Source organism: Bacillus sp. GW823-FHT06B01, assembly GCF_058952315.1.
In genome coordinates, this window is the sequence record NZ_JBXAHR010000001.1 from 1,273,733 (window position 1) to 1,331,403 (window position 57,671).

The window sequence follows — 57,671 nt, forward strand, 5'->3', positions numbered from 1 at the left end:
GGTGGTAAAATCATTTCTCGTGTTAGGAAGCTCACACCCTTGGCTTCCCTCTCTGTAAACCGTAAAAATGATTTCATATCCTTATCGTTACTTTTCGTTCATGTCTATTTGTTAACTTATTATAGTTATCAACTTTTTAAAAAGCAAGCCTATTTTTACTAACTATTTTCAAAATCATTTTTTATTATATTTCACAATAACATTTTACAATTGCCGCCCGATTTACCTATTTTGTTATTTCTTCATTTTGTAAATCCACAGTTCATATATAAATATCCCATTCTAAAATGCGTAAATATCCACCTTACAAAGATATATTAATAAAGTTTTTTTAATACAATCTTTTCGTATAACTTTCTTCTAAAGAACGTGCAACATCTTCTTCTGAAGCATTCACTTTTGCATGCTCCAGCAACATTTTTGCTGCTGAAGGTAACTCTTTTTTATTTAGCCATGACTCTGAATCCCACATTTTTGAACGAATAAAAGCTTTCGCGCAATGAATATAGCATTCCTCTATTTCAACAACAATTCCAAGTAGCGGATTGCGTCCATTTACCTGCATTTTTCGCAAAATTTCTTCGTCGTTTGTTATATACGCTCGGCCATTTATTCTGAGTGTCTCCCCAAGACCTGGAATGAAAAAGATTAATCCTACACGTGGATTGGAAATAATATTCAAAATGGAGTCTATACGACGATTTCCTGGTCTTTCTGGAATGATAATTTTTTTATTATTGAGTACGTATACAAATCCAGGTGCATCTCCTCTCGGCGAGGCGTCACACTCTCCTAATTTATTTGCCGTAGATAATACTAAAAAAGGAGATTTAGACAGAAAGTCTACGCAATGGTGGTCTAATGATGAAATAACTTTTTTTAAAGCTCGTTCACTTGGTTGCCCCAATATTCCCCGTAATTCTTCCTCTGTTGAAATAATCGATTTTATTTTCTTACTTTCTATTCCCACTAATAACGACCCCTTTTTCTTTATTTTCCCAAAATTCAATACGATTATTGTATAATAAAATTTGCAGAAAGGGGAATTAAAATGACAGAGTGGTTAACAATATTTGATTCTGAAAGAAATACACTTGGGAAGAAATTACGTGATGAAGTGCACCGTGACGGTGATTGGCACGAAACATTTCATTGTTGGTTTGTAGAAAAAGATGATGAAGATATGTTCTTATATTTCCAATTACGCTCTAAAAATAAAAAAGAAGCTCCATGTATATGGGATATTACTTCAGCTGGACATATTATGCATGATGAAGATGTACAAATTGGTGGCCTTCGTGAAATTGAGGAAGAATTAGGGCTTTCCTTTCAAACTACTGATCTAGCATACAAAGGAATCTTTACAATAGATTATGAAATTTCAAATCTTACGGATCGCGAGTTTTGCCATATGTATTTTCACAATGTCATCAATCCACTTCCATTCGCACCAGGTGAAGAAGTAGATGATGTGATGAAAGTACATGCAACTTCTTTTCTACAACTATTAAAAAGAGAGATTTCATCTTTTACAGCTATTTCTGTTTTAAACAATAAGCCGATAACGATAAAATTTGAAGATATTTATCCATATGATCTTGCATACTATGAATTCGTTGTAGAACAAGGAAAAGAATTACTAAAAAATAATAGTTTATAAACAAAATAGGACTCCCATTTTAAAATACTTGGGAGTCCTATTCTTAATAGTGGATGATTGACAATACCCGACTGATTTAAACTCCACTTCATTTTCTCTCTTTCGATGTTTGAAACATACTTGGCAGCGTTACAAAGCGTGCCCCTTTCGTTTTTAACTGCGGAATAAATTTATCTAGCGCCTCTACAGATCCTTGTAAATGCCCACCTGGGGTTGAATGCTGAAGGATGACACTGCCAGGAAATGAATTCCCTAACACATTATTTGTAATCGTATCAGCGCTTACTCCTTTCCAATCAACCGTATCAACACTCCACTGTACAATCATAAAGTTTTGCTCTGTCGCCCATTTCAATTGATTTTCAAGTATTTCACCGTACGGTGGACGTATAAACTTCGGTGCATAACCAGCTAAACGATTTAATATTTCTTCTGTTTTTATAATTTGATTACGGTACTCAGCATCAGTTACTTTCGCTAAATTCGGATGGCTATACGTATGATTACCAATTACATGCCCTTCATTCGCAATACGTTTTACTACATTCGGATACTTTTCTGCGTTTTCACCAAGCAAGAAGAAAGTCGCCTTCACATTATGTTGTTTTAACTTATCTAAAATTTTCGGCGTAAATTCTAAATCTGGTCCATCATCAAATGTAAGAGCTACTTCCGCTTTATTGTACGGCCCTGAAAATGCGTACGCATATTTTTCGACCCATGAAAATGGTGTCCACGATCCACGCTCATATGCTTTCATTTGTACTGTATAGTTTTGAGGGATATATGCGTATGGCAATGAGCTTATATAGTCTCCATAATAAAATGAGTTATATGGCATATAGGCGTACGAAACATCTCGTTCTAGTCCCCATTCATATGGGGCAAACATTTCTGACGAATAAAAATAATACATGATAAAAACCTCCCTAAAATTTCATATGTGATTCATCTGCACTTTGTTAGAGAAATTATTATTCATGAACAAAAATAAGACTGTCCATAATTTGGACAGTCTTACTGCTTTATACAATTAATAAATCGATGCACTATCTTTCGGCAAAGCTTTTACATGTTTTAAATAGCTCGTCACTCTGTCATCATCACCTTGCGGGTATTGATATCCATATGTGTTAGCAATTTCATTCGCTACTTCCCTAAATAAATTACCCATGATAAAGAATGACTCCCATATGTTTTCATATTCTGCATTAGAAAAAGTTCTTTTAAATTGCTCCCACATATCTTTTTCAATATATTGCTCGAAATGCTTCCCAAACTTTCCTGCATTACCTGTAAAGTCTGTTTTCATACCAATATGCCATTCTAGCATTACGATGAACATATCTCGTACTGGACCATCAAGCATCCCTTTCGCATAAGAAAGTTCTTCTCTCCATAGTCCTTTCCCTACATTCGTACTACACCACCAAAATTCATTACAGCAATCTAAAAACTCTTTTTCTGTAGGCTTTTTTATTAAGTAGTCCCTATCGCTTGCTGGTGGAAATTCGTCAATACAATTATCTTTATCAAGAAGCAGTTTACTTAAACTATCTTGCCCAACGAATGTATGTATCAACTCAACGGGAACTAACGTTAAATCAATTCGGTTCCCATCCATAAACTGCATTAAATATGGAAATTTCCCGTCTTCATCTGCTGGAACTAATGACATTTCTTCCGGCATTTGTACAATCATTATTTCTCCAAATCTCTGAATCCAATTATGATTAGACGTAAAAGATTGTATATCATTTACAACATACATAATATCATAGTCTTGAAAACAATCTTTTTTCACATTTGGATTTGCACGTGACCCATTCATGATGACAGCCCGAATTCTTCCATCCTCTTTTGCTGTACTAATAATTAAGTCTAACATTTCTTTTTCAGTTCTCATCTATTCCTAACCTCCAATTTTTATATAAACTTATATTTCCAAGTATGTTGGAGGTCCACGAGCTAGCTGTGTTGTACACGATACATGTTATAATTTTTGAAACATCTTTTTCATCTTTTTACCACCTTTCGTCATTCTTTTACGACTACCATTACAAACCCATCGTATCCTTTACTTCCGACAGTTTGAAGCGCAGTAGCACTTACACGTGGCTCTGCAGCTATTAATTCATAGAAGCGACGTATCCCTTGTACGCGAGGATCGTTACTCGTATTGTCAATAACTTCTCCTTCACGTACTACGTTATCACCAATAATTATAGTACCAGGGCGTGATAGTTTCAGTGCCCATTCAAAATAAGTAGGATTATTTTGTTTATCGGCGTCTATAAAAATAAAATCAAATGGTTCATACTTCTCATTTGCGATTTGCTGTAAAGAATCTAAAGCTAATCCTGTTCGCACTTCAATTCTATTATTCAAATTGGCACGCTCAATATTGCTACGTGCAATTTCAGCATGCTTTTCACTTGCCTCCAATGTAACAACTCTGCCTCCAGTTGGCAATCCCCTTGCAAGCCATATCGTGCTATATCCGCCTAGAGTACCAATTTCCAAAATGTTTCGAGCTCCTTGAATTTGTACTAATAGTTGCAAAAACTTCCCTTGCGTTGGCGATACATCATGTGCTGGTAAATTAGCTGCAGCGTTTGCTTGAAGAACTTCTTCTAATGTAGAATCTTTCGGTATTAATACATCACTCACATATTGATCAACAGCCGTCCATTTCTCAATCGTACTCATGTAAATACCATCCCCTTCAATTTCTCAATGCTTTTCTACCATTTACTCTTAATTATACCGAAAATTACGTCTCATACACAAAAAATAAAGAAGGGACATCTACTCCATTACAGAATAAATATCCCTTCTTTTGTTTATGAATTTATCCCTTACGGATTAGTAGACCAAAGTCCTGCTGATTTAATAAATGTACGTTTATTTAATTTCAGCTGCGCTACAATAAACTCTGCAATATCTTCTGCTTGCATTACTTTATCTGGGTTTCCATCAGTTAACCCTAAATCTACAGCCATATCAGTAGCTACTGTACTTGGAGTTAAAGCTGTTACACGAATGTTATGTTTGCGAACTTCCATCGCTAACGATTCTGTTAAGCCAAGAACACCAAATTTAGAAGCGCTATATGCACTTGTTACAGGTGCACCTTTTTGTCCTGCTGTAGATGAAATGTTAATAATATCACCAGATTGTTGTTCAATCATGCTTGGTAAAGCTGCACGAGTTGCATAGTATACACCCATTAAGTTTACTTGAATGATTTTTTCCCAATCAGCAACATCTAGTTCTAAAAACTTACCGAATTTAGAAATACCAGCGTTATTAATTAAAATATCGATAGATCCTAAACCATTTTTTAACGTTTCAATTGCAGTCGTTACCTCTTCATATGAAGATACATCAGCAGTCGCAATAACAGCTTTTACGCCTTCTGCTTCTACTTCTTTCGCTACAGCTTTTAAATTTTCTTCTGAACGAGCTAAAAGACCTACATTTACGCCCTCTTTCGCTAATGCGATCGCTACAGCACGACCAATCCCTCTACCTGCACCTGTAATTAAAGCATTTTTACCTTGTAATAATTCTGCCAAGTATAACACTCCTTAATCGTCTCAGTTGTTTATTATTATATTAAAAGTGTAACTATATTTATGTAAAAAGGCAATGATGCACTTTCATGTGCGTAGGTTACTTGTAGGTAACTATGGAAAGTTTTTATTGATAAGTCTCATGTTTTTGCCATAATTCATGTAAAATAAAAATAAATCCAGCATAGGAGAGTGTATGTGTATGAAAAGAAAAAAATGGTTCTGGTCACTAACTGCAGTCGGACTATGTATCATATCGTTTGCGCTGTACTTTATATTTGGTAATCCACTACATTATAAAGTAATAGAAAAAGATACTAATGAATATCTCCATACTATAAAAGGATATAAGCAAAAAGACATACAAAGCATAACCGGAAAATATACTCCTCTTTATAATATCGGCTATTATGCAGATGTAGTATTTACAAACGAACCTTATTTTACATACTCTTATACGTACGATAATAATAAAAAAATAATACAAGACAACGGGATTTTAGGAAGACATACTGAGTCATTTGAAAACCTTCATTTAAACTGGTCATTGTTTGACGAGTTAGTAGACGGGATTCATACAAACTTGCAAGAAAAAGGTTTAAGTGAACAGAAAGATTATTCTATACGTAACGTTCAATTCATTGATATAGATGATGATAAAAGTGGTGCAGAAGCATACGTTGACTTTACAAAAGATAAAGAATCACATTATTCATACCGTATGAATAACGAAGGAAAAGCTTATCAATATAGTTGCAGTAACGGGAAATGTATTTTTAAAGAGAAATAGTGTTAGAAGAATCTCCTCCTAACACTACTTTTCTTCATATTTAAGAATACAAACAATAAATTCCGTACCATTCCCTTCCTCACTCTCGACTTTTATTTCTCCTTGATGTAGATCGACTACTTTTTTTACTATCGCTAATCCTAAACCACTTCCTCCATACGCACGATTTCGTGAAGAATCAGCTTTAAAAAACCGTTCAAATATATGTTGTTTTTGTTTTTCAGATATACCAATACCCGTGTCACGAATACGTATTTCTACGAATTTCTCATGTTCCTGTAACTGGATTGTAATTGTCCCACCACTTGGAGTAAATTTAATACTATTATGAATTAAATTAATCCAAACTTGACTCATACTTTCTTGGTCAGCAGTTATATGCACTTTTTCTAAATCAAGTTCTAATTCAATTTCTTTTTCAGCCCAGAGCGGTTCACTATTTAATACAATTTGCTTTAACTGTTGATCTAATCGATACGTCACTTTTTCTGGTGTATACTCTTCCGATTCTAAAAGAGTTAGTTTCAATAAATTTTGACTTAGTTTGGATAATCTCGTCGTTTCTGTTTCAATAATGGTAAGATAATGCTTTCTTTTTTCCTCGGAAAGATTATCGTCTTGTAGCGCTCTAGCAAAACCTTTTATAGATGTTAATGGTGACTGTATTTCATGTGAAACATTCGATACAAATTCCTGACGCATTTTCTCCATCGCATTCAGTTCATCTGTCATATCATTTATGCTTTTTACGAGCACACCAATTTCTCCATCATACTTCTCTTCATTTCGTATTTTTACGGAGAAGTCTCCTTTTGCAATTTTTTGTATCGGTTCAATAATAGTCCAAATCATTGCCTCTCGCTTCGGTCTCATTAATACTCCAATCAATACCCAAATAAGAACAATAAATACAAAGCCGACCATATCACTAATTAAAAAAGTAATAAAAGGCGATACTTGTATTTCAAGAGCATTCATTACACTTGATGATACATAAAAGGCTATAGACCAAATTATAGTGAGAAAAGAAAAGAGAGCTATTATCGCTCCAATTACTTTCAGTATCTTCACCTTATTCATTCGCTCTCTTCTTCTCATTTACTTACCTCTAAGCGATACCCTAAGCCTCTTATCGTTTTAATACTAAATTTCGACTTCTCTTCTCGGAACTTCTCACGCAAACGATTAATATGAACATCTAGTGTACGTTCATTTCCTTGAAAATCATATCCCCATACATCTTCAATTAATTGTTCTCTTGAACATGTCCTTCCCGCTTTAGAACCTAAAGTAAATAGCAATTCGAATTCTTTTAGCGGTAACGTAACTGTTTGTTCTCCGGTTGTAACTTCAAATGTTTTACGATTTAACAGTACATTTCCAACTTGAATCGATTGCGATACTGTAATTTGGTAACGTTTCAATAACGCCTTAACTCTCACTACTAGTTCTATCGGATCAAATGGTTTTACAAGATAATCATCCGTACCAAGATGAAACCCTTTTACTTTTTGAGATGTTTCTCCTTTAGCAGTTAGCATCAAAATAGGGATATCATAGTATTTTCTTAATTCAAAACATACATCAAATCCATCCATATTCGGCATCATGATATCAAGAATAACCATATCAACTTTTACTTCGTCTATTTTCTGAAGTGCATCTAGTCCATCAATTGCCTCATATGTTTGAAAACCTTCTCGTTCTAAAAATACAGAAACAAGTTCCCTAATATGCGGATCATCGTCCACTATTAAAATGTTAGGTATCAAAGAAACCATTTCCTTTCTAATTCGCATCCTTTATAAAACTTTTAAAAATGAATCATTAGTGGAGTAAAAACCCCACTGATGATTCATTTTATAATACGCCCTCTTTAATTTTCAATTGTTGCGTTGCAAATTCACGATACATATCATGTGTCTGTAATAATTCATCATGTGTACCGCTTCCTGTAAGATTCCCTTTTTCTATAAAGATAATTTTATCTGCATCCACAACAGTAGAAAGTCTATGTGCAATAACTAATGTTGTTCTGCCTTTCATTAAGTTATTTAACGCTTTCTGAACGACAGACTCTGATTTACTATCTAGACTGGAAGTTGCTTCATCTAACATAAGAATTTGTGGATTTCGAAGTAACGCTCGAGCAATCGCAATTCGTTGTCTTTGCCCTCCTGAAAGCTTCACGCCACGTTCTCCAACTTCTGTTGCGTATCCGTTTGGCAAATCATGAATAAATGCATCAACATATGCCATCGCTGCTACTTTTTCAATTTCTGCATCTGTCACTTCACCCTCAACACCGTAGCAAATATTATCAAGAATTGTCCCATCAATTAACGGACTATCTTGTGAAACGTAACCAATTTGACGTCGCCATGATTGCAATGAATAACTCGTAATTGAGTCTTTTCCTAATTTAATAGCACCGCTAGTTGGCTCGTAAAAACGTTCTAATAGTGAGAATAACGTCGTTTTCCCGCTACCACTTGGTCCTACGATTGCTGTTACTTTTCCTGATTCAATTGTGAAATCAATATTCTTTAAAACTTGCTCTTCTTCGTTATACTCGAAATGTACATTTTCAAGAACGATCGGCTGCTTAGCATTTGTGACCTTCACACCAGTTTCATGATCTTCTACTTCATATTCTAAAATCGTATTAATTCTTTCCGTTGCACCAATCGCCTTTTGAAATTGTGTAAAGAACATAGATAATTGACTCATTGGCATTATAATTTGAACTAAATATAAAATAAACGCTACTAGTTCTCCTGTTGTTAATGCACCGCTAGAAACTCGCATTCCACCATACCCTACGATAATAACAAGCAATGCCATTAAAACAAACGACATAACTGGTGAAATTAACGCTTGCACTTTTCCCTCTTTCAAACCAAATTGTAATAGCTTTTCAATACCTTTATTTCCAGTTTCATATTCCTTTTTTTCTGTGTTCGAAGATTTCACTAAACGAATTTCTGATAACACTTGTGTTAATACACTAGTAAAAGATGCTGTTTCATCTTGAAGTGCTTTTGAAATTTTATACATTTTTCGTCCAAGCGGAACTAAAATGAGTACTGATAATGGAATAACCGTTAAAAGTAAAAGTGTCATTTTCCAATCTAAAACAAATAATACAATTAATGATCCAACAATTGAAATACCGCCTGTTAATAAATTTGACAAATGCTCAGAAATTAACGTTTTCACAACTCCTGTATCATTTGTCATACGACTAATTGTATCGCCTGTTCTATTTTGATCATAATAAGTTACCGGTAAAATAAGCACCTTTTTCCACAAACGTTCTCTCAGTCCAGCTACAATTTTCTGTCCAATATAATTTAATAAATATATAGACAATCCTGCAGCTATAGTTTGCATAATAAAGAATGCAACTAGCCCAACAATTTGCCCTGTACTAATTGAAGAAAGTGAAAAATTATCTACTAACCCCTTCGTTAACATCGGAATAAATAAACTCGCTCCCGTAGAAAGCAAACTCATTAATAATGCAAAAGCAAGAATCCCTTTCGGAGGATTTGTATCTTGAATAAGGCGTAAAAACTGCCTCCAGCTCCCTTTTTTCTCCATCTCATTTCTAACTTCCATTTTTGTTCATCTCCTCGTGTTCAACCAAACTGTTCTTTCTAAAAGTAGATTACTATACAAATGTAAACTGAATGTAAACACACTTTTTCTGTTTTTACAAAATATACATACAAACGCATCTTTACAACAGATATAAATATCTGATATTATTACCTGGTACTTAATATTATTCTATGTGAATTATAGATAACTAATTTACAATACTGTATAAATCTCCCGTTATTGAAAGGAGTATCCTTTTTGCAAACAAATATACATTCCGAAAAGGAAACAATCATTTTTATTCATGGATTAGTCGGTAATCGTCGTGCCTTCAAAAAAGAGCATAAGCGATTTTCCGCCTCTTACAACATTATTACTTATGACTTATTAGGTCACGGCGACGATAAAGGAGAAGCTATCGAATTTTCATTACAGCGCCTCGTAGATCAACTATTGAAATTATATGAAAAAGAAGGTATTACAAAAGCTCATATTTGCGCTCTAAGTTATGGCTGTTATATCTCTACAATTTTTGCACAAATGCACCCAGAAAAAGTATTAAGCATTTGTCATATTGGTGGACATTATAATAATCCATCCCTTTTATATAACGTATTTCAAAAATTTTGGGAGAAGCGCGGAGACGAATACTCTAAATGGCTCTCTCAATATGCAAATACCATTTTTCCAAGTGGCATATTAAAGGCAAATCCGTTCGCAGTCATTTCAAGAAATATTTATTACCGTTTCGGATTGCAATTACATTCATCAATTATTTCCCAATCATTACGGCATCGTTTAGAATTCGATTTAAAATCTAAATTAAAATCACTTACCCACCCTATATTATGGGTAATGGGTGAACATGATCATCTCTATAAATCTTGTCTTTTTGATTTAAAGTCCGTTCTTCCTAACGTTTTATATAAAGAAATACCGTTAGCAGGACATGCAGCAAACTTATTTCGTCCGAACTACTTTCATGACCTATACGCTCGATTTTTAAATGGGAAGTTACAGTAAAAACTACTACATTCCCAATTTACTCAACTATAAAAAGGCTTCCCAAGTTTCCCTGGAAAGCCTTTTCTCTATACGAAAAGTATATAAACTACTTTTTCTTAGTATGCTTTTGTGTAACCTAACATGTGCTTGCTCCAGTAAGAGTTACTTACAGAACTAATACGTACACCAGTTGCATCAGTTTCTGCACTAATGAACTGACCGTTTCCTAAGTAAACACCCATGTGAGAAGGACCTGATTTATAAGTATTTTGGAAGTATACTAAATCACCTGGTTGTGGATTGCTAGTTTTTGTTTTAGAGCTCCAGTATCCAGCAACTGTTTGACGAGCGCCTTTATGACCAGTTTGATTTAATACGTAGTGAATGAATCCACTGCAGTCAAAACCAGCAGGTGTTGTACCAGCAGTTCTGTATGGTGAACCATTTAAAGATCTAGCGAATCCAGCGATTGAAGATGTATCTCCACCTGTTGTTGGTTTTTGTACGTCTTTACCTGGTTGTTGAACGTTATTTGTAACGTTATTGTTATTTGTAACGTTGTTTACTCCGCCTTTTACAAACTTAACGAAGTCTGCACTTACGTAACCTGTACGGCCGTTATGGTTAATTTTGTACCAACCATTTTCAGCGCCAGTAACGTTTAATACTTTACCTTGTGTTACGCCACCGATTACAGCGTTGTATGTAGCTGGGCCTGTACGTACTTTTAAAGCACCAGTGTTAACAACATAAGAACCACCAGTTTGAACTGTAGTAGTATTGTTGTTTGTAGTTGGTTGTTTTGTTTCGTTAGATACAGCAGAACCACCTTTTGTTACGAAGTCTTTGCTTACGTATCCAGTTCCACCATTGAAGTTGATTTTAAACCAATCTTGTACTTCTCCAACAACTTGTACTGTTTTTCCTTTATTTACAGAGCCTAATACTGTATGAGATGTACTTGGGCCTGTACGTACGTTTAGTGAAGAAACGTTTACTGTGTAAGTACCAGTTCCTTGTTGAACAGTAGTTCCTGTTTTACCACCAGTCGTTACGAAGTCACCACTTACATAACCAGTTTGACCGTTTACAGTTACTTTGAACCAACCGTTTTCTTGTCCAATTACTTGTAGTACTTGACCTGATTTCACTTTAGAAATAACGTTATGTCCTGTACCAGCACCTGAACGTACATTTAATACATCAGCTGTTACCGTGTATTTTAATTCAGAAGTTGTTTCTACCTTTTTTGTTTCAGTTACAGTCGTTTGAGTTTGAGTTTGTCCATTAATTTCTTTTAGCGCCTCATTTGAAACTTGTGCCTGAGCAGAATCCATACCTGGAACTGCAACACCTACTACAGAAGCTGCTGCTAAACCTGCAATTACTTTTTTCATAAGTTGTCTTTACTTCCTTTCCCTACTATCCTCTTAAAAAAACTTATAAACTTAATACATTACAATATTATCAAAGTAAAATATTCATTAAGTTCCATTTTTTAACAAGAGTTTTATTTTTCACACAGAGTTCATTTTAAACGAATGAAGTGAATTCCGTGTGAACTTCATGTGAACTTTACCATTAAACTTAGTATTTTTGCAATGCTTTTTTCAATTCCCTTATATATTTCAATGAAAATTCGACATTTCATTCATTATCTTAATATACATTTTCTATCCACTTTGAAAAACTCTATTCATCTAATCCAATGCAAAGAATGTATTTCCTAGTAAGTTCCTTCCATGAAGCATACTCTTATCATGACAAAAAATACTTTTTTTATCAATAGTATAATATTTTTAGAAAACTATTTTTGATACTATCTATCGCTTTTAAAAGATTTGACGATTTGTAAGATTTAACTTCAAAAATTCTGTTCTAATTTGGCGAAAATGTACATTCCACTAACTATTTTTCACTGCATATGGAATTTTTAGGATATTTATATTATCATATATATAGTGGTATCTTAATCTATACAAGTTTTATCCACCCTACCCGGAAACCAATCGAAATTTTACAGGTCGGTATTCTCCACGTAGTATCGAATTTTGAGAGGGAAGTCTTATTGCCCGCAAATATTGGGATTAAAAAAGGAGGTATATTTATGAAAAACATAATAGATGATCCTATAAATAAAAATATAGAATTGTACTCTGCTTTTTTTCAATTCGTTTCAATTATTACTTTACAAAAAATATCAACTATTGAAACACGTAAAAATGAATTAAAAGATCAGATGAAAAATTCCTATCAAAAAAATCCTTATTACTTATAAAAGGTGAACAGGTTGTATCCCTGTTCACCTTTTATCTCGCATTATTTATAAATTTTTACACGATTTTCTAAAGGTTGGTATTCTTTTTCACCTGCAGGTACCACCGGTTTACCAAACGGCATTTGCGCAGTGAGTTTCCAGTTTTCTGGAACTCCCCATTCTTTTCTTACTTCTTCATCAATTAATGGGTTGTAATGCTGCAATGTAGCACCAAATCCTTCAATTTCTAAAGCTGTCCAAATTGCAAATTGTAACATTCCTGAGGATTGCTGTGACCACGTTGGGAAATTCTCTTTGTATAATGCAAAGTTTTCTTGCAATTCTTCCACTACTTGACTGTCTTCAAAGTATAAAACCGTTCCATAACCACTTTTAAATGCATTCATTTTTTCTTCAGTAGATGCAAAGTTATTTTCAGGTACAATTTTTCGTAACGTTTCTTTCGTAATATCCCATAACTTATCATGTTGTTCTCCTAGCAAGACGACAACGCGGGCGCTCTGAGAGTTAAAAGCTGAAGGTGTATGTTTTACAGCATGATAAATCACTTCTTGAATTTTTTCATCAGAAACTACTTGCTCTTTACTAATCGCGTAAATAGATCTTCTGTCTTCAATTGCTGTGTAAAAATCTTTTACCATCATAATTCCCTCCAATTTTCATTTGAGGCTTTTTCATATGTATACATCATGTTCCGCCTCTTAAAACTTATCATTAATAAGTTTCTAACTTTATACTATCAACAAACAATAATAAACTCAAATAATAACACTCACATTTTTTACCTTTTCACTTCCTAATACTAACAATAAAAAGGCAATTTATTGTTACCGATAATAAGTAACAACAAATTGCCTTGCTTATATGATGATCCAACTCAGTATTTCACTTAATTAACTAAGCCAAAAGCATAAGACATTAGCTTGTTCGTCTCTGTAAAACGCTGCGTTTTACCTTTCGTTCCCATTACAACAGTAATAATACGAGTATCACCTTGTTTTGCTGTACCCGTAAAACAATACCCCGCGCTATCTGTAAATCCTGTTTTTAATCCGTCTATTCCTTCTATATATAAAGCTTTATTATTTTTGTTTAACATATCATTTGTACTTATAACATTAATATTATTAAATGCTAACTGACTTTGACGTAAGTGAGTCACTTCTAATATTTCTGGATAGTCTTTTATTAGATGATACGCCAAGTTTGCTACATCAGCAGCCGTCATCTTCGTCTCACTTCCATCAGGTTCTTGTAGTCCTGATGCATTTGCGAATTTAGCATAACCCGACATTTTTAACTCCTTCGCTTTTGCATTCATAAGCTGAACGAAATCTTTCTCCGTCTTAGCCATATGTTCTGCTAAAGCTACAGCCGAATTATTTGCCGATTCAATCATTAATGCATGGTACAAATCTTTAACAGTCAATGTGTCATTCACTTGGACTGGGATTCTCGCACCCTCTGTTTGTGCCGCTTTCGTACTCATTTTCACCGGATCTTCCCAGCGAATTTTCCCATTATGTACATTTTCTAATAGAAGATACGCTGTCATCATCTTAGACATGCTTGCTGGCGCAAAAGCTTCTTTTTCATTATGTTGATAAATAACTTCTCCATTACTCGCATCAATAATCATAGCTGCTTTTGCATCAATTTTCGGTGGTATGTACTTTGGTGGCACTACTTTTTCAGCTAATCCTGTTTTAGGTAGTTCTGCCACCTGTAAAGGTTGTCCCTCTATATTTGTTGCACTCTTTTGAGTTCCTTGGAATAAGAACCAACATATCCCTAAAATAATGACTACTAGGATCGTCAGCCTTCCCCATTTTAACCGCTTCATTTCAAAACTCCTTTAGCAAACCTTTTATACACTCACGTTTAACCATAACAATAATTACTTTATATCGTCAAGGTAAAAAGCATATTTATTCATCTAATACATTTATGTTACACTAATAATACCGAAATATAAGAATATTCAATGATAAATATTAGAAACTCATAATTCAATAGAAAGGATTCTTACGATGCTACTTCCAAAACCATTAAAATACGGAGACACAATCGGCATTTATTCGCCCTCTTCACCAGCAACCTACACTTCTCCTAAAAGATTTGAACGAGCGAAATCTTATTTACAAAAGAAAGGATTTCACATATTAGAAGGTTCACTAACAGGTCGATATGATTATTATCGCTCCGGCAGTATACAAGAGCGTGCCGAGGAACTGAATGCTTTAATAAGGAATCCTAATGTATCTTGTATTATGTCAACAATTGGCGGTATGAATTCCAATTCCTTATTACCTTATATTGATTATGATGCTTTTCAAAATAACCCTAAAATAATGATTGGCTATTCAGATGCAACAGCTTTATTGCTAGGAATTTATGCCAAAACAGGAATCCCTACATTTTACGGTCCGGCACTCGTCCCCTCCTTTGGAGAATTTGAGCCTTTTGTAGATTATACATACAATTATTTTGTAGAAACATTACTACATGATCAATCGCTTCCTTACAACATAAAACAGCCTTTATTTTGGTCAGATGAATTTATTAATTGGGAAGTGAAAACGAAAGAAAAAGAACTTAAACCAAATAATTGGATTTCCGTAACAAATGGACAAGCTACTGGACGTATTATTGGAGGGAACTTAAATACAATAGAAGGAATTTGGGGTAGTCCTTATATGCCATGTATTCAAAATGGGGATATTTTATTTATTGAGGATAGTTCAAAAGATGCAGCTACTATTGAAAGAAGCTTTTCATTACTTAAAGTTAACGGCGTATTTGATAAAGTTTCAGGTATTATTCTTGGAAAACATGAGCAGTTTGATGATTGTGGTACAAATCGCAAACCTTATGAAATATTATTAGAAGTACTACAAAATCAAAGAATTCCTTTATTAGCTGACTTTGATTGTTGTCATACCCATCCGATGATCACTATGCCGATAGGTGCTCAAGTGAACATGGATGCAACTAATAAAACAATACATATTTTAGAACAATGGAAGATATAAAAAACACTTATATTATAGGAAGAAAATATTATAAACTTTCCATTAGAAAACAGAAAAAAGCTCCGTTCATCACAAACGGAGCCTTTTTATTATTGTCCTAAATTTTGAACCTTGTCTTTCAAATCACGAACTTGATCTATCGTCTGCATAAGCTCAGAGTTTTTAAATTGCTCTACATCCACTTTACCTTCTTCTATCTTTGCCATCGCCGTATCAATTAATGTGTTTAACTTTTCGTTATATCCGACGATTTGCTGATGAAGATCCTTTGCTACATCAGGTGGCGTTAATTCATTGAAAGCGGGTATATCTTTTTTAATTTCACTAAGCTTCGTTTCTAATTCTTTTCGAGCTTCGCTATCATTAACGGCTTTTTCAGCTAATGCTGGTGCATCATTTGCAAATGCACTTATTTCATTTACGTAGTCTGTCGCTTTCTGAGCATAATCTAAAGAGTTCTTTCCTTGCTCTACTAGTGAACATCCCATTAAACCAATTGAAACTATAAATACTAATAAAATTGATTTGATTTTCATTTTAGACTCCCTTCGTCTTTATAATTGTCTACAATTTTCTCTATCATAACTTCTAGCCAAATTGCCTATACCCTTTTTTAAATAACTATCTAGACTCTTACATGTCCTATAATCGTTACCACATCTACTTCTATGTGTACGCTAATAATATCTTCAATTATATCCATATATCCTTGTCCTATAGCTGCTCCATAGTGTAATGTAAGCCCCTTTTTTTCATACACTGACTTTGGCACCGAAAAAATAAATCTCCTCAAGTTTCTTTCATCAGCTGGTTCCATAATTAAAACAATCCCATCCTCATCAAACATATACGCTCGCCCTCCAACTTTACATTCACTATGGCTCAGTATTGCCTTTGTCAGCTAAATTTAAAACCTAAAAATAAGATGCACATCGCTCTATAATTAAAATAAGAAGCATTAATTCTTTTTTTAAGGTTAATGCTTCTTCAAAACTTCGATTTAACTGCCCATAATCCGTATTATGCGAATTATTTCAATTCCCCTCAATTCTTCATTTCCGGACAATATAGAGTACATCAGTTTCAGATAAACCAAATTTCCTAGCACTTCTCATTCCTTGTTTTTCAGCTATGTTATACAATTCCACCTTAAATCCTACATTCATTAATCGTTGTATAAATCCTGATCGATTATAAATCCTTACATGTTCTTCATGACCAAAAGCTAATCTTCTCAATTTTGGCGTTAAAATTAATTCATTCTCTATAATACTATCTACATTCATTACGATTGGCGCTTGAATAATTCCCCATCCATTTGTCTTTAATACTCTATATAACTCTCTCATCGCTTTTTCATCATCTTGAACGTGCTGTAATACATGACCACATAAAATCACATCAAATGTATCATTTTCATATGGAATTCTAGTAACATCAATTTCCTGCATTAATGGATCCTTTGGTTCAATATCTCCACATACATATGTAATGTTTTTATACTGGGCAAACCAACTTCTTAACTTCGCTTCAGGTGCAATATGAAGCATAGTATCATTTCCACTTAATAACTCCGTTTCCATTTCAATATATACACGATATAACCTTTCACGATCCATCGAATCACATACCGAACAAATTCCCGTATCTTTATTCCACATCTCAAATTTATATTTTGGAAAATCATAATGTTCTGGCCAAGGAGAAAATTTTTCAAATTGTTGATTGCAAAATTGACAATAGCATACTTCTTCCTCAAATATACGATTAACTAACTTATTTAATTCCCTCTCCATCTTTTCATTATCAATTTGATTTAATTGTCCATTTTTTACCGCATCCTTAATTATTGACACCACATTTTCCAAACAATGAGTTAAACACGTTTTATAATCTTGCTCACGATTTAAAAACCCACTATTATATGCATCTATTATTAATTCAGTCCATTCTTCAATTGCCCTTAATGTAAATTGCATTTGTTTTTGATTTTTCCCACCATGTTGTCTAAAATAACTAAGAGGTTCCTCTATATAAACTACATTTCCTTTCTTCATCATATCTAGCCATGTTGCAATGTCATTAATAGCTGAATAACCCTTTCCCTTAAAACACCCAAAAGCCCCTTCAAAAAATTTCCGATTAAACAGAACTGTTGTAGGCTCACCAACTACATTTTTTAAGTTTTTTAACATATAATTACCTAATTCTTTCCCTTTAAAAAGTGTAGTTTCTTTTGCAATTTTCATATTCAATGTTGATGGTGGTAATACTTTTCCATTCTCATCAATTAATTCCCGATATGACGTCACAAATGAAATGTTTTCTAGTCTAAAAAAACAGTTCATCATTCTTTTAATCTTTTCAGGATGAAATAAGTCATCATCTAATAAAAAGTTTATATAATCTCCATTTGCAAGTTCTATACACTTATTAAAGTTCTCTGCTTCTAATCGAGGTTTATTTTTAACATATGTAATACATTCATATTCACTTAAATATAGTTGGATCATCGCTTGAATTTCACCGTTTGTACTATCGTCAGAAATTATTATTTCAATATTTTCATATGTTTGATTCAAAGCACTTTTGAGAGCTAATTCCAAGTAATGAGGTTTATTATAGGCAGGAATAAGTATACTGACTTTCGGTAAATGAGAGTTGTTATTCCGATACTGTTTTTTCTTTTCTATATTTATTTCCTTTCGCTTAATTTGTCGGTAGTAGTCTAATGTATATAATATTGATGATGGAACTAATTTTTTTGCATAGTCTAGGAAATTAGTTATCGCTTTATATAACTCTTTTTCAGTAGATAAAAAACCATACTTTTCTCCAACTATAATACTATGTGAAAAATCCTCTACTCCATCCATAAGTTTATTAGATTCATTCAACTGTTGACCTGAATGTAATCGGAAGTAACTAAGTGTCTCTGCTATATATACTGCTTTTCCTTTACTTAATAAAGATAACCATGAGGCTATATCTACATTACATAGATACCTCCTCTTATCAAAAATCCCATACGGTTCTTGTAAATCATTTTTACGAAATAAAACTGTTGTCGGTTCTCCAATATAATTTTTTTGATCCACAATTACCCTATTTCCTAATTCTGTTCCCTCTATAATCGTATCCTCTTCAAATAAACGGACAGTTGAATAAATATGTCGTAGTTCTTTCCCTTTATCATCAATTACTTGACGATGAGATGTTACAAGCTTGATTTCATTATCTAAATCATTGAAAAAATACTTCATCATTTTTTCAATTTTATTCATATGAAATATATCATCATCCATTAAAAAATTTATATACTCACCGTTCGCTTCATTAAATAACATTAGCGCATTTTCAAATTGTCCGAGAGTTGACCTGTTTTTTATATAAATAATATTTGAATGATCACATAAGTATTTTTGTAACACATTTTCCGTTTCGTCATTCGTGCTATCATCTCCAACAATAATTTCTATATTAGAATATGTTTGTTGTAATACACTACACAATGCTTTTTCAAAGTAGCCAGGACGATTATAAGTAGGAATTAATACACTTACCAACGGAATTCGCTCTATCGCCTCTTCACTTTTTTCAAAACGATTCCCCATCTTTTCCCTCCACCTTTTCGCATATTATTTATATACGCGACATAATATCACATTACTTAAACCGTATGAAACCTTTATACTTTTATGCAAGCCCATAACAAAATATCCTACTTTTCACTCCAAAATATACATATTCAATAATTTAAGTATTTGATTAGCTGTTTTTTATACATTTGATTTCTATCATAAAATAATGTAAGACAAATAAAACGAAACTTTAATCAGGGGGGCTTCTCCATCCCTTCTGATTATCCCCCTCACCAATCGGACTTTTACGTACACCTAACTTCCTCACATCAGCCGGATCTTGCCCTGCAAATAGCGAGATAAATCTATACCTTAAAAAGAATATATTTCTTAACAAAAAAATAGCTGCACCATTAGGCGTAGCTATTTTACAATTATTACTTATTCAAACTATATTCCTTTATCTAACTCATACAGCTTACGATACTTCTCGTTTTCTTTCAGAAGTTGTTCATGACTGCCTTGCATCACAATTTGGCCACGATCAAGGAATATAACTTCATCTACATGTTCAATTCCTACAAGGTGGTGTGTAATCCAAATAACAGTCTTTTCTTCTGTTGCAGAAAACATTGTTTCTATTAAAGATAGTTCTGTCTTTGGATCTAAGCCGATCGTAGGTTCATCAAGTACAATAATTGGAGCCTCTTGCATTAGCGTTCTAGCAAAAGCAACCCGTTGTCTTTCTCCACCAGAAAACCTTTTTCCCATTTCATGCATTTTTGTTTGCAATCCATCTGGAAGAGAAGCTATATGCGAAGCTAATTGTGCTTTCTCTAAAGCTGTCCATATCTCTTCATCCGTAGCCTCTGGTTTACCGATTCGCACATTATTTCCAATTGTCGTATCGAATAAATGCGGCTTTTGATTCAATACAGAGATATATTTTGATAAAAGATTCGTATGAGCATGTTCACTATTCAATAAAACTTCACCATGTAACGGGCTTAGCGCACCTGCTAACAATTTTAACAAAGTAGATTTTCCTGTTCCACTTCTTCCTAAAATGGCGATTTTCTTTCCTGCCTTTATTTGAAGTGATACTTCTTTCAATACAAACTCATTACTATCTGGGTAACGATACGATACATTATTTAATTCAATGTCTATATATTTTGATGCAACATAATCTTTATCCTCATGTAATTCCTTTTCATCCTGTAAAACATCATTAGCTTCTACTTTATTTAGACGATGAGCAGATTCTACATATGATGGAATTCGATCGATAGCATCTGAAAGTGGAATTAACGCATTTGTCACAGATAACGTCATTAAGACGAAAGCCGCAATAACGGTAGGTGCAATCTGTTCACTTGCTGCCTCATTTCCAGTCCATATGATCATTGAAATAACTACGATCCCCACTACTAATTGAATGATACTGTCCCGAATATGATTCCAGCGCTTCATTCTTTTTTCCGTTTTTAACAACTGAGCATTTTGCTCTACATACTTATCAATGAATTCATCTTTTCTACCACTTGCTTGCCAATCAGATAACCCAAAAACAGCGTCTGTTAGTTGTTGATACAAACGGCTTCTTCCTTGCTTTAAAGTAACATGATATTGCTTCATTAAAAGTAATGATACAAACGGAAGAAGAAAAACGATAATAGCCAACATACATGCTGCAATAAGTGCAAATACTACGTCAAATGCTCCGATAACAAGTACAAATATGCTATATACAACTAATGCTAATAGACTAGGAAATATTGTACGTAAATATAGGTTTTGCAAATGCTCTATATCTTCGGATAATATACCTAACATATCGCCCGTTTGAAATCGTGAACGGAAAAATAACGCCTGCGGTTCTACTATTCTGTATAGTTTCGTTCTCATCTTTTCTAATATGCGTAGTACGACATCGTGTCCAACTAAACGCTCTAAATAATGAAATACCGCTTGTCCAATACTAAACGCACGTGTTGCAACGATAGGAACATATACAGCCATTACATTTTCTGGTCTAAGAGCAGATTTAGAGATTAAATAACCTGAAATGAAAAGTAACATCGCACCTGAACTAACTCCAAGAAGACCAAGGAAAATAGTTAAAGTCATTCTACCTTTATTTTGCTGTATATAAGGTTTAATCCAGTTACTCATCTCTATCCCCTCTCTTTCCTTTGAAAATGTAATGCCTCATTCTTTAAAAGTTCTTCATACGTGCCGCTTTTTATCATTTCCCCTTTATTTAAAATAAGAATATGATCCATCTGTTTCATCCAGTGAAGACGATGTGTTGCAAGAAATACTAGCTTACCTTCAAACAGACGTAACATCGCTTGCTTTATTTCAAATTCAGTTTCAATATCAAGATGTGCTGTAGGCTCGTCTAATAAAATAATTGGCTTTTTGCTTAGAAGTGCACGCGCCATAGCGACACGTTGTTCTTGCCCGCCACTAAGCATACGTCCACCTTCTCCAATTCTTTCATACATCCCGTTCGGAAGCGATGTAACGAGTGAACGAAGACCAACTTCATTAATAACTCTTTCCACTTCTGCATCAGCTGTATTTGTTTCATAGAAACAAATGTTATCTTTTAATGAAAGCGGGAAAATATAAGGTTGCTGCGGAATATAAGCAATATTCTTTTGCCAATCTTCTCGAGTAGACCCGTCAATTTTCACACCATTTATGATCAGATTTCCACCCGAAGGAGTTAAAAATCCTGCTAATACGTCAATTAACGTCGATTTCCCTGCCCCACTTTCACCAATTACACCTATAGCGCCGGTGCCTTTCCAAGTAAAATCAATTCCCTCTAATATAGCTTTTTCAGATTCATTATTCTTTACTTTTACATCTTGTAATTTCAAGTTACTAGAGGCATTCCATATTAAACCTACATTAGATTCTTTCGTTCCTATTTCTTTTTGTTGCTGTAAAATCTCTTCTATTTGCTCCATTGCAAGTTGTCCATCTAACGTAGCATGATAATTCGCTCCAACTTGTTTAATTGGCAGAAAATATTCCGGAGCTAAAATTAAAATCGTAAGGGCTGGCAATAGTACAATTGTCCCATCTATTAAACGGATCCCTAATCCCACCGCCACAAATGCGATGGATAAGCTCGTAAAGAAATCTAATGCAAAAGAAGAAAGAAAAGCAACTCGCAAAGTACGCATCGTTGCTTTTCTATACCTTTTACTTACTTTTTCAATCTTTCCTTCGTGTTGTTTACTTTTCCCTAAATACTTTAATGTTTCTAATCCTTTTAACGTATCTACAAAATGATTAGAAAGTACTCGATATGTTTCATATTGGCTATCCGCCATTTTCTGCGCTGCTAATCCTAGTAGGATCATAAATGTAATTACGATAGGAATCGTTACAACTAAAATGATTCCAGACTCAATATCTAACGTAAAAACATATAGTACAATTAGTCCCGGTACGATACTACTTCTAATCATTTTAGGGATTGTTAATTCAATATATGTTTTAAATTTCTCAATACCTTCAATCGATAAGGTAACCAGATGACCTGTTCCAGCAGTTTGAACATATCGTGGACCTAATGTGAAATACGCCTCTATTAATTGTTTTCGCAGTAGCGATCCTGTTTTTTCAGCGAAACGTTCCACTAATATTTGCGAAATTCGAACTAGCATATGACGTACTGCAAACGTGATTCCAAAATAAACCGTTTCATTTAACACAGATTGCACTGTTTCTCCTTGAAATAAAAACGTAATAGCCCGTGCTAAAAACACTGTTTGCCCAATAATACTTATAGCTTCTAAAATGCTAATGATTGTTAACACTACATATAAAACTCGGCTACCAGGATACGATGGAAGTCCTCTTTTTCTTTTCATTAGTACTCCAAATCTTTATCTGACTTAACAGGTTGTCTAAACACATAGAAACTCCATATTTGACTTCCCAAAACAAATGGCAATATAGCAATTGAAAAATACGTCATCAGTTTTAGTGCATAATCTCCCGATGCTGCATTATAAATTGTTAAATCGTATATTGACCCTAACGAGCTAATTAAGACACGTGGGAACATGCCGGCAAACACACTCGCACTTAGTAAAATGATTGTTAAACTTGTCATAACGAAAGCCCAACCATCTCTTCTTCTTTTATTTAATAATGTTGACGCACATAATGCTACAAAAGCTCCGATCGGAACCATAATCCACTCTGTACCATGACCAGTGAATATATCTGTTTTCCATAACCCTACACCGGCAAAAATAAGAAGTGCTATAATTGCAAGCGGTGCAATTTTCAACGCAGCAATACGTGCACGTTCTCTTAACTTACCAGTTGTACGTATAGTAAGGAATTGCAATCCGTGAACAATACAGAGCAGAAGGAACATAACTCCTCCAAGTAATGCAAATGGATGAAGTAATGGTAAGAATCCACCTACAGCATTTTTCGTTTCATCAATTGGAATACCTACCATAAAGTTAGCAATTGCAACTCCCCAAAGAACAGGCGGTAGTAAACTTCCTAAAAACATACCCCAATCCCAAAAACCTTTCCATTTATGATTGTCTATTTTCGCACGGAATTTAAAGGAAACCCCTCTTATAATTAAAGCAAGAAGCATAAATACAAACGGAATGTAAAACCCGCTAAATAAAGTTGCATACCAGTGCGGGAATGCTGCGAACATAGCCCCACCTGCACAAACAAGCCATACTTCATTCGCGTGCCAAAATGGGCCAATTGTATTTAAGTAAATTCTTTTCTCTAAATCGTTTTCCCCTAAAAACCTTGAAACTATACCTACACCGAAATCGAAACCTTCAAGTACAAAGAAGCCTACGAATAAAACTGCAATAATGATAAACCACAACTCATTAAGAGATAACATACTCTTCCTCCTTATCAAATGGATCATGGCTTTGAGAATCCTGTTTCGCTTTCTTATTCTCATGTCCTTTAATAATACGAACGAATAAGTAAATAGTGATTCCACCTATAATTAAATATAGTGATGTGAATGAAACTAAAGAGAATAATACTTCTCCGAACGTAACATTTGGAGATACAGCATCTTCCGTTTTCATAACACCGAAAACTACCCAAGGCTGACGTCCCATTTCAGTCATAATCCATCCTACTGTATTACCGATAAACGGTAGTGCAATTGCATACACCATTAATTTTAAATACCAAGTTTTTTCAGCTAAACGATCTTTTCTTGATAAGAACCATCCGTATGCTCCTAGAAGAAGCATAAATGTTCCACTCATTACCATCGCTCTAAAACTCCAGAACATAGTGTGTACTGGCGGTATATAATCTCCAGGCCCATATTTTTCTTCATATTGCTTTTGAATTTGATTCATCCCTTCTACTTGACCGCTAAATTTATCATATGATAATAGACTTAGCATATAAGGGATTTGAATTTCAAACGAGTTCTCTTGCTTCTCTGCATCAATTTTCGCAAATACTGTAAATGGCGCTGGATCCTCACTCGTATTCCATAACGCTTCAGCTGCTGCCATTTTCATTGGATGCGTCTTAATTAATTGTTGTGCTTGCGCATGACCGAAGAATAATACTAGCGCAGTTGTAAGTGTTCCAACAATGATAGAAATGCGGAACGATTTTTTAAACACTTCAGTTTCTTGAGCTTTCGTTATTTTCCATGCACTCACACCTGCAATAAAGAATGCACCAGTTGCAATTGCCGCTGTAATTGTATGCGGGAATTGTACCCATAATTGTGGGTTTTGAATAATCGCTAAGAAATCATTCATTTGTGCACGTCCATCTGCTGCCATTTCATACCCTACTGGCGATTGCATAAATGCACTTGCAGTTAAAATCCAAAATGCTGATAACATTGTTCCAATTGAAAGGAGCCAAATACATAAAAGGTGAACGCGCTTCGGTAATTTGTCCTCACCGAATACCCATAAACCTAGGAATGTAGACTCAATGAAAAATGCTAATAAACCTTCAATCGCAAGTGATGGACCAAACACATCACCTACGAAACGTGAATATGTTGACCAGTTCATACCAAACTGGAATTCTTGTAGAATACCAGTTACTACACCTACCGCAAAGTTTACAAGGAATATTTGTGTCCAAAACTTCGTCATCTTCTTATAAATTTCTTGTCCCTTTACCACGTATAACGTTTGCATTAACGCAATGATAAAAGCTAAACCAATAGACAGCGGAACAAAAAAGTAATGGAAAATCGTTGTTGATGCGAATTGTATTCGTGCCAATTCGAGCGTTTCCATACTACAATCACTTCCTTCATAATTTTTTATATCGTATTTTCGATTGAGTTGTATGAATAAAACAACTCAAATCTTAGAAATATAGAAAGATAAATTTGTTTATGTACTTTTAGAAAATATAAATTTTCAGTTTTCAAGATCATTACAAAAGAACTTTCTCATAAAATTTACCTTTTCACTATTTCAGTAGTGTTTTATCCGTTAATCGAATTGTATAATATACCTGCATAGTAAATTCAGCTGATTTTTGACGTATTATTGACATCATTTTGTCTGAAATATGTCTTTTGTCATTTTTTTGAATTAAATTTTTCTCATTACTAAAATGTATTTTTTTAATATAAGACTTACTTTCGTATCAATAAAATAATCATTTTTCTCTTCATACACTTGACTTTCTTATGAAAAAATGTCCTCTTAACCAATGAAGAAATCAGTTATTTTTTTGTCAAGAGAAAAATGCATTCCTAAAATTCAAACACAAAATAATGTTATTCAAAAATAGAAAATATCCCCCCTCTTTCTAGACTGAAAATTCATTTTTTTATCATTTTTTCAAACGAAATTTATACATAAAAAAAATACCGAGAATCGATTAGACTCTCGGTATTTTTCAAATTATTTTGCTGTATGTTTTCTAATAGCCGGTAAAATTTCAGTAGCAATTAATTCAATGTTTTTCTCAATTTTATTAAGTGGTACACCACCAAAATCAATTTGTGCCATAAAACGTTGTTGTCCAAACAATTCATATTGGTAAAGCATTTTTTCAATAATTTGTTGCGGGCTACCAACCATTAATGCGTCACGGTAATCTACTGCATTTGTGAATTGTTGCTTCGGATACCCACCACCGCGCAGTGTAAGCATACCAGCATTAATATGAGGATAGTATTCACTAAATGCATCTTGTGAATTTTTTGCTGTATAAAATAAACTCGTTGTTGCAACTGGCAAACTTGCTGGATTAAATCCACTTTGCGCCGCAGCCTCTCGGTAAGCATCTACCGATCCTTTAAAGTTAATAGCTGGGCCACCTAGTGTTGTTATCATCATTGGTACACCCGCACGTCCCGCTTTAATCGCACTAGCTGGTGGGCCACCAACTGCACGCCAAATTGGTAAGTTATTATTTTTCGCTCTCGGAATAACCGATGCATGTGCAAGCGGCGCTCTGAACTGTCCGTTCCATGTTACATGTTCCTCTTTATTAATTTTTAATAAAAGATCCATCTTCTCTTCGAATAATTCTTCATAATCATTCACGTCATAACCAAGTAAACTATATCCCCCAATACGAGATCCACGACCAGCCACGATTTCTGCACGTCCATTAGAAATTAAGTCAATTGTAGCAAAGTCCTCATATACTCGTACCGGATCAGATGTACTTACTATCGTTGCTGAACTTGCAATTTTTATATTTTTCGTAGCTTGTGCAATAGCTCCTAAAATAACTGTATGAGCTTGTGTTGTAAAATGCGTTTGATGACTTTCACCGACAGCAAATACATCAAGTCCAGATTCATCCGCTAACTTTGCTGTTTCAATTAATTCATGAATTCTTTGTTCTGCACTAACTTTTTCTCCGTTATGTGGATTTAAAACATGATCCCCAATTGAATATAATCCAAACTCCATTCCTTTACTTGTATCCATACGGTATTTTTCCATAGTTGCTCTCTCCTTTAATTCAGTCGTATTCATTTTCTTCAATCACCTATCACTTGATTAGTCAATTGATGGTGTAAAAAAAATTACTCTTGCGGCAATTCTTTTTTTTCACTATGCTTATGAACTCTCGTCATCAGCTCGTATAATATTTTCTGCTCTTCTTCATTTAATACATCATCAAAAAACGATGATTGAAATGCAAGTTGCTCTGGCAACGCTCTCTCTAAAGCTGCTTCCCCTTGCTCTGTAAGACTAATTGTTTTCGTTTTCCAGTCTTGTTTTCGCACAATATATCCTTCTTTTTCAAGACGAGTTAACATTCGAGAAATACCGCCTTGTGTAACAGTTACCTTTTCAGCTAACTCCATTTGCGTTAGTGGCTGATACGTACGTATTTGCAAAAGCACATCAAATTGAGCTGTCGTTAAATCAAACCGTTTTAAAAACTCATTTGACATCTGATTACTTTGGTTCGTAAATCGTATTAAACGTAACCATATTAATGATCCTATCGTATTATCACGCATATTTGATCACTTCCTATCGTGAATCTTACTATCACTTTACTACGCAAGTGATAAAAAAGCAAGAGAAAAAGTGAAAAATATCTCATTAGAGTATTGCATAAATAACGATAAGAAAGAATTCATATTTAAATGAATTCTTTCTTATCGTTATTCTTAACTTTCCATTTCATTCATTGCTATATTTAAAGCTCCCACTGCTTTGGGCCAACCAACATAAAAAGCCATATGTGTTATTAATGCGATCATTTCATTTTCTCCAATTCCATTTTGTTTGGCCAGTCGCAAATGAAATGGTAATTGTTCTGTATGACCAAGACTGATTAATACCGACACTGTACATAAACTTCTTTCTCTTAATGTTAAAGTGTCATCCCGCCACACTTCCTCGAACAATATCTCTTCACTATAATGAGCAAATGCAGGTGCCATTTCTTTCATTCTCTCTTGAATACAATATTTAATTGATTCATTCATCATTTCACTCTCCCTTCACTTTTACCAATTGTGCCAATCCTTGACCAAATGACCAATTTTCAGCAGATGTCTCATTTAGCGTAATAAAAATATCTGCACTTTTTATACTAGAACATTCAGAAATCCTCAGGGATATCGACTGATATAGATTCATTTTCTGTTTTATCGTTCTTCCCGGTCCACATGTAATAGAAATATAAATCATATTCTCTGTTCTCTTTTCTCCTCTTTCTAATAAATAATATGGATTATATAAAAAGTGATTTTGTTGATAAGGTAAAAACAGTTGAAAATAATCATTTTCAAGGATGTTAAAATGTTCAATTAATGACAGATGAATACATTCACCTATCTTTTTCAACTCTTCTTTATTTAATATATTTTCATGATAATAAACGTTCACAAAAGGCATACATATTCATTCCTTTTTCCTAATTTAACTTCAACAAATTTTCATCGTGAAATGTGCAAAATCTCATATACTGTAACACCTTTATTTGTTACCATTTCAGGCTTTTCTTCATAAAAATTAAACTGACTATACCTCCATTTATCTGGATTATAAATGATTACATTTCCTAAACACTTTTCTATATTTTGTACATATTCATTCATAGTTTTTAATTGAGTCTCCCTCAGTGAATTACTTTGAGAAATACTCCCTACATATTCAACCACATACTTACATTTCTTAAAATCATCCTTTAGATTAACAACTAATGGAGCACCTATATTTATTTGTTGCCACCCAAAAGATTGTAAAATATTATCGTAATACCCTTCAAAGATAAATTTGTTCATTCCTTCATGGCCATTCCAAATATATAAAGGTGCATAACAGTTATAGAAATTCCCATGCTTACCTGCCTCAGTCATTAAATATGCTTTGAAATTCAATTCTTGAAAACCATCCGTTTTATACCCATTATCCTTTACCCTTTTCTTAATAATCTCCATATCATAATCTTTTGGCAAAATGACCTTATATTGCATTCCAATCATGTTTATCACTCACTTTCCATCTTATATACACAATGATAAGGCGATGATTGACTAACGTAAAATAGGTATAAATTATGTTTGGTATCATTTATAATGATATCGTATAAGGGGCTGTGATAAATGGAAATAAATGATCTTATTATATTCAAAACTGTAGCTAGCGAAGGTTCTATTAGTAAAGCTGCGAAAGAGTTAGGGTATGTTCAACCAAACGTAACTGAGCGAATCAAAAAATTAGAACAAGAGTTAGAAACACCTTTACTACATAGAGATAACAAAGGCGTTTCCTTGTTACCTTCTGGTGACATTTTATTAGACTACACGAATCAAATATTAACTCTAGTAGAAGAAGCAAAAGATAAAATTAAAACGAATGGTTCTTCTTATATAATTGCGACGTCACAATCTATTTTGACTAATTATGTAAGTAAGCGTATTAAAGAAAATTTCAGGAATTATCAAATATATGTAGAAAATAGTAGTCATTTACAAAAATTACTGCAACAACAAAAGGTTGATATGGTCATCACTTATGAGGATGATCCCGACGCAGCTTTTAAAAAAGTATTTACTACTTCAATGTCTGTAGGCTTATTAAAAGCGAAAGAAACACGAACCATTGACTATTCAAAGGAACTCTTCTTCGTTAGTAATGACAAAAAGTGCCCTTTTAGAAATAAGACGATACAATTTCTAAAAGAAAATCATTTATCTCAGCGTCAACTTCAACAATTAGATTCTTATTCGCTTATGGAAGAGTTTATTCAGGATGGAAAAGGAATAGCCTTTTTGCCGATTAGAAATGATACATTGGTACCAATTGAAAATGTTCCAATTGAGAAATTAGCTGTTCATTTTTTTACAAATCAAAACTCTTTAAAACAAATCCCTGATGAACTATTTGATTAATATAATAGCTATAAACTAATTACATACACTAATAAAAATCCCTCCTTTACGAATTTAAAAGAGGGATTTTTATATTCTATACAATTGATTTTTCACACATTTTGCTCCACTTTTGCACTTTTCTCCTTCTTACTCTGTTTCACATTCTTCAGTCTCTTAATCGTGCCAACTAATCCTTTCGGAAAAACTAACAAGACGATAATGTACAATAAACCAAGAATAATTGTCCATCTTTCAAAAATCGGATACGCTGTGGCTAGTTCTGATAAATAATATTTCAGTGATTCAATAATTCCAGCTCCAGCAATTGCTCCAATTAACGTTCCAACGCCTCCAATCATTGTCATCAATAATGCATTTAATGTCATTTCAATTGAAAATACAGTCGTATTAACAAAGCGTAGTGTGATAACAAATAAACCACCGCTAATTGTAGCAACTACTCCTGCAACAATACTAGCAATAATTTTATAATGAAGAACTTTATATCCTAGTGCTTCCACACGTTGCTCATTTTGTGAAATTGCCTTTAATACTTTTCCAATAGAAGATTTGGTGAAAAGACGTAACAGTATAAAAATGACAATTAAACATATAAGTGTTACATAATAAAAGGTAAGACGATCACGGAATAAGTCTGGTACACCAAATGTAAAACCATCCCCTCCGTGAGTGAGACCACGCCACTTTTCAGCAAGTACGAAAAACAACTGTGAAATAGCAAGTGTTAACATTGCATAAAAATGACTTTTCAGTCGTAAAGAAAGCAAACCGATTATATAACTAACAATTGCTGAAATAATAATTGCAGCTACTATCCCTATAAAAAAGTTCGTTATAGATACTCCTTGCCGATCAAATAAAAGCGCTACCCCATATGCCCCTATTCCAAAGAACATACAATGGCCGAATGATACAATTCCTGTATATCCAAGCAATACATCAAAACTCATTGCAAAAATAGCAAAGATGAAGATTTGAGTGAACAAAATTAACAAGCTCCGTGAATCATTTACGAATGGAAATACACTTAAACAAATGAGCATACATACTCCGAAGTATACTTTAATTCGATTTGAAGTGCTGTTCACCATTTCACCCCTTTTCACTAACAAGTCCATTTGGCTTCACTATTAAGAAAAATAGTAACATTAACATATTGATTGCAAGTGATAAATCCGGTATAAAATACGCTGTAAAGGCACCCGCTAATCCGACAATTAAAGATGCGATTGCTGAACCTTGTACGCTTCCTAATCCTCCAATGATTACTACTATAAAAGCTAAAATCGCATACTGCATACCCATCTCGGCGAAAATAACACCTGAATACGGTGCTAATAAGAAGCCTCCCAACGCTGCCATCCCTGCTCCTAATAAAAAGACGAAAGAAAATATTGCTTTTACGTTAATACCGAGCGCTTGAACCATCTCTTTATCCATTACACCTGCGCGTATCATTAGACCTATCTTTGTTTTTTTGAGCAATAATAGTAAGGCAATGTAAATGATGATCCCAATTAAAATAACGAATAGACGATATTTAATTAATATAACGCCTTCAAATGTATAACTACCTTGTAACCATAACGGTAATTTAGCACCAATTGGATTTGGCCCCCAAAATACTTTAATACATTCACTAAGTACAAGCATTCCTCCAAGCGTCACAAGAAGCTGGCGAACATGATTTCCATATACCGGTCTAATAAGAAATCTTTCTAAAATAAATCCAAGAAACATCCCCATAGCAATTGCTCCAATTAACGCTAATACATAACTACCTGTCATATTAAATAACCAAACACCTGTAAACGCTCCCCAGGCAAATAAACCACCATGTGCGAAGTTTAGAACACTCATTAAACCGAAAATAAGTGAAAGTCCTGATGCTAATAAAAAAATGAGCATCCCTGTTGAAATCCCATTTACAAATAAATTGATTAACACATCCATCCTTCTCACCTCGGATTCATGTTAAGAGATTCCTAAATATTTGTGACACATTTCCTTATCCTCTTTTAATTCATGCATAAAACCGTTATGAACAATTTTTCCGTTATCCATAATATAAAAGTAATCACCAATTTGACTAGCCATCATAAAGTTTTGTTCAACGAGTAAAACTGTTGTTTTCTCCTTCATTTTCAAAATGGCTATCATTAATTTTTCTATCATAATAGGGGACAAGCCTTTACTCGGCTCATCAATAAGTAATAAACCATCACTATTAATAAATGCTCTTGAAATTGCTAGCATTTGCTTTTGTCCTCCGCTTAAGAGTCCGCTTTTTTTGTGCCAAAATTGCTTTAAATCTGGAAATAGTTCAAGCATCCATTCTATTTTTTCTTCCGCTTCTTCTCCCTTACCTCTAGCAAGAGCGAATGTTTCTTCTACTGTCAGATCGTGAAAAATACCTTGATTTTCTGGTACATAACCTATTCCTTTCCTTGAAATTAAATGTGTAGATAATCCATTTACTTGTGTACGATCATAATAAATTTCACCATGTGCGATATGGTGAAATCCCATAACCGAACGTAATGTCGTCGTCTTCCCTGCCCCATTTCTTCCAAACAGTACAGTAATCGTTCCTTTCTCAACAGCAAGAGATACCCCTTGTAAAATATGAAACTGATCTAAATACGTCTCTATATTATTCACTTGTAATAGTGCCACTATATAATCCCCCTAAATAAGCACTTTGTACACGCTCATCTTTCATCATTTCTTCGGGCAAACCTTCAGCCAATAACTCTCCATGGAACAAAACGATAAGATGGTCTGATAAACCTAGTACCATATCCATCTTGTGTTCAATTAGTACAATTGTACTTTCTGGATGTTTCTTAATATTTTCAATCACTTGTAAAATAGCCGGTACTTCCTCAACTGATATACCTGCGGTCGGCTCATCAAGTAGTAATACATCTGTTTTTAAAGCTAATAACATCGCAAGCTCTAACTTTCGTTTTTCCCCATGTGCTAAATCTTTCGCTAATACATGTTCTTTCTCGTGAAGTAAGACTGTTTTTAAGAAACGTCTCGCCTCTCCCACTTGTTGCTTAAATTTTGCCGAACTCGGAAAAAAACTATAGTAATCTTGAACAAATGATTGAACACTTAAACGAACATTTTCAAGTACCGTTAACTCTGGGAATATATTTGTAAGTTGAAAAGAGCGACCAATTCCTAATCGAGTGCGATCCGAAATTGATAATTTTGTAATCTCTCGTCCTTTAAAATATACTTCACCTTTCGTTGGAGAAATTTGTCCACTTAGTAAATTAAATAACGTTGTCTTTCCTGCACCATTAGGTCCAATAATGGAAATGAGCTTTCCTTTTTGTACTGTTACATTCACATCTTTAATAACATGATGCTCGCCAAAAGATACGCTAAGATTTTTCGTTTCTAGCAAATTTGTCACAATACCCCTCCCTTTAAAGCTTTAAGTATGAAAGAAATACATATAAAGAGGGTGTGCCCCTCTTTATACAAAAACAACAGAAAATTCAGTCTATTTATTTTGAAGTGGTGGTTCTGTCTCTTTCATCGTTAATTCTCGCTCTAATACTGGCACCGGATAATCAACACCATCTTGCTTTTTCAATGTGATAGAATAAAGTGTCTGCATCGCTTGGTGATCCTTTTCTCTAAACTTCATCTTTCCTTTCGGTGTATCAAATTCCATTCCTTCCATTTTCTTAATTAATGTATCTACATCTGTATCACCTTTTGTTTTCTTTAAAGCTTCTACAATTGAAATTGCCGCTGACATTCCACCTGCTGTAAATAAATCTGGCACCGCACCATTAAATCGTTTTTTATGTTCTTCCACTAACCAATCATTCACTTTATTTTTCGGGAGTGTATGATAATAAACAGAAAAACCTTGCATTCCTACTAGCGCATCCATCGTTTTTAATGCCGGTATATCTGGTGCACCGGTAGAAATTTTAATACCTTGCGCTTCCACATTCATATCTTTCAACTGTTTCCAAGGTGAATTCGCCCCCGCCCAAACGATAAATAAATAATCTGGTTTTGAGCTAATGATATTTTGAATATTAGCAGTGAAGTCAGTCGAATTTGTATCAGCATATTGCTCATTTACAATATTCGCACCTAATTTCTTCGCTCCAGCTTTAAATGCCGCAATTCCTTCACGGCCGTAAGCATTATCTTGTGCTAACGTTGCTATTTTCACATCTTTTTTAGCAATCGCTGCAGCACCAGCGACTGCATCTTGAGATGAATTTCTACCTGTTCTAAAAATATATTTATTCCGGTTCTTACCCGTAATACTATCCGCCACTGCTGGTTCTACAACCATTATTTTTTCATACTCTTCAGCTAGTGGTAAAACCGCTAATGTATCACTTGAACTAGACGATCCGACTAAAAAATCAACTTTCTCTTCTTCTAATAATTTCGTAGCTTTTTTAACTGCTACATCAGCTTTTGTTTCCGTATCTTCTACAACAAACTTAATCTTCTTCCCTTCCACCTTCCCAGTTCCACCCGTCGCATAGTCTAACCCTAATTCAAATCCGTTCACTGTTTGTTTTCCATATGATTCTAATGGACCTGTTAATGAAGCAAGAACCCCTACCTTAATCGTCTTTTCATCCTCTGTACTTGTTTTCTTTCCTGAACAAGCTGCCGTTATTAATAACGAACTTAAAACACAACCAGTAGCCATCATTCTTAGCCATTTACGTTTTTTCATCGACATTGTGATCCTCCCCATACTTTAATTTCTGATAGAATCAATCTCGCCAAAGTTAACCACCCGTAATTATGACTTTTTCTTTGAATCATACAAACAAATCTGTTTTAAAAATTTAATGAAGTACCTTTACATTCGCCGCCTCTTTCCAAATACCTCCATTTACCATATATTCATCTAGTATTTTTCACCACCTAATTACAGTCGCTGCCCACGTATACCCAGTCCCGGCACTAACTACTACTGCAATATCTCCAGGCTGTAATTTTCCCTGTTCATTTGCAAAGTGAAGACCAATGCAAGGATCAAGCGCTGACATATGTCCATAATGATCTAAATATACAACTTGTTCTTCTTCTAGCCCTAGTCCCTGTATCAATTCTATTAACATAGAACGTTTTGTATGCAGTGGTAACAATACTTTAATATCTTTAGGAGTTAACCCACTTTTTTTTAACGCCTCTCGAATAACCTTTTCAAAATTAGGGATTGAAACCCGATCTAGACGTTCTTTCATACTATTAGGATCTATTACATCAATATAATGTTGCCGATTCTCAACTGTATCATAGCTCGCAACCTGCTTTGATCCACCTGCTGGAATACGTACATCTTCATGAAATGAACCATCTGTTATAATCGCACTTCCTAATATTTCACCTTTTCTAGCGTCCTTTTTCACTAAAGCTGCACTTCCGCCATCAGCGAAATTAAACATAAAACGTGAGCGTGGATTATCATAATCTACAATTTGAGATTCTTTACATCCACCTACTAATAATATATTTTCAATTGAGTTATCGGAGTAAAGCATATCTTTTGCGACTTTGAGAGCAATAGGAAAGCAAGAACTAACATTCATAATTTCAAAAGCATAAGCATTTTTCAATCCAAGTTCATGCTGAATTTTTGGGGCACTTGACCATACGTGGTAATCTTTATGTGGACTGCCAAAATAAATGACTACATCAATAGATTGAGGATCTACTTGTAATAATATTGGCTTTGCAGCAGCAATAGCTAAATCTGATGCATGCATCGTTTCATCTGCGACATGTTTTTCATATAATCCAAACTTTTCTATAATAATATTCTCAGGGATACCTGTTTTTTGAGATAGGTCTGCCGCCGTCTCTACGTCTTTTGGGAAGAAAATACCAGTCGCTTCAATCCCAATATTCATTAGACTATTCCTCCTTCTTTTGGCACCATCATAGTAGCTACACCTGTTAATACTAGATCTCCTTTTTGGTTATGACACTCCGTTAACAATTTCAAAACTCTCTTTTCTATCATAAATTCTTGTACTGTAGCCGTAGCTGTAATTGTATCTCCTATAAAAACTGGTGCTGTAAATTTAATAGTTTGTTCCATATAAACGGATCCTTTTCCAGGTAAATGAATACCAAGCAATTGTGATAAAAGACTAGAAGTTAGTAAACCATGTGCTATTCTTTGGTTAAATCTAGTTTGCTTTGCATACTCATGATCAATATGAATTGGATTAAAATCCCCACTTAACCCTGCAAATAATACAAAATCCGTTTCTGTTATTGTTTTACTACATGACGCCTGTTGACCCGTGCTATACATCGTCATCTCTTCACCAACTTTTCAATTGATTTGCTAATTGTGCTTTTTGAATTTTACCAGTTGCATTTTTAGGAAATTCTTTTAGAAAAATAATCTCTTTCGGTATTTTATATTTTGCTAAAAATAAACAACAATGCTCAATGACTTCTTTTTCAGTTAATATACTGCTACTCTTTTTCACAATAAAGGCGATTGGAATCTCTCCCCACTTTACATGTTGCCTACCAACGATCGCTACCTCATATACCCCAGAAAGCTTATTAATGACTTGCTCTACTTCAAGTGGATAAATATTTTCACCACCGGAAATTATCATTTCTTTTTTTCTACCTACAATGTATACAAAACCATCTTCATCAACTCTAGCTAAATCTCCCGTATATAACCAACCATCTTGAATCGTTTCTTCTGTTGCATCTGGCCGATTCCAATACCCTTTCATTACATTCGGTCCTTTTATAAGTAACTCTCCAACTTCACCAATATCAACTTTATTTTTGTTTTCATCAATAAGTACATAATCACAAAACAGAACTGGTTTCCCAATTGATCCTACTTTACGTCTTGCATCTTCTTCTGAAAGCATAAATACGGTTGGTGATGTTTCAGTCATGCCAAAGCCTTGACCAAATAAAAATCCTCTATCTATAAATTCTCTCATCAACTCTTCTGGACATGGAGCACCGCCGTTATAAAACCAGCGAACTGATTGTAAATTTGTAGTTTCAAACTTTGGGCAATTAATTAATGCTTGATGAATTGTAGGTACTCCCATTACTACAGTCACTTTATGTTTTTCTATCATTGAAAGAGCTGTGGTTGGTTCGAATTTTCTTGGAATAATGATTACGCCACCTGCAAATAAAGTTGGAAATGCGAATAAACCAATTCCACCAATATGAAATAAAGGTAATAATACAATAGAGCGGTCGTGCATAGTTAAGTCAATCGCAAATGTATTGTTTAGCGCATTCCAAAACATATTTTTTTGTGTAAGTACGGCTCCTTTCGGTTTTCCTGTTGTACCTGATGTATAACATATAATAAAGGATGCGCTTTCATTTATCTCTTCAAAGTTGTCACTTTTTCTATCTTCTATTTCTTTTAAACTTGTAATCGAAATAACTCTTTGTACGTACGATACCTTCTGCATTGACAGTGCTATATTTTGAAATGTTTCCTCTACAAATAAAACTGTAGTTCCACTATCTTTTAACTGAAATATAAGTTCATTTTCTGTTAATCGTATATTCAATGGAACAGCAATACATTCTACCTTTGCTATAGCAAACAAAAGTACAATATATTCCAAGCTATTTTGTGATAAAATAGCTATCCTTTCTCCTTTTTGCACATGTAAGTCGTAAATTAAATATGCGGCTACGTTACTTACATACTCATGTAACTGTTTATATGTCATTTCCTCCTCTTCTGTAATAATGGCAATGCGATCTGGATGTAAATAGGACCGTTTTTCAATCCAATAAGCAATGCCTTGCATATTTTCCCCACTCCCTTATCTCTTTCTCAATCCTTCAAATATTAATGACATCGCTGCTTCAAATACATCTTCCGGAACATCTTTCTCTTCCCAATAGCCCCATCGCATTCCTAGAAATTGCCCAATTGACATAAGACAATACGCAATTGTTTCTTTATCAAATTGTTTAAACTCTCCCGCTTCCATACCAGCCGATAAACTTTTTAAAAATCCATTTGCGAGCTTTGCATAGTACCATCTATATAAGTTATCATCAACAACTACTGCCTGTTGTACAATGTTATATAGATTAGGACGATCTTTCACCCACCGAAAAAACGCCTGAAAACCTCTTCTTTGTGCCTCTTCATAACTTGATATTCCCTTCATTTCTTCTTTAATAATTAAGCGTAACTCACGGTTCAATCTGCGAATCAATTCATCAAATATATCTTTTTTAGACGGAAAGTAATTATAGAAAGTTCCGTGCGCTACCTTTGCTTCTTGTGTAATATTCACAATAGAAGCCTCGTAATATCCTTTACTACCAAACACCTCTTCTGCAGCACACAATAATTTCTCTCTCGTTTCTAATCCTTTTGTTGTTAAGTTTTTTACATCCATTATTATTTTTTCTGACACCTGAATCACCTCTTAGATTTGATTATAAATACATTTCTGAATTTTACAATTATTTTCATTAGACAAAATCCGCAAGCGTTTTTCTACATATAAAAAAGGACTAACTTAATTTGAAGTTAGTCCTTTAATCTTAATTAGAATTAAGTTCTACTTTCTCTAATCCTTCAGCCAATTGTTTCTTATCTAGCCCTTCTCCTATTACAACCAAGTTCGTCGGGAAACCGAAATCTTGTTCCAGTAAAGTTGGTACCCCAAATGAATATTGGAATAAGTGCGGGTATTTATCTCCATGGAATTTCACAAATCCTTTTACACGATAAATACTATCTGGTAAATTCGAAAGCCATTCGTATAATTTATCTTGATCAATCGATTTCGTAAATTGATATGTCATCGTTTGTATATGTAAATGCTGTTTTACATGTAGTGTCTCATGTTCCCCATCATTCGTAAATTCAGCTTCTTCTATGTCTTCTAAAGATATATTACAATATTTTGTTTCAAACAATTTCGCATGATTATTTATTGCTTTCACTTCTTCAATTACTTTGTTCTTATCCGCATCTGTTAGTAAATCTGATTTATTAATTAAAATGTGGCTACCAAACTTCAGTTGCTCATGCAATAATTGCTGAACGTTTGCACTTAATACTCTTCGATTTAACCACCTTACTGCATCTAAAACGACGACAATTGATTTCACTTCTAGGAAAGGTGCTAAAATTGGTGATACACACGCATCTAACACTTCAATTGGATGTGCAACACCTGTCGTTTCTATATAAATGACATCTGGTCTTTCTTGCTGATATAACGAATGTAATTGTATTTCAAGCTCTTCTTTTAGCGTACAACAAATACATCCTTTCAGAAGCTCTCTTAAAACATTCTCTTTTCCAATAATATCTGTATCTACTGAGTATTCACCAATTTCATTCATTAATACTGCAACTTTTCTATTCTTCTTTTTCTCCGCTAACAATAAATTTTGTAATAATGTTGATTTTCCACTACCTAAAAAGCCACCTAATATATGAATTTCTACTTTTTTCATTTGATCGACCATCCATTTCTTTATTTCAAACGTATTCAAAGCGTAATAATTACGATTTATATTAATCATTTTATTAAAAGAATAGTGATTTGTAAATATATCTTCACTGTTCGTTTACTTCATAAGCAACTCGAATTCCAGACTCTATTGCTCCTTGCATCCATCCATGTGTTAATGTCGTATGCTCTCCTGCAAAGTGTACTTTGCCAGCTGGCGGCGTAATATACGGAAATAACTCTAACTCTTGACCTGGTTCGAAAGCCGTAAATGCGCCGCAAGAATACGGATTTTGGCTCCAGCTAAAAGATGTTCCAGTAACAAACTCACTATAGACGATGTCGCCGTATATTTCCGCTAAATTTTTTAATGCGTAACGAATACGATCTCTTTGCGTGAGACTATCCCACGTTAACGCCTCATCTGCCCACGTATAACTCGCTAAAACGATAGCTGCCCCTTGTTTATGAATACCATAACTCGGATAATATGTAAATCGTATAGGTAAATCTGTAATAGATTTACCGCCACACTGTCTCGCTTTCTCCCAAAATTTACTTTTAAACTCTATCGCAATTTTAGTTGCAGCAATATAATTTAATTCACGAATTGCTCGTCTTTTAAAATAAGAGAATAAATGATATGGCTGAACTTCTACAAATCGTAACGCTGAAAATGGAATTGTGATAATAGCAATGTCGCCTGTTACCATAAATGGATGTAACGTTTGTTCATTTGTTACTTGCATCATCACTTTATTATCTTCCTGTATAATTTTTTCTACTTTATACGACATAAAAATATTTTCTTTTAACTCGGGTAAAAATGAATTCGGTAATGTATCCATTCCGCCCGTTATTTCATAATATTTTGTCGTTGAAGTAAAAAAGATCATTTCACGTAATACTTCAATTAAAGACATTCCCATATATGCTTCCATATCTAGAAGTACCCCAATCATATCTATTGCTCCATCTGAATAATACTCACTTAAAAATGATCCGAGCGAATATGTTTTATACTTTGTTTCAACGATGATCCAGTTTTTATTAGAATCTTTTTTTATAAAATTAAGTATTGGTTCTAGCACTACTAACATTAACTCTTCTGCCGTTTTCCCTTTTTCATTCTCTAAAATTGGATATCCAAGTATACTTGGATTTTTTTCAAATACGCTCAATCTCGTTTTAATATTATTCGTATAAATAATATCTGAAGCGGTTTTATTTATAAAAAGATTTAATGGTAATTTAAATTTACGAATGTAAGCTAAAGTTAACTCGTGTGTTTCAGGAATTCGCATTGGCCCTGCATTAAAATATAAGCCTCTGCTAAACGGTTCACGGATCGTATATATTCTTCCGCCTATTCGGTTATTCGCTTCTAAAATTGTTATGCTATGCCCTGATTCTTTCAATAACGATGCTGCAACTAATCCTGAAATTCCTGCACCAGCAATAATAATTTGCTTTGGATTCTTCGTTTTTACGAGCCCCACATTAATAATATGGAGCATTCTTTCCATCGTTAATGGCTGCATCATGCCCTTTTCCCCTTCTATAAAGGATTTTATTGCATTATATTCGGTTCACTTACTTCCTATGTTTCGTGCAAGAAATTGCACGGATACATTTTCAAATACTTGAATATCTTTTATAAAATGTAATAAACTAGATATGATTCTATAGAAGTACGACGTATTATCTTACATAATAAAATCAATGAAATTGCGAGGAATTTTAAAATGAAAAAAGGGATTAACCGTGTAGTATTAGTAGGAACAGGAGCAGTTGGATGTAGTTATGCTTACTGCATGATTAACCAAGCTGTAGCTGAAGAATTTGTTTTAGTTGATGTAAACGAGGCAAAAGCTGAAGGAGAAGCAATGGATTTAAGTCATGCTGTTCCTTTTGCACCAGCTCCAACTAGAGTATGGAAAGGTAGCTACGAAGATTGTAAAGATGCTGATCTTGTAGTCATTACGGCTGGATTACCACAAAAACCAGGTGAAACGCGCCTAGATTTAGTTGAGAAAAACGCGAAAATCTTTAAACAAATCGTTCGTAGTATTATGGATAGCGGATTTGATGGTATCTTCTTAATCGCAACTAACCCTGTCGATATTTTAACTTACGTAACTTGGAAAGAATCTGGTTTACCAAAAGAACGCGTAATCGGTTCTGGTACAACTCTTGATTCTGCTCGTTTCCGCTATATGTTAGGTGAGTATTTCGATATTGGTCCACACAACATTCATGCTTATATTATCGGAGAACATGGTGATACGGAACTTCCTGTTTGGAGTCACGTATCAGTCGGTATTCAAAAACTACAAACGCTTCTTGATAAAGACAACACATACACGCAAGAAGATTTAGACAAAATCTTCATAAATGTTCGTGATGCAGCTTACCATATTATCGAGCGAAAAGGTGCAACTTACTATGGTATTGGTATGTCACTTCTACGTGTTACAAAGGCGATTTTAAACGACGAAAATAGCGTATTAACAGTATCAGCTTACTTAGAAGGCCAATACGGTCAAAAAGATGTTTATATCGGCGTACCTGCTGTTTTAAATCGCGGCGGTGTTCGTGAAATTTTAGAAGTGGAATTAAGTGAAGAAGAAGAATTAAAATTCGATCACTCTGTTCAAGTATTAAAAGAAACAATGGCTCCAGTTCTTTAATCGTGCATGCAAAAAAGCAATCCAATTTATTTTGGATTGCTTTTTTGATTATTCCTTGAAAACATCAGTTATTTTCTATCATTTCCTATTTTTTAAACTGTTCCTCATTGTTTACATCAAGTACATCTAATAAGAAAATGAAGATTGGTATACCGATAATAAGCCCCCATATTCCAAGGAAATGTTCTGAGAAGATGAGAATCATAAATGTATAAAAGATTGGCAAATTCGTTTTCGCAGACATAAACTTCGGATTTAAAAAATAACTTTCAAGAGCATGGATTACTGTAATGAACACAAGTATGTATACAACGTACATTACCCCGCCTACGTTATAAGCAATAATACAAAGTGGAAACAAAGAAATGATTACACCGGCAACAGGAATCAAACCGAGTAGAAAGACCATGACGGCCAATACAAGAAGCTGCGGAAATCCTAAAATCACAAGTGCAATTACAGTTAGTACACAATTGACAACCGCAATTAAAAACTGTGCTTCAATTACTTTACCGAACGATCTTGCAAACCTTTCACCAAAATAAGCAATCTCCTCATAAAAAACCTTCAGATTACTCTCTTTAAATTTCGAAGTAAATGATATTATGCGTTCTTTTTCTAACAAGAAAAATAAACTTAGAATAAGAGAGAGTAGTATTTGCAAACTGACTTTTCCTATATTTGCAATTGATTGATATATGACATCTACACCTTGTTCTATATATTTTGATACTTCCATCCCATTAATAGTTGACAGTGCATATTTAATGATCTCATTATCAGGTGGATTTTGAAAAAACAACCTAAACTGATAAATCAATTGGGAAATTTGTATCGTTAGCACAGGTAAATATTTATATAATGTTGTGCCGATAAACGTAACTAATATTATATACAAACATGCGATAACAATTTTCCGATTCACTTTCAATTTCTTTGAAATAAAACGTTGAAACCGATCCATTAAAAATGTCAGTATGAACGTAATTAATATTAAATTAATCATACTTTTTAATCCATATAATACAAGCGCTACTATTATTAAAACGAGAAACCGTTGGAACCCTCTACTTCGAAAGAAATTTTTCACTTCATTCATTAAGATTTAACCTCCCCCTTCAATGGATGGAAATTGAATATATTACATTTTATGAACTTCTATAGACAATCTTTCTTATTAATTGAGAAGAATCCTTTTTTTCTTTTTATATTGTTAGATTCTTTTCATATTAGCCTACCAACATATTTCAGTGGAGCTCTATTTTTCGTTTACCCTTTTACAGTTTTGGTGATCTTCTATTTTTAGACTGTTGCTCATACGCATATCCCATATTGAAGAGTTCCTTTTCACCAAATTGCTTCCCGACAAACACTGCACCTACTGGCTCTCCATTGTTATCATATCCTGCTGGCACCGCTAATTCTGGATAGCCAGCTACAGCTGATAGAAGAACTTCTTCGTTGTTAATCATAACTAAAGCATCCAAACCTTTTTCTACTAAATATCTATCTAGCTCTTTTCTTGCATTTTCTTGACTCGATCGCACTATTTTTTCAAACTCATCTTTCGTTATAGCAGATTTTTCAGATCCCTCAATTAATGTTTGTCCGTATTTTATTCGTCTATTACTATCCTTTTTATTAAACGCTATAATCTCTTCTAGCGATTTTACCGGTACATTTTTTTGCTGTGCAAGATAATCGTTAACATTATGTTTGAACTCATATTCTAATGTTTGCAGATTATCTACTCCCCCATCGTTTAACTGAATATCATCAGTCAATATCGCACCTGCATCTTGAAGGTCTTTTCTAATCTTTTCTGCTACTTTTTTTCTATTCTCATCTTGTCGATCTATTGAAAAAAGAACTCCTACTTTTTTCCCTTTCAATCCGTCTATTGATAAGTCCTTCGTATAATCAATTCTTTCTTTATCTTTCATTTTTTCTGTCATAGCATCTTTTTCATCATAACTTACCATTATATTAAATAACGTTGCCGCATCCCTCACCGTTCTTGCCATCGGCCCTGCTATATCAAGTGTTTCAGCTAACGGAATAATGCCAGATCTACTCACCATACCTAGTGATGGACGTAATCCAACTACTGATTGCTGCGTCGCGGGTGCTACAATTGACCCAGTCGTTTCCGTCCCGATTGCAAGTGGTGCAAAATCTGCCGCAACTACTGTAGCAGATCCAGAACTTGATCCCGCTGTATCAAACGTAATCGGACCGTATGGATTCAAATTTTGTCCTTTTTTCCCGCTATATCCGCTAGGCATTGTAAAGGATAAATAATTTGCCCACTCAGACATATTCGCTTTTCCTAAAACAAAAGCACCTTCTTCTTTCAACTTCTTCACTATCGTCGCATCTTCATCTGCAATCCAATCTTTTAACACATAAGTGCCCGCGCTTGTCGGCATCACATTTTTCGTTTGTACATTATCTTTTACGATAACCGGCATGCCGTATAAGTTCGATTTCTTATTTAAATCCCTCTCTTTGTCTAACTTTCGCGCTTCTTCCATTGCATTTGGATTTATCTCTGTAACAGCATTTAATGTTATTCCATTTTGATCATGTTCTTGTATTCTAAAAAGATATATACTCGTTAATTCTTCATATGATAATTTCTCATCATCAATCATTTTTTGAAACTCATCTACAGTCGCATTTACGACTTCTTTTTCTTTTATCTTTACGTTTTCTATGTTAATTCCTTTCAACTGGTTATGTATCGGTTTTAACACTCTATCTTTATCGTATACGATACGCTCAGGTTCCTTTGGAAAATAGTTTTTATACACGTAATATCCTCCGGCACATGCCAATAGGACAATACCTCCAGCAATTGACAGCGTTATCTTTACCCACTTCTTCATGTTGTTCCTCCACTCTAAAAGTTGCTCAATTGTATTGAAAAAGAGAGTTATCCTTATAACCCTCCTTATTAAAAGGCTAAATGAAAAAATGAAAAATTTCAATTTAATTCATTCTTTTTTTCATTTGCTTCGCTAATAATTCCTTCACTTGATTATACGTTAACCCTGAATCCTTATTTAAACGTTTTACCTCCTCAACATCAGTACCTACCACTGTATATTTTTTCTCGTCATTCATTTTGCCACTTCCCTTTCTACTGCATTATTTCTAATATTTTTCCCCTAAACTCTTATAAATTAATACAAATAAGGAAACTGTACGAAATTCAATAGCCAAAAGGGATTCAGTTACATAGGAGGAAAAGATAAAAAAATGTCGAATTTATATACTGGTTGTATTTAAGGACTTGGAGGTTACATTTTGAAAACATATGAGTTTAAACATAACATTCCAACATTAGAAGAGTACAAATACTTATGTGATTCTGTTGGTTGGTCTAATTATATGAATTTTGAAGTGGCGGAAACTTCACTGAAGCATTCTATTCACTGCATCACAGTGAAAGATAATGAACAAATTATCGGCATGGGGAGAATTGTCGGCGATGGATCTATCTATTTCTATATTCAAGATATAGTAGTTCATCCAGAGTATCAGAAACATGGTATCGGGAAAGAAATCATGCATCGTTTAGTTGCATACTTACATGAGAATGCCCCTGATAAGGCGTTTGTCGGTTTGTTTGCATCACAAGATAAAGAATCATTCTATGAAAAATTTGATTTTAAGGATTACTCACCAAACATGACGGGGATGTTTACTGTCATTACAAAACAATAAACATAACAGATTTTTAATTGTAAGGAAAAACTTCGATTCATATGAAGGAAATCGTTCTTGCAGTAAGAGTTTAACATTGCATACGAAAGGAGAGTACATATATGACTAATACGTACTCTCCTTTTATTTAACTTTTTATATATTAAATTTCTTAATAAAATTTCACTACATCTTCAGTAGGTAAAAAAGTTCTTTCTCCTGGTTGTTCATTTGGCTCACCAAATGGCATTTGTCCTACTAAGCTCCACTCTGCTGGAATGTTCCAAGTTTCTTTCACTTCAGCATCTACGATTGGATTGTAGTGTTGCAGGGATGCGCCAATTCCTTCAGCCGATAATAACATCCATACAGTATGTTGTAACATTGCATTTCCTTGATGAGACCAGAATGGGAACTGATCTTTATATAATGGTGCATTTTCTTGCATTTTTTCTACTGTTGCTTGATCTTCAAAGAATAACACAGTCCCAACACCTGTATGGAAACCTTTTAATCTTTCTACAGTCGCTTCAAAGTTTTCTGCTGGTACGCGGGCTCTTAGTGTTTCTTTAACAATATCCCAAAACTTTTCATGTTCTCCATCCATTAATACAACCATACGACCACTTTGCATATTGAAAGATGTTGGTGCGTGTAAAGCTGTTTTTAAAACTTCTTCAATTCTTTCTTTCGTAATTGCATCGTTTTTTGTTACTTTACGAATAGAACGACGGTTCACGATTGCTTCTTTTAAATTTGTTGTAGTTGCTGACATTTTAATTCCTCCAAATATTTGTTTTATAATTTATTTTGTTATTTCATAACAAGCGAATTAGCAATATCCATCTGTATTACATTGCATACCTTCAAATGAATTTGTTTTATCCTTTTCAATTTCTTTATCGATGACTCTTTGTAGCGTTTCTTTACTAGCAAGCCCTTGAATGACTTCATCTCCAATCATGACAGTTGGAACAGCCATAATATTTGCTTCATCATATGCATGCTGAATTGCTTCTTGATGCTTTTCTTTATATTTACGAGTTACTAAAGCATCTTTAAATTCAGCTTCAGGAAGACCTACTTCTACCGCTAATTTTGTTAAAATATCAATATCTTCAATGTTTTGCTCTTCTTGGAAAAATGCTGTGAATACGCGGTGATGATACTCATTTCCTAGTCCACGTTCTTTCGCAAATTGACATCCTTCGAAAGCTAAATGTGTATATGGATGCGGTGAAACACGCGGCAAACGCATATCGATTCCTAACTTCTTCGCAGTTGGAAGAATAAAAGCATCCCATGAGCCTAATTTTTCTGGCTCATTCCATGGATCTATTTTTGAATATGGACTTGGACGTAATTCAAATGGCATCCATTCAATTTCTACATCTTTCTCTTTCGCTACTTCATCTAATGGACCTTTTGCTAAAAAACAAAATGGACATATAAAATCTGAGTATACTTTCATTTTTACAGTCATACTTTTACACCTTACCTTTATAGTTGTAATCAAATCAGTTACATTAATAATAAAAAAATATAAATATGATTTAAGCATTCATTTTTTCTTGCAAAGTTTCAAACAAATGCCCCATCGTAATATTTCTCAAAATTTCTTCCATCGCGGATTGCGCTTGTATTAATATAACTTCTAACACTGCTTGAATATTTGCTCCAATTGGACAATCTGGATTTGGTTGCTCGTGCATATGAAATAGTTTGTCTTCTTCGACTACATTTACTGCATGGTATACATCTAACAATGTGATTTCATGTAAATCCTTTAATAATCCCGCACCACCTGGACCGCGATTTACATATACAAAACCAACTTGTTTCAAGTACGACATCATTTTACGAATGACTACTGGATTTGTGTTTACACTTTCAGCTATATAGTCTGAAGTACAAAGTGAAGATGGATTGTTTTTCAAAATAGATAAAATATGAACAGCTATAGAAAAGCGGCTACTAATTTTCATTGTGATCACCACCTCGATGTAATCATTATAGTTACAACAAAAAGATAAGTCAATCCTTTTCATAGATTTTTTATAAGTAAATTAAAAAGTGTCCCATTATGATATATGAGACACCTCTTTTTATTCTGTAAATAGCGATTGAAATTCTTCAATAAATAGCTGCACAGCGATTGAGGAATCCTTTAATGAAGGAACAGCTAAAGCAATTTCTCTCCATACTTGTGGTTCCAATTCTCTCGTTTGCACATTCTGTGGTAAATTCGTTAAAGATAATTGAGCTAATATTGCAATACCTAACCCTTCTTGAATCATATTTAAAGCTGTAGTAACGGTCGATATTACATACTCAACCCGAAGTGGTACGTTTGCTTGTTTAAACATATCAATAATGGGTGGTTCGTATCCACCCTTACATAATATGATCGGTTCATTCTCTAAATCACTAATTGCAATAGAGTCCTTCTTACAAAGAGGATGATCATCTCTTAAGATAGCAACCATTTTCCCCTTCGTTAATGGGACAATCTCCATCTCTTTATTAGGCAAAATAACAATTCCTATATCAACAACCCTCGATACTAACCAATCTTCAACTTCTTTAATCGTTCCTTCACAAAGAACGACTTCTAAGTTTGGATACTTCTCCTTAAAAAGGTTTATCATTTTGGGTAAGAAATGTGCAGAGGCACTCGGAAAACTCCCAATTCGAATCGTCCCAACTTCGTATCCTTTCTCCATCGCAACTTCTTGTTCAATCTTCTCTACACCGTTCAAAATCTCTCTAATATGCACAAGAATTCTGTTTCCTACATCCGTAACGATTAGCCCTTTTCGTTTATCACGTATAAGAATCGTAACTCCTAACTCTGACTCAATACTTGAAATCGCATGACTTACAGCTGGCTGCGTCATATTTAACACCCGAGCAGCCTTCGTAAAACTACCTAACTCAACAGTTTTTATTAATACTTGCAGTTGTGTAATGGTCATTACTAATCACTTATACTCCTTATAAAAAAGATTCATTTTATTTATTACAGTCGATATCATATCATAGTGAAATGAATAACAACAAGGAGGTCTTACCATGACACAGCTTTCTCGAACTAAGACGGCCATAATCCTTACCTTTCTCGTTTTCATGTGGGGAATCAATTGGCCTTTATCTAAGTTTGCCCTGCATTATACACCACCCGTTTTATTTGCAGGCGTTCGAACTTTAATTGGAGGATTCATTTTACTCCTTTTCGCATTACCGAAATACAAAGAGTTACACTTAAAAGAAACTTGGCATTTATACGTTATTTCTTCTTTACTTAACATCATTATATTTTACGGATTACAAACTGTAGGCCTTCAATATATGCCCGCTGGGTTATTTTCAGCCATTGTATTTCTACAACCTGTTTTACTGGGCATTTTCTCATGGATTTGGCTTGAAGAATCTATGTACGGCTTAAAAATTTTTGGGCTTGTTCTTGGATTTATTGGCGTAGGTGTCATTAGCTCTAGTAGTTTAACTGGACATATTTCTATTATTGGAATCCTTCTCGCGATAGGATGCGCTATTGGCTGGGCACTTGGCACAGTATTTATTAAGAAGACTGGGCACCGCGTTAATTCCATTTGGATGGTAACACTTCAGCTTATTATTGGCGGGCTTTGCTTAATTGGATTTGGTTCAGAGTTTGAAAGCTGGTCTAGTATCGCTTGGAGTATACCATTTGTTAGTGTACTACTCTTTATTTCATTCTTTGTTATTGCAATGGGATGGCTTGCATACTTTACTCTTGTTGGAGCTGGTGAAGCAAGTAAAGTTGGGGCTTATACATTTCTTATTCCATTAATCGCTATTATTGTAAGTTCAATTTTCTTACATGAGGCCATTACTATTAGCTTATTCATCGGACTATTATTTATTGTGGTGAGTATTTGTTTCGTAAATATAAAGCCGAAAACACTTGCTGTAAGGCAGCAAGTTGAAGTGAAATAAAAATGAAAAAGAGCCTACTGTTTGTAGGCTCTTTTTCATATCTTATTTTTTACGACGTACTACAAAAACACACGCACCTAACGACGATATAATCGCTAAAATAGATAAGACACTTGCTATCAATTGCATATTACTAGTGCTTTCATTCTTTTCTACATTAGACACTTCACCATGTTCCCCTGTTAATGACGTACCTTTTGCAATTGTAGTAAGTGAATGTGGTTTTTCAGCTTTCTCATCGCCTGTCCATTCAACAATTTCTCCATCTTTATATTGTTGATATGCATCCCAAGCTATTTTTTGTTCTTTATTCGGATTTTTAGCGACGAAAGTAAATCGCTGGAACTGACCGGGTAAAATCCCTTCTCCTGTTGCTTCCCATACTACAGTTTTCACTTTTCCAGCATTATCTTTTTGCTCTTCCACTTTCCATCCTGGTACTGGTTCATACTGTTGGAATTCCACTCCAGACGGTATTTTCAATGTAACTTTTGTCGTTGCTACATTCTTTTCAACTGGTACTTTTATCGTGTAAGTCTCCCAAGAATTAACGTCCGAAGCTTCTGGTTTCACAGTGACGTGCGCACTAACAGGTAACGAAAAAATTCCCATTGCAATAATTGTTGCGATCATTGTTGTGCCAATTTTTTTTATACGTTTCATTTTCTATTAACTCCTTTTTATTTATACCTTCTCTTTATCTGCCGCCTACTATAAATTTATAATCCGCATCAAAGCTATCAAGAGATTTTGTTAATCCGTGCACTTGTATATTCCAGTTTCCTGTCATGTTAATATACATACCTTCCGCTTCATATTCTCCTGGTGAAACGGCCGAAACTTTAAATGAACCTTTTCCCATGTTCATATCCAATGATTGCGTAGTTAAAATAATTTGCTCCATATCGGTAACAGGTTGTCCGTTCTCATCCTTTAAAGTAATATGGAATGTATTTTGTCCTACTTTATTAGGACTTACATGTAAAGTAAGTTCATATCCATTATCTAATTGCTTACTCTCTGTAAAAGGTCCAGTAGGAGGCATCGGTGGTGTTTGTACGTTTGTCATAAAAGCTACGATGACAAAGATGATAATTCCTATGATAAACTCTACTTTCACCGTAGCGCCTAAACCTTGCTCCGCTCTCATTTTCCCTTTCACATAATGAACAATTCCCAATATCCCCATGAAAATGAATAAAAGTATCTTTGCTAATAAAGCTAATCCATACTTCGTATCAAATAACGAGTGTATTGTTGGTATAAAGAATGTACTGTTAAAAAGACCTGTTATTAAAATTACGATGACAGCACCTGTTGCCCACGGTGAAAAGCGCTTAATCATATCCCAATACATACTCCACTTATCATCCTCTTTACGTAAAAGAAGAACAATAGATGATAGACCACCAATCCATAACGAAGCTGCGAATAAATGTAGAAAGTCCATAACGACCGCAATCTCTTTAAACTTTAAACCAAATGCGTGACTATTAAAGGCTTTCATAACAAGTATCCCGATAAACAATAGTATTGGAATGCTCCATACTTTAAACGACGACAGCTTCTCACACTTCATCGCAAAATACGTAACAATTATAAGCGAACTAATAAGAACCATTTGAGTAATCCATACATATCCAAAAACAGAAAGCTGTAATGTTTCTTTTAATAGTAACGGATCGAATGCTTCTAACCATGAAACATCAGCATTTATTTTCGCTTGCAATGGTAGATTGAATAATAAGCTAATCAATATACCCAATAATGAGATCCATATTATGTTCTTACTCCTTGATCGAACCGAGGTGGCATTCCCTTTATACATAATAAGATTAAAGAATAGCACGCCTATAAATAGTGAGAAACTTGTATATAAAACTCCACGTTCCATAATCATATCTATTTGCGGGACATACCCCATCTCTTCTACTTGTATATCGTCTGCTCCCGCTTCCTCTGACCCAATTCGGAACGGAATCACTCCTTGAATAGGATGCCCGTCAGCAGAAATCACTTTCCACTGAATAGAGTAGAGTCCGTTTTTCAAGTTTTCTTTTAAGCCTACTTCTAATATTTTTTTGTCTTTCTTATCGATATGAGCATCTTTTAAATCTACTCTTGTACCTGAGGTATCTCTTACAAACAATGTATTAAAATGCGAAACTTGTATATCCTCATCAAATTCAATTTTCACTACAGATGGCGCTTTCTTCAACGTTTCATTTTCAGCAGGGTTTGATTTCACAATGTACGCATGAGCAGATGCACTTTTTGGTATCAATATGATAAGTACACACGCAATTAATAGCCATGCCCCTAACCTTCTCATTACTTTCACAATCATTTCACTTCTTTCTTCCTCATCACTATCTTTTCATTCCTTAAACTTCCCAAGTTTCATTCTTCGACGAAATATTAACCTGATTAAATATAAATTTCTATACAGTGTAACTTTTTATTTCTCTCTCACCTCTTAACTTCCAATACAATAGTAACTACCTTCATGGATACAACTTACATTTTTAAAGTCGATTGTTATTATATCATAAAATATATTTATGTAAGTTCCTAAAGAAGCAAAGTTATCGTGAATCATTTGTGAAAAAAGTGTGAAATACATAAATGAAAAAGGTATTACGTTATTACGCAATACCCTTCTTCCATCATAAAATTTCTTTACTTCTCTTCTGGATAATCACAATACTCAATGATTGTTCCCTCTGTATCCGCTGGGTTAAGATATATTAATCTTCTACCGTGCTTATTAATTCGAAGTGTATGCTCTAACGTTCGAATACCTTGTTCTTTTAACTCTTCTAAAGCTACATCTAAATCATCGACACGGTACGCAACGTGATGAACACCTTTACCTTTTTGCTTTATAAATCGGGCAATTGGAGATGTCGTATTATTCGTAGGCGCAAGTAATTCAATTCTATCTCCATCCACTTCAAGAATGGCTACTTCGCTTTCCACACCAGGAGCTTCACTTACGTAACGATCTATTAAAGTTCCTAACAACACCTTTTCATAAAAATGTATCGTACTTTCTATATCTCGAACTGCGATGCCGATATGATCAATTGTTTTTTTCATTTTATTTCCCCTACTACTTTATTTTCTTTCATTATTAATAGTAACAAAAAAAGTTATAGAAACAAGTTCTATAACTTTTTTATTTAACCTATTTTCTTATTCGCACTAGCTGGTTGAACTTGATTTTTTGCTTTTAAAACGCTAATGCCATATCCGATAAATCCACCGATAATTGCTGGGAAGATCCATCCTAATCCTACTTCTTGCATCGGAAGGAATTTAGTGAACACTCGGCTTACTACTTCAATATTAACTCCAGCTGCACTTAATCCATCGAATAAGCTGATGATAAATGTTACGATTAAGCTCACTTGATAAACTTCAGCTCTTCCTTTGAATAATGAATGGAAGAATGTTAAGAAAATCAATACGATTGCTAGTGGATAAATTGCTGTTAGTACTGGAACAGAAACTGCGATTAATTGTGTTAATCCTACGTTTGCAACAATTGCACTAAATACACATAGTATGATTGCAATTGCTTTGTAAGGGACATTTGGGAATAACTTATGGAAGAATGAAGAACATGCTGATACAAGTCCCACACTAGTTGTTAAACACGCTACTGTAATCATTAATCCTAATAATACTCCACCATATGATCCGAAATAGTAGTTAGAAACTTTCGCTAATACTTCTCCACCATTCTCTAAATGTCCAAGCTTTGCAACACTTGAAGCACCCATATAAGAAAGAGCTGTATAGATAATTGCTAAAATAGATGCTGCAATGATTGTCGCTTTTGCACAAACGATCATAATCTGTGTTTTCGTTTTCGCACCTTTTTCTTTAATTGCATTAATGATGATGATTCCAAATACGAATGATGCAAGCGTGTCCATTGTTAAATATCCTTCTTGGAACCCTTTAAAGAATGCATGTGATGTATAAGCTTCCACTGGTGCTTGCATATCTCCAATCGGATGTATAAAAGCAACGATTACTAAAATACCAATGAAAGTTAACTTAATTGGCGTTAAGATTTTTCCAACAATATCGACAATTTTCGCAGGATTTAGCGAAAAAAAACAAGTGATGCTAAAGAATACAATTGTGAAAAGAATTAAAGGTGTAGAACCTAATCCTTCTGGCATAAACGGTTTAAGACCAATTTCATAAGAAACATTTCCTGTTCTTGGTATTGCAAATAACGGGCCAATCGCTAAGTATAAAACTGTTGTAAACACAATCCCGAACACTGGGTGAGCTCGACTTGCTAATGACTGTAAATCATCTTTACCCGAAAAACCAAATGCTAGTACACCTAGTAGTGGTAATCCAACACCTGTTACTAAAAATCCAGCATTAGCAATCCATACATTCTCTCCTGCCGATTGCCCTAGCATTGCCGGGAATATTAAATTTCCTGCTCCAAAAAATAGTGCAAATAACATTAATCCAATAACTACTATGAACGAAAACGGTACTTTATTCGCCATAATATAACCCCCATTCAAATTTCCTTATCTCATTTTCCATTTTTAACTAATTGAATTTTCTGAATCTTTGGTTCGAATATCAACTATTCTTGAACTCATTATAGTTTGCTATATAATATTTTGCAATACTATTTTCAAACTTTTCATTTATTTTATAAATATACATTTTTTAACATAGAAATAGACTAAAAAACCAACATGGTCATCCATGTTGGTTTTTTATATTTACTATCAATTAAAATTTCGCCGCTACTTTTTTAACGTTCTCTAAACCTTCTTCAACAATTTGTTGTGAACGATCTGGATATTGATTGTGCCCTTCAATTACAACAGTCTCTGGATTTGTAATTCCCCAGAACCCAAGCACATTCGTTACATAATTCACTGCCATTTCCATAGGAGCCATTTGTTCTGAAGAGTAATCTGAACCACGCGCACCTAATACAACGACTTTCTTATCGCCAGCTAAACCTTCTGGACCATTTGCTGTATATTTAAATGTTTTTCCAGCTTGAGATAAGTATGAAATATACGTAATTAATGGCGCTGGCACTGTGAAGTTCCATAGTGGAAAGGCAAATACAACTTTATCAGCTTCTAAAAACTGATTTAAATATTGATCTACCGTAGCTACAGCCTTCTCTTCTTCTGCTGTTAACTCCATTCCTTGACTACGTTTGTATCCACCTGAAATAGCGATATTTCCGTAATACGGAAGATCTAATGCGAATAAATCTAACTCCGTAATTTCTGTATTTGGGTTCGCTTCTTTATAAGTACTTACAAATGTTTCATACATTCTTGAACTAACTGCTTGCTCCGCTGGACGATCGTTTGCTTTTACAAATAATACTTTTGACATTGTTTTATTCCCCTCTACTTTTGTATTTTCTTCTTTTTTACCAAATAACGAGCTAAATAATCCCATTTTCTTCACCTAAACTTTCTTATCATATTCATTATTCATCATCATAAAAATTCTTATTCTAGTAAAAAGTTCCAATAGATACCTTAAGTACAAACACAAAAAACTTTTTGTTATTTAATTACCTTATGTAAGTGATTGTAATACAGTAACTTACTTTAGTCAAGTAACTTTAAATAAAGACCACAATACAATTCATACACCCATTGCAACTTTATTGTTTGTATAATGGATGTAGAGAGGGCAATTCATATTTAGAAAGGATTTACTCATGAGCACTATAGAAAAGATTCAAACTTTCATTATTCTTTTTGCTGTTACATGCGGCATCGTACTCGGACAATTTAATTTGATACATATGTATTCAGAGCTATTTATTGTCCCCTTCTTATTTTTCATGCTGTATGGATTATTTCTCAGCATTCCATTGAAAGAAATAAAAAATGGATTCCGCAATTTAAAATTCGCTGGAACGAGCCTTACTATTAATTTTTTATGGACACCTTTACTCGCTTGGGGATTAGGTGCACTATTTCTTTCAGATCACCCGGCACTTTGGGTTGGATTTATTATGTTAATGGTTACTCCATGTACAGATTGGTACTTAATCTTTACTGAAATAGCGAAAGGAAATGTAGCACTTTCTACTGCAATTTTGCCTGTGAATTTAATTTTGCAAGTACTACTCCTTCCCATTTATTTATTTTTATTTGCTGGTGTCATGAAGACTGTAGCAGTTTCGATTTTAGTAGAAAGTATTGTTATCGTAATCGTCTTACCATTTGTACTTGCACACGCTACAAAATTCATTATGAATAAAATGAAAAGAACTGAAACACTCGAGAATAAACTCATTCCGTTTTTCAGCTCTGCTCAAATTGTATTTTTAAGTTTAGCTATCGTAGCGATGTTTGCATCACAAGGAAAATATTTACTACAAAATATGAATGTGGTTTTATTACTACTCATTCCTGTTCTATTGTTCTTCATCATTAATTTTATACTGGGACAATTTATCGGACGCATAATGCGTTTACCTTATAAAGATACAGTAAGTTTAAACTTAACAACATTAGCAAGAAACTCACCTGTTGCACTCGCTATTGCTGTAACAGCTTTTCCGGACGAGCCTCTTATTGCACTTGCACTCGTTATTGGACCGTTGATTGAACTACCAGTACTTGCTTGTGTTTCACAAGTGTTGTTGCTTATTAAGAGAAAACAGCGATATACATAATAAAAAACGTCCTACTTTAGGACGTTTTTTTATTGTCGAGAAATTATAGAAGTAACGATAATTATCAGCTCTAAGGATTTTATACGTTATAGAAAATTAGCTTGTCGTTACATTAACAAAGCCTTTCTAATTAAACATTATAGGAAAAATAAATATTACGAAAGCTGCCCAAAGTCCGTAGATTGGTAAATACTTCGTAACGGCATATTGGATAGCTGTCGGCCCTGATTTGTTTTGCAAGAAACGCATATAGGAGAACATAATCCAAATGAGATTTGCCCAGATCAGTATGTTTACACCTAAAACAGCAAGTCTATTAGGTGTAATCCCGTAAGAAGAAAGTCTGAATACAATGGCTGACAATGCGACAGTGTCAATAATAAGCGCCAGAACAATTAAGGCAAAATTTATATAATCTGAAATGCTCTTTTTCTCGTCTGAATCACTCTCAACGATAGAAAATATAGTAACAGCCAATACACCAAGGAGTATTCCGTTAAAGGCCATTAGGAAATTACGATCCAAGAATGGATTTTTCCCGACCCAAATTACCGTTATAAGATAAATAAACAATGTGATCAAGACAAGCGGACTAAAAATTTTAGATATGTATGGTGTAATATTTTTAGCAAGTTTAAGATTCAATGATACTAAGTATGCAGCCACTACAGCGAGAGCGGCAGCTCCAA

The 57,671-nt window shown here is 34.1% G+C and carries 57 protein-coding genes (1 of these 57 cut by a window edge); 10 read left to right on the top strand and 47 right to left on the bottom strand.

What is annotated here, in order from left to right:
* Positions 1–331: 331 nt before the first annotated feature.
* Complete coding sequence (locus AC1Q8N_RS06615) at positions 332–970, bottom strand: pyridoxamine 5'-phosphate oxidase family protein (RefSeq protein ID WP_098642828.1); 639 nt, start codon at positions 968–970, stop codon at positions 332–334.
* An 81-nt stretch (positions 971–1,051) separates the two neighbouring features.
* Here AC1Q8N_RS06615 and AC1Q8N_RS06620 point away from each other — a divergent pair, with 81 nt between their 5' ends.
* Positions 1,052–1,660, top strand: coding sequence for an NUDIX hydrolase (locus AC1Q8N_RS06620; protein WP_048543199.1), 609 nt, complete (start codon positions 1,052–1,054; stop codon positions 1,658–1,660).
* Positions 1,661–1,748: 88 nt separating this feature from the next.
* Here AC1Q8N_RS06620 and AC1Q8N_RS06625 read toward each other — a convergent pair whose 3' ends face one another.
* The 4 genes from AC1Q8N_RS06625 to AC1Q8N_RS06640 form a co-directional block, all read right to left on the bottom strand.
* Complete coding sequence (locus AC1Q8N_RS06625) at positions 1,749–2,576, bottom strand: peptidoglycan-N-acetylglucosamine deacetylase (protein WP_048543200.1); 828 nt, start codon at positions 2,574–2,576, stop codon at positions 1,749–1,751.
* 117 nt (positions 2,577–2,693) lie between these two features.
* Entirely contained in the window at positions 2,694–3,566 is an 873-nt protein-coding gene (locus AC1Q8N_RS06630; protein ID WP_493521133.1) for an aminoglycoside 6-adenylyltransferase, read from the bottom strand.
* A gap of 131 nt (positions 3,567–3,697) precedes the next feature.
* Entirely contained in the window at positions 3,698–4,369 is a 672-nt protein-coding gene (locus tag AC1Q8N_RS06635; RefSeq protein ID WP_098079453.1) for an O-methyltransferase, read from the bottom strand.
* 149 nt (positions 4,370–4,518) lie between these two features.
* Complete coding sequence (locus tag AC1Q8N_RS06640; RefSeq protein WP_000818985.1) at positions 4,519–5,238, bottom strand: 3-ketoacyl-ACP reductase; 720 nt, start codon at positions 5,236–5,238, stop codon at positions 4,519–4,521.
* 199 nt (positions 5,239–5,437) lie between these two features.
* Between AC1Q8N_RS06640 and AC1Q8N_RS06645 the strand changes: the two genes are divergently transcribed.
* Positions 5,438–6,025 carry a DUF3139 domain-containing protein gene (locus AC1Q8N_RS06645; RefSeq protein ID WP_048543204.1) on the top strand — a complete coding sequence of 196 codons (588 nt, stop codon included), beginning with the start codon at positions 5,438–5,440 and terminating at the stop codon, positions 6,023–6,025.
* A gap of 24 nt (positions 6,026–6,049) precedes the next feature.
* Here AC1Q8N_RS06645 and hitS read toward each other — a convergent pair whose 3' ends face one another.
* The 3 genes from hitS to AC1Q8N_RS06660 all read right to left on the bottom strand — a co-directional run bounded on the left by hitS (position 6,050) and on the right by AC1Q8N_RS06660 (position 9,646).
* Complete coding sequence (hitS, locus tag AC1Q8N_RS06650; RefSeq protein WP_048543205.1) at positions 6,050–7,123, bottom strand: envelope stress sensor histidine kinase HitS; 1,074 nt, start codon at positions 7,121–7,123, stop codon at positions 6,050–6,052.
* Positions 7,120–7,797, bottom strand: coding sequence for an envelope stress response regulator transcription factor HitR (hitR, locus tag AC1Q8N_RS06655; protein WP_048543206.1), 678 nt, complete (start codon positions 7,795–7,797; stop codon positions 7,120–7,122). The genes hitS and hitR overlap by 4 nt, the downstream gene beginning before the upstream one ends.
* An 88-nt stretch (positions 7,798–7,885) precedes the next feature.
* Positions 7,886–9,646 carry an ABC transporter ATP-binding protein gene (locus AC1Q8N_RS06660; RefSeq protein ID WP_048543207.1) on the bottom strand — a complete coding sequence of 587 codons (1,761 nt, stop codon included), beginning with the start codon at positions 9,644–9,646 and terminating at the stop codon, positions 7,886–7,888.
* 240 nt (positions 9,647–9,886) lie between these two features.
* Between AC1Q8N_RS06660 and AC1Q8N_RS06665 the strand changes: the two genes are divergently transcribed.
* On the top strand, positions 9,887–10,651 hold the full coding sequence (locus tag AC1Q8N_RS06665) for an alpha/beta fold hydrolase (protein ID WP_048543208.1): 765 nt from the start codon (positions 9,887–9,889) through the stop codon (positions 10,649–10,651).
* 98 nt (positions 10,652–10,749) lie between these two features.
* Here the strand turns inward: AC1Q8N_RS06665 and entFM are convergent, their stop codons facing one another.
* A complete protein-coding gene (gene entFM, locus AC1Q8N_RS06670) occupies positions 10,750–12,030 on the bottom strand; it encodes an enterotoxin EntFM (RefSeq protein WP_000755539.1) in 1,281 nt (426 codons plus the stop codon).
* A gap of 710 nt (positions 12,031–12,740) precedes the next feature.
* Between entFM and AC1Q8N_RS06675 the strand changes: the two genes are divergently transcribed.
* Positions 12,741–12,911 carry a hypothetical protein gene (locus AC1Q8N_RS06675; protein ID WP_048543210.1) on the top strand — a complete coding sequence of 57 codons (171 nt, stop codon included), beginning with the start codon at positions 12,741–12,743 and terminating at the stop codon, positions 12,909–12,911.
* Between the two features lie 41 nt (positions 12,912–12,952).
* Here AC1Q8N_RS06675 and AC1Q8N_RS06680 read toward each other — a convergent pair whose 3' ends face one another.
* The gene (locus AC1Q8N_RS06680) at positions 12,953–13,555 is read right to left on the bottom strand and encodes a nitroreductase family protein (protein WP_170957034.1); all 603 of its coding nucleotides are present in this window, start codon (positions 13,553–13,555) and stop codon (positions 12,953–12,955) included.
* A gap of 245 nt (positions 13,556–13,800) precedes the next feature.
* Positions 13,801–14,754, bottom strand: coding sequence for a D-alanyl-D-alanine carboxypeptidase family protein (locus tag AC1Q8N_RS06685; protein WP_098079451.1), 954 nt, complete (start codon positions 14,752–14,754; stop codon positions 13,801–13,803).
* Between the two features lie 187 nt (positions 14,755–14,941).
* On the opposite strand from AC1Q8N_RS06685, the gene AC1Q8N_RS06690 reads away from it, so the two are divergent.
* Positions 14,942–15,943 (top strand): S66 family peptidase, encoded by a 1,002-nt coding sequence (locus tag AC1Q8N_RS06690; protein WP_098049241.1) that lies wholly within the window; start codon positions 14,942–14,944, stop codon positions 15,941–15,943.
* A gap of 89 nt (positions 15,944–16,032) precedes the next feature.
* Here the strand turns inward: AC1Q8N_RS06690 and AC1Q8N_RS06695 are convergent, their stop codons facing one another.
* The 12 genes from AC1Q8N_RS06695 to AC1Q8N_RS06750 all read right to left on the bottom strand — a co-directional run bounded on the left by AC1Q8N_RS06695 (position 16,033) and on the right by AC1Q8N_RS06750 (position 29,500).
* A complete protein-coding gene (locus tag AC1Q8N_RS06695) occupies positions 16,033–16,479 on the bottom strand; it encodes a DUF6376 family protein (RefSeq protein WP_048543214.1) in 447 nt (148 codons plus the stop codon).
* Between the two features lie 89 nt (positions 16,480–16,568).
* On the bottom strand, positions 16,569–16,790 hold the full coding sequence (locus AC1Q8N_RS06700; RefSeq protein WP_048543215.1) for a hypothetical protein: 222 nt from the start codon (positions 16,788–16,790) through the stop codon (positions 16,569–16,571).
* A 205-nt stretch (positions 16,791–16,995) separates the two neighbouring features.
* Positions 16,996–19,557 carry a glycosyltransferase gene (locus tag AC1Q8N_RS06705; RefSeq protein ID WP_048543216.1) on the bottom strand — a complete coding sequence of 854 codons (2,562 nt, stop codon included), beginning with the start codon at positions 19,555–19,557 and terminating at the stop codon, positions 16,996–16,998.
* Between the two features lie 417 nt (positions 19,558–19,974).
* A complete protein-coding gene (gene cydC, locus AC1Q8N_RS06710) occupies positions 19,975–21,699 on the bottom strand; it encodes a thiol reductant ABC exporter subunit CydC (protein ID WP_493521134.1) in 1,725 nt (574 codons plus the stop codon).
* 2 nt (positions 21,700–21,701) lie between these two features.
* Entirely contained in the window at positions 21,702–23,417 is a 1,716-nt protein-coding gene (gene cydD / locus AC1Q8N_RS06715) for a thiol reductant ABC exporter subunit CydD (RefSeq protein WP_048543218.1), read from the bottom strand.
* Entirely contained in the window at positions 23,417–24,433 is a 1,017-nt protein-coding gene (gene cydB, locus AC1Q8N_RS06720; RefSeq protein WP_000950075.1) for a cytochrome d ubiquinol oxidase subunit II, read from the bottom strand. The genes cydD and cydB overlap by 1 nt, the downstream gene beginning before the upstream one ends.
* Entirely contained in the window at positions 24,420–25,823 is a 1,404-nt protein-coding gene (gene cydA / locus AC1Q8N_RS06725) for a cytochrome ubiquinol oxidase subunit I (protein ID WP_098049246.1), read from the bottom strand. The genes cydB and cydA overlap by 14 nt, the downstream gene beginning before the upstream one ends.
* Positions 25,824–26,441: 618 nt before the next feature.
* On the bottom strand, positions 26,442–27,497 hold the full coding sequence (locus AC1Q8N_RS06730) for an LLM class flavin-dependent oxidoreductase (protein WP_098080311.1): 1,056 nt from the start codon (positions 27,495–27,497) through the stop codon (positions 26,442–26,444).
* Positions 27,498–27,580: 83 nt separating this feature from the next.
* A complete protein-coding gene (locus tag AC1Q8N_RS06735) occupies positions 27,581–28,024 on the bottom strand; it encodes a MarR family winged helix-turn-helix transcriptional regulator (RefSeq protein WP_048543221.1) in 444 nt (147 codons plus the stop codon).
* 153 nt (positions 28,025–28,177) lie between these two features.
* A complete protein-coding gene (locus AC1Q8N_RS06740; RefSeq protein ID WP_002071373.1) occupies positions 28,178–28,501 on the bottom strand; it encodes a carboxymuconolactone decarboxylase family protein in 324 nt (107 codons plus the stop codon).
* Between the two features lies 1 nt (position 28,502).
* The gene (locus tag AC1Q8N_RS06745) at positions 28,503–28,910 is read right to left on the bottom strand and encodes a tautomerase family protein (RefSeq protein WP_098080309.1); all 408 of its coding nucleotides are present in this window, start codon (positions 28,908–28,910) and stop codon (positions 28,503–28,505) included.
* Positions 28,911–28,951: 41 nt separating this feature from the next.
* On the bottom strand, positions 28,952–29,500 hold the full coding sequence (locus AC1Q8N_RS06750; protein WP_000579910.1) for a DUF4865 family protein: 549 nt from the start codon (positions 29,498–29,500) through the stop codon (positions 28,952–28,954).
* A gap of 120 nt (positions 29,501–29,620) precedes the next feature.
* Here AC1Q8N_RS06750 and AC1Q8N_RS06755 point away from each other — a divergent pair, with 120 nt between their 5' ends.
* Positions 29,621–30,409: a LysR family transcriptional regulator gene (locus AC1Q8N_RS06755; RefSeq protein WP_048543224.1), complete on the top strand. Its 789-nt coding sequence runs from the start codon at positions 29,621–29,623 to the stop codon at positions 30,407–30,409.
* 92 nt (positions 30,410–30,501) lie between these two features.
* Here the strand turns inward: AC1Q8N_RS06755 and AC1Q8N_RS06760 are convergent, their stop codons facing one another.
* The 11 genes from AC1Q8N_RS06760 to AC1Q8N_RS06810 all read right to left on the bottom strand — a co-directional run bounded on the left by AC1Q8N_RS06760 (position 30,502) and on the right by AC1Q8N_RS06810 (position 41,450).
* A complete protein-coding gene (locus AC1Q8N_RS06760) occupies positions 30,502–31,455 on the bottom strand; it encodes a branched-chain amino acid ABC transporter permease (protein WP_142312322.1) in 954 nt (317 codons plus the stop codon).
* A gap of 49 nt (positions 31,456–31,504) precedes the next feature.
* On the bottom strand, positions 31,505–32,365 hold the full coding sequence (locus AC1Q8N_RS06765) for a branched-chain amino acid ABC transporter permease (RefSeq protein ID WP_048543225.1): 861 nt from the start codon (positions 32,363–32,365) through the stop codon (positions 31,505–31,507).
* A gap of 21 nt (positions 32,366–32,386) precedes the next feature.
* Positions 32,387–33,088: a branched-chain amino acid ABC transporter ATP-binding protein gene (locus AC1Q8N_RS06770; RefSeq protein ID WP_001196686.1), complete on the bottom strand. Its 702-nt coding sequence runs from the start codon at positions 33,086–33,088 to the stop codon at positions 32,387–32,389.
* The gene (locus AC1Q8N_RS06775; RefSeq protein ID WP_098080305.1) at positions 33,066–33,839 is read right to left on the bottom strand and encodes an ABC transporter ATP-binding protein; all 774 of its coding nucleotides are present in this window, start codon (positions 33,837–33,839) and stop codon (positions 33,066–33,068) included. Before AC1Q8N_RS06775 ends, AC1Q8N_RS06770 begins: the two co-directional genes overlap by 23 nt.
* Positions 33,840–33,929: 90 nt before the next feature.
* The gene (locus tag AC1Q8N_RS06780) at positions 33,930–35,147 is read right to left on the bottom strand and encodes a substrate-binding domain-containing protein (RefSeq protein WP_098080303.1); all 1,218 of its coding nucleotides are present in this window, start codon (positions 35,145–35,147) and stop codon (positions 33,930–33,932) included.
* A gap of 181 nt (positions 35,148–35,328) precedes the next feature.
* Entirely contained in the window at positions 35,329–36,324 is a 996-nt protein-coding gene (locus AC1Q8N_RS06785) for a 3-oxoacyl-ACP synthase (RefSeq protein WP_098080302.1), read from the bottom strand.
* Positions 36,324–36,740: a MaoC family dehydratase gene (locus tag AC1Q8N_RS06790; RefSeq protein ID WP_048543230.1), complete on the bottom strand. Its 417-nt coding sequence runs from the start codon at positions 36,738–36,740 to the stop codon at positions 36,324–36,326. Before AC1Q8N_RS06790 ends, AC1Q8N_RS06785 begins: the two co-directional genes overlap by 1 nt.
* A gap of 4 nt (positions 36,741–36,744) precedes the next feature.
* Entirely contained in the window at positions 36,745–38,235 is a 1,491-nt protein-coding gene (locus AC1Q8N_RS06795) for an o-succinylbenzoate--CoA ligase (protein ID WP_493521135.1), read from the bottom strand.
* 15 nt (positions 38,236–38,250) lie between these two features.
* Complete coding sequence (locus AC1Q8N_RS06800; RefSeq protein WP_116442951.1) at positions 38,251–38,856, bottom strand: TetR/AcrR family transcriptional regulator; 606 nt, start codon at positions 38,854–38,856, stop codon at positions 38,251–38,253.
* 130 nt (positions 38,857–38,986) lie between these two features.
* Complete coding sequence (locus AC1Q8N_RS06805; RefSeq protein ID WP_000754944.1) at positions 38,987–39,910, bottom strand: CobW family GTP-binding protein; 924 nt, start codon at positions 39,908–39,910, stop codon at positions 38,987–38,989.
* 103 nt (positions 39,911–40,013) lie between these two features.
* A complete protein-coding gene (locus AC1Q8N_RS06810; RefSeq protein WP_098068212.1) occupies positions 40,014–41,450 on the bottom strand; it encodes a flavin monoamine oxidase family protein in 1,437 nt (478 codons plus the stop codon).
* Positions 41,451–41,651: 201 nt separating this feature from the next.
* Here AC1Q8N_RS06810 and AC1Q8N_RS06815 point away from each other — a divergent pair, with 201 nt between their 5' ends.
* The gene (locus tag AC1Q8N_RS06815) at positions 41,652–42,596 is read left to right on the top strand and encodes an L-lactate dehydrogenase (protein WP_000715320.1); all 945 of its coding nucleotides are present in this window, start codon (positions 41,652–41,654) and stop codon (positions 42,594–42,596) included.
* 85 nt (positions 42,597–42,681) lie between these two features.
* Here AC1Q8N_RS06815 and AC1Q8N_RS06820 read toward each other — a convergent pair whose 3' ends face one another.
* From AC1Q8N_RS06820 to AC1Q8N_RS06830, 3 genes are all read right to left on the bottom strand, one after another.
* Complete coding sequence (locus AC1Q8N_RS06820) at positions 42,682–43,695, bottom strand: AI-2E family transporter (protein ID WP_098068211.1); 1,014 nt, start codon at positions 43,693–43,695, stop codon at positions 42,682–42,684.
* Positions 43,696–43,873: 178 nt separating this feature from the next.
* Positions 43,874–45,484 carry an amidase family protein gene (locus tag AC1Q8N_RS06825; RefSeq protein ID WP_098122777.1) on the bottom strand — a complete coding sequence of 537 codons (1,611 nt, stop codon included), beginning with the start codon at positions 45,482–45,484 and terminating at the stop codon, positions 43,874–43,876.
* Between the two features lie 103 nt (positions 45,485–45,587).
* Positions 45,588–45,722 carry a hypothetical protein gene (locus tag AC1Q8N_RS06830; RefSeq protein ID WP_000997339.1) on the bottom strand — a complete coding sequence of 45 codons (135 nt, stop codon included), beginning with the start codon at positions 45,720–45,722 and terminating at the stop codon, positions 45,588–45,590.
* Positions 45,723–45,905: 183 nt separating this feature from the next.
* Here AC1Q8N_RS06830 and AC1Q8N_RS06835 point away from each other — a divergent pair, with 183 nt between their 5' ends.
* The gene (locus AC1Q8N_RS06835; protein ID WP_098068209.1) at positions 45,906–46,325 is read left to right on the top strand and encodes a GNAT family N-acetyltransferase; all 420 of its coding nucleotides are present in this window, start codon (positions 45,906–45,908) and stop codon (positions 46,323–46,325) included.
* Positions 46,326–46,476: 151 nt separating this feature from the next.
* Here the strand turns inward: AC1Q8N_RS06835 and AC1Q8N_RS06840 are convergent, their stop codons facing one another.
* From AC1Q8N_RS06840 to AC1Q8N_RS06855, 4 genes are all read right to left on the bottom strand, one after another.
* Positions 46,477–47,079, bottom strand: a complete 603-nt coding sequence (locus AC1Q8N_RS06840) for a nitroreductase family protein (protein ID WP_001277030.1) — start codon at positions 47,077–47,079, stop codon at positions 46,477–46,479.
* Positions 47,080–47,136: 57 nt separating this feature from the next.
* Positions 47,137–47,787, bottom strand: a complete 651-nt coding sequence (locus AC1Q8N_RS06845) for a DsbA family oxidoreductase (RefSeq protein ID WP_048543236.1) — start codon at positions 47,785–47,787, stop codon at positions 47,137–47,139.
* Between the two features lie 70 nt (positions 47,788–47,857).
* Entirely contained in the window at positions 47,858–48,289 is a 432-nt protein-coding gene (locus AC1Q8N_RS06850; RefSeq protein WP_048543237.1) for an Rrf2 family transcriptional regulator, read from the bottom strand.
* A gap of 120 nt (positions 48,290–48,409) precedes the next feature.
* Positions 48,410–49,279 (bottom strand): LysR family transcriptional regulator, encoded by an 870-nt coding sequence (locus AC1Q8N_RS06855; protein ID WP_098080296.1) that lies wholly within the window; start codon positions 49,277–49,279, stop codon positions 48,410–48,412.
* A gap of 97 nt (positions 49,280–49,376) precedes the next feature.
* Between AC1Q8N_RS06855 and AC1Q8N_RS06860 the strand changes: the two genes are divergently transcribed.
* Positions 49,377–50,282 carry a DMT family transporter gene (locus tag AC1Q8N_RS06860; RefSeq protein ID WP_000192802.1) on the top strand — a complete coding sequence of 302 codons (906 nt, stop codon included), beginning with the start codon at positions 49,377–49,379 and terminating at the stop codon, positions 50,280–50,282.
* 42 nt (positions 50,283–50,324) lie between these two features.
* Here AC1Q8N_RS06860 and AC1Q8N_RS06865 read toward each other — a convergent pair whose 3' ends face one another.
* The 5 genes from AC1Q8N_RS06865 to AC1Q8N_RS06885 all read right to left on the bottom strand — a co-directional run bounded on the left by AC1Q8N_RS06865 (position 50,325) and on the right by AC1Q8N_RS06885 (position 55,748).
* Positions 50,325–50,945, bottom strand: coding sequence for a YcnI family copper-binding membrane protein (locus AC1Q8N_RS06865; RefSeq protein ID WP_098080294.1), 621 nt, complete (start codon positions 50,943–50,945; stop codon positions 50,325–50,327).
* 34 nt (positions 50,946–50,979) lie between these two features.
* Positions 50,980–52,629: a copper resistance CopC/CopD family protein gene (locus AC1Q8N_RS06870; RefSeq protein ID WP_098049259.1), complete on the bottom strand. Its 1,650-nt coding sequence runs from the start codon at positions 52,627–52,629 to the stop codon at positions 50,980–50,982.
* 332 nt (positions 52,630–52,961) lie between these two features.
* Positions 52,962–53,381 (bottom strand): VOC family protein, encoded by a 420-nt coding sequence (locus tag AC1Q8N_RS06875; protein WP_000750864.1) that lies wholly within the window; start codon positions 53,379–53,381, stop codon positions 52,962–52,964.
* An 83-nt stretch (positions 53,382–53,464) separates the two neighbouring features.
* A complete protein-coding gene (gene brnQ / locus AC1Q8N_RS06880) occupies positions 53,465–54,820 on the bottom strand; it encodes a branched-chain amino acid transport system II carrier protein (RefSeq protein ID WP_142312321.1) in 1,356 nt (451 codons plus the stop codon).
* A gap of 235 nt (positions 54,821–55,055) precedes the next feature.
* Complete coding sequence (locus AC1Q8N_RS06885; protein ID WP_048543242.1) at positions 55,056–55,748, bottom strand: FMN-dependent NADH-azoreductase; 693 nt, start codon at positions 55,746–55,748, stop codon at positions 55,056–55,058.
* Between the two features lie 268 nt (positions 55,749–56,016).
* Here AC1Q8N_RS06885 and AC1Q8N_RS06890 point away from each other — a divergent pair, with 268 nt between their 5' ends.
* Positions 56,017–56,982 carry an arsenic resistance protein gene (locus AC1Q8N_RS06890; RefSeq protein ID WP_098080290.1) on the top strand — a complete coding sequence of 322 codons (966 nt, stop codon included), beginning with the start codon at positions 56,017–56,019 and terminating at the stop codon, positions 56,980–56,982.
* 126 nt (positions 56,983–57,108) lie between these two features.
* Here AC1Q8N_RS06890 and AC1Q8N_RS06895 read toward each other — a convergent pair whose 3' ends face one another.
* Positions 57,109–57,671 carry the final stretch of a DUF4153 domain-containing protein gene (locus AC1Q8N_RS06895; protein WP_048543244.1) on the bottom strand. Its footprint extends 685 nt past the window's final position, so the window shows 563 of its 1,248 coding nt (coding positions 686–1,248); the start codon falls outside the window, past its right edge; the stop codon is at positions 57,109–57,111.

What these genes read in the sequence shown, in the direction of transcription:
- AC1Q8N_RS06620 (WP_048543199.1), top strand. Translation starts at nt 1,052, where the DNA reads ATGACAGAGTGGTTAACAATATTTGATTCTGAAAGAAATACACTTGGG.
- AC1Q8N_RS06625 (WP_048543200.1), bottom strand. Translation starts at nt 2,576, where the DNA reads ATGTATTATTTTTATTCGTCAGAAATGTTTGCCCCATATGAATGGGGA.
- AC1Q8N_RS06630 (WP_493521133.1), bottom strand. Translation starts at nt 3,566, where the DNA reads ATGAGAACTGAAAAAGAAATGTTAGACTTAATTATTAGTACAGCAAAA.
- AC1Q8N_RS06635 (WP_098079453.1), bottom strand. Translation starts at nt 4,369, where the DNA reads ATGAGTACGATTGAGAAATGGACGGCTGTTGATCAATATGTGAGTGAT.
- AC1Q8N_RS06645 (WP_048543204.1), top strand. Translation starts at nt 5,438, where the DNA reads ATGAAAAGAAAAAAATGGTTCTGGTCACTAACTGCAGTCGGACTATGT.
- hitS (WP_048543205.1), bottom strand. Translation starts at nt 7,123, where the DNA reads ATGAGAAGAAGAGAGCGAATGAATAAGGTGAAGATACTGAAAGTAATT.
- AC1Q8N_RS06660 (WP_048543207.1), bottom strand. Translation starts at nt 9,646, where the DNA reads ATGGAAGTTAGAAATGAGATGGAGAAAAAAGGGAGCTGGAGGCAGTTT.
- entFM (WP_000755539.1), bottom strand. Translation starts at nt 12,030, where the DNA reads ATGAAAAAAGTAATTGCAGGTTTAGCAGCAGCTTCTGTAGTAGGTGTT.
- AC1Q8N_RS06675 (WP_048543210.1), top strand. Translation starts at nt 12,741, where the DNA reads ATGAAAAACATAATAGATGATCCTATAAATAAAAATATAGAATTGTAC.
- AC1Q8N_RS06680 (WP_170957034.1), bottom strand. Translation starts at nt 13,555, where the DNA reads ATGATGGTAAAAGATTTTTACACAGCAATTGAAGACAGAAGATCTATT.
- AC1Q8N_RS06685 (WP_098079451.1), bottom strand. Translation starts at nt 14,754, where the DNA reads ATGAAGCGGTTAAAATGGGGAAGGCTGACGATCCTAGTAGTCATTATT.
- AC1Q8N_RS06690 (WP_098049241.1), top strand. Translation starts at nt 14,942, where the DNA reads ATGCTACTTCCAAAACCATTAAAATACGGAGACACAATCGGCATTTAT.
- AC1Q8N_RS06695 (WP_048543214.1), bottom strand. Translation starts at nt 16,479, where the DNA reads ATGAAAATCAAATCAATTTTATTAGTATTTATAGTTTCAATTGGTTTA.
- AC1Q8N_RS06700 (WP_048543215.1), bottom strand. Translation starts at nt 16,790, where the DNA reads ATGTTTGATGAGGATGGGATTGTTTTAATTATGGAACCAGCTGATGAA.
- AC1Q8N_RS06705 (WP_048543216.1), bottom strand. Translation starts at nt 19,557, where the DNA reads ATGGGGAATCGTTTTGAAAAAAGTGAAGAGGCGATAGAGCGAATTCCG.
- cydC (WP_493521134.1), bottom strand. Translation starts at nt 21,699, where the DNA reads ATGAGTAACTGGATTAAACCTTATATACAGCAAAATAAAGGTAGAATG.
- cydD (WP_048543218.1), bottom strand. Translation starts at nt 23,417, where the DNA reads ATGAAAAGAAAAAGAGGACTTCCATCGTATCCTGGTAGCCGAGTTTTA.
- cydB (WP_000950075.1), bottom strand. Translation starts at nt 24,433, where the DNA reads ATGTTATCTCTTAATGAGTTGTGGTTTATCATTATTGCAGTTTTATTC.
- cydA (WP_098049246.1), bottom strand. Translation starts at nt 25,823, where the DNA reads ATGGAAACGCTCGAATTGGCACGAATACAATTCGCATCAACAACGATT.
- AC1Q8N_RS06730 (WP_098080311.1), bottom strand. Translation starts at nt 27,497, where the DNA reads ATGGAAAAATACCGTATGGATACAAGTAAAGGAATGGAGTTTGGATTA.
- AC1Q8N_RS06735 (WP_048543221.1), bottom strand. Translation starts at nt 28,024, where the DNA reads ATGCGTGATAATACGATAGGATCATTAATATGGTTACGTTTAATACGA.
- AC1Q8N_RS06740 (WP_002071373.1), bottom strand. Translation starts at nt 28,501, where the DNA reads ATGATGAATGAATCAATTAAATATTGTATTCAAGAGAGAATGAAAGAA.
- AC1Q8N_RS06745 (WP_098080309.1), bottom strand. Translation starts at nt 28,910, where the DNA reads ATGCCTTTTGTGAACGTTTATTATCATGAAAATATATTAAATAAAGAA.
- AC1Q8N_RS06750 (WP_000579910.1), bottom strand. Translation starts at nt 29,500, where the DNA reads ATGATTGGAATGCAATATAAGGTCATTTTGCCAAAAGATTATGATATG.
- AC1Q8N_RS06755 (WP_048543224.1), top strand. Translation starts at nt 29,621, where the DNA reads ATGGAAATAAATGATCTTATTATATTCAAAACTGTAGCTAGCGAAGGT.
- AC1Q8N_RS06760 (WP_142312322.1), bottom strand. Translation starts at nt 31,455, where the DNA reads ATGCTCATTTGTTTAAGTGTATTTCCATTCGTAAATGATTCACGGAGC.
- AC1Q8N_RS06765 (WP_048543225.1), bottom strand. Translation starts at nt 32,365, where the DNA reads ATGGATGTGTTAATCAATTTATTTGTAAATGGGATTTCAACAGGGATG.
- AC1Q8N_RS06780 (WP_098080303.1), bottom strand. Translation starts at nt 35,147, where the DNA reads ATGTCGATGAAAAAACGTAAATGGCTAAGAATGATGGCTACTGGTTGT.
- AC1Q8N_RS06785 (WP_098080302.1), bottom strand. Translation starts at nt 36,324, where the DNA reads ATGAATATTGGGATTGAAGCGACTGGTATTTTCTTCCCAAAAGACGTA.
- AC1Q8N_RS06790 (WP_048543230.1), bottom strand. Translation starts at nt 36,740, where the DNA reads ATGACGATGTATAGCACGGGTCAACAGGCGTCATGTAGTAAAACAATA.
- AC1Q8N_RS06795 (WP_493521135.1), bottom strand. Translation starts at nt 38,235, where the DNA reads ATGCAAGGCATTGCTTATTGGATTGAAAAACGGTCCTATTTACATCCA.
- AC1Q8N_RS06805 (WP_000754944.1), bottom strand. Translation starts at nt 39,910, where the DNA reads ATGAAAAAAGTAGAAATTCATATATTAGGTGGCTTTTTAGGTAGTGGA.
- AC1Q8N_RS06810 (WP_098068212.1), bottom strand. Translation starts at nt 41,450, where the DNA reads ATGATGCAGCCATTAACGATGGAAAGAATGCTCCATATTATTAATGTG.
- AC1Q8N_RS06815 (WP_000715320.1), top strand. Translation starts at nt 41,652, where the DNA reads ATGAAAAAAGGGATTAACCGTGTAGTATTAGTAGGAACAGGAGCAGTT.
- AC1Q8N_RS06820 (WP_098068211.1), bottom strand. Translation starts at nt 43,695, where the DNA reads ATGAATGAAGTGAAAAATTTCTTTCGAAGTAGAGGGTTCCAACGGTTT.
- AC1Q8N_RS06825 (WP_098122777.1), bottom strand. Translation starts at nt 45,484, where the DNA reads ATGAAGAAGTGGGTAAAGATAACGCTGTCAATTGCTGGAGGTATTGTC.
- AC1Q8N_RS06830 (WP_000997339.1), bottom strand. Translation starts at nt 45,722, where the DNA reads ATGAATGACGAGAAAAAATATACAGTGGTAGGTACTGATGTTGAGGAG.
- AC1Q8N_RS06840 (WP_001277030.1), bottom strand. Translation starts at nt 47,079, where the DNA reads ATGTCAGCAACTACAACAAATTTAAAAGAAGCAATCGTGAACCGTCGT.
- AC1Q8N_RS06845 (WP_048543236.1), bottom strand. Translation starts at nt 47,787, where the DNA reads ATGACTGTAAAAATGAAAGTATACTCAGATTTTATATGTCCATTTTGT.
- AC1Q8N_RS06850 (WP_048543237.1), bottom strand. Translation starts at nt 48,289, where the DNA reads ATGAAAATTAGTAGCCGCTTTTCTATAGCTGTTCATATTTTATCTATT.
- AC1Q8N_RS06855 (WP_098080296.1), bottom strand. Translation starts at nt 49,279, where the DNA reads ATGACCATTACACAACTGCAAGTATTAATAAAAACTGTTGAGTTAGGT.
- AC1Q8N_RS06860 (WP_000192802.1), top strand. Translation starts at nt 49,377, where the DNA reads ATGACACAGCTTTCTCGAACTAAGACGGCCATAATCCTTACCTTTCTC.
- AC1Q8N_RS06865 (WP_098080294.1), bottom strand. Translation starts at nt 50,945, where the DNA reads ATGAAACGTATAAAAAAAATTGGCACAACAATGATCGCAACAATTATT.
- AC1Q8N_RS06870 (WP_098049259.1), bottom strand. Translation starts at nt 52,629, where the DNA reads ATGATTGTGAAAGTAATGAGAAGGTTAGGGGCATGGCTATTAATTGCG.
- AC1Q8N_RS06875 (WP_000750864.1), bottom strand. Translation starts at nt 53,381, where the DNA reads ATGAAAAAAACAATTGATCATATCGGCATCGCAGTTCGAGATATAGAA.
- brnQ (WP_142312321.1), bottom strand. Translation starts at nt 54,820, where the DNA reads ATGGCGAATAAAGTACCGTTTTCGTTCATAGTAGTTATTGGATTAATG.
- AC1Q8N_RS06885 (WP_048543242.1), bottom strand. Translation starts at nt 55,748, where the DNA reads ATGGGATTATTTAGCTCGTTATTTGGTAAAAAAGAAGAAAATACAAAA.
- AC1Q8N_RS06890 (WP_098080290.1), top strand. Translation starts at nt 56,017, where the DNA reads ATGAGCACTATAGAAAAGATTCAAACTTTCATTATTCTTTTTGCTGTT.